The organism is Chamaesiphon sp. GL140_3_metabinner_50 (genome assembly GCF_025361915.1).
Lineage (GTDB): Bacteria > Cyanobacteriota > Cyanobacteriia > Cyanobacteriales > Chamaesiphonaceae > Chamaesiphon.
This window is the reverse complement of record NZ_JANYJC010000263.1, coordinates 1-48708: the sequence shown is the minus strand read 5'-3', so window position 1 is coordinate 48708 and position 48708 is coordinate 1. Positions and strand designations below refer to the sequence as shown.

Genomic DNA, 48708 nt, shown 5'->3' with positions numbered 1-48708 from the left:
GGCGAACCAGACAGTACGGTGTCGATCGACAAAGTATTCTTACTTGAAAATAATGGTAGCATTCAGATCGGTCAACCATTAGTTGCTGGTGTCACTGTCGAAGGTACCATCATGCGCCATTATCGTGCGCGCAAAATTATCGTCTACAAAATGCAGCCCAAAAAGAAAACCCGTAAAAAACGCGGTCACCGTCAAGAAATGACTCGGATGATGGTTGATTCGATTAGTGTCAACGGTGCCGTTATCGCCACGGCTGAAGCTGTTGCAGTTGCAGTTTAGGAACTTACACTTAGTTGGTTCTCAGTGGATCGCCCCCAGCCCCTTCCAGGAAGGGAGCGATAGTAATATAATTTTAGTAATCCGAGGTAATTATGGCTTCTAAGAAGGGTACGGGTAGTACTAGAAACGGCAGAGACTCAAATGCCCAGAGATTGGGTGTCAAAAAGTATGGTGGTGAAGTAGTCAAAGCTGGCAACATCATCGTTCGTCAACGCGGTTCGTCTTTCCACGTTGGCAATAATGTCGGTTTGGGTAAAGACTATACCATCTACGCTCTAGTTGATGGTGTTGTCACTTTCGAGCGCAGAGGCAAAAACGGTAAAAAAATTAGCGTTTACCCAGTCGCTGTCGCAGCTTAGAAATATTATTTAATTTAGAGATCGAATCGGGATATATCTTAGGATGTATCCCGATTTTGAGCTGAAGATCCCAAGTATGCTGGCATCGAGAATTTTCAAACATTCTGCTAAGAAGATGCTCCGCAAACGAGGTAGAATATAAAGCATCAGTCTGGTAAACAGTGTCAAATTTTCAGACATCTGTTAGAGACCGAATTGGCTCAAGTTAAGGCTGTACCTGACAGCAAGCTTACCCCAATGCAAACGGCGACGGTCAGAGTGCTAGTTTCTAGATACCAAACCTCTTGGCGATCGCTGTTGAACTCACCAATCATCAGCTTTAACTAAACTAGCTATGCTCGATCCTAACCTGGACGAAATCCAGTTATTACCAGAAGAATATGCCCGCTATTCGCGGCATCTCATTCTCCCAGAAGTCGGTCTAGACGGTCAAAAACGCCTCAAAGCCGCCAGTGTTCTGTGCGTCGGTACGGGGGGACTCGGTTCGCCGTTGTTACTCTATTTGGCGGCGGCTGGTGTCGGTCGGCTGGGCATTGTCGATTTTGATGTGGTAGATCATTCCAACCTCCAGCGTCAGGTCATTCACGGTACCTCTTGGGTGGGCAAACCCAAAATTGAATCGGCGAAAAACCGGATTCATGAAATCAATCCTTACTGTCAAGTAGACCTCTACGAAACAGCTTTGAGTGCTGATAATGCGCTCGATATTATGCGTCCATACGATATCGTCGTCGATGGGACAGATAACTTCCCCACGCGCTATCTGGTTAACGATGCTTGTGTTTTATTAGATAAGCCCAATGTGTATGGGTCGATTTTCCGATTTGAAGGACAGGCGACAGTCTTTAACTATCAGGGTGGGCCAAACTATCGCGATTTGTATCCAGAACCCCCGCCACCAGGAATGGTACCTTCGTGTGCTGAAGGTGGTGTTTTAGGTATCCTCTGTGGCATTATCGGGGTGATTCAGGCAACGGAAACAGTCAAGATTATTCTCGGTCAAGGAACGACACTTAGCGGTCGGTTGGTGTTATATAATGCCCTAGAAATGAAGTTCCGCGAGCTGAAATTACGCCCGAACCCCGTGCGTCCGGTGATTGAGAAATTAATCGATTACGAAATGTTCTGTGGAATTCCTCAAGCGAAAGCGGCTGAAGCCGAGCAACAAAGTATGTTAGCAGAAATGACAGTGACGGAACTCAAAGCCTTAATCGATAGCGGTGCTGATGATTTTGTCCTGATTGACGTTCGCAACCCGAACGAGTACGATATTGCCAAAATTCCTGGCTCGATTTTGATTCCGCTACCAGACATCGAGCAGGGTAAAGGCATCGAGCAGGTTAAAGCCGCTCTGAATGGTCATCGCCTCATCGCTCATTGTAAAATGGGCGGACGCTCGGCGAAAGCTCTGTCTATTCTCAAGGAAGCTGGGATTGAGGGGACTAATGTTAAAGGTGGCATTCAGGCTTGGAGTCGCGAAGTCGATGCTTCGGTACTGGAATATTAAGTTAGGTTGACATTTGTCTAAAAATGTGCAGCAAATTGCTGAAAACAGCTAAGGTGATTTTCGATCGAGAATATACCGTCTGAACTATGATTTATCTGATAAATATGATGGACTTTGACGATCGGACAGCAGTCCATCACAGTCTATCAGTCGATCGTGCTAATCAAAGTTCAGACAATATTATGGGAGAATTTCCAGAAATCACTTAATTATTTATAATGTAAATATATCTCTCGATCGATCCTAAATGCTAGCAGTCGATCGAGAGATATATTTTTTTGGAGAGGTAAGATCGCGATTGATGAATATAAGTTGCAGATGCTTGACAGCAACTGTCGATCGTATCTAGCTTGAAGATAGGGCTTAATTAAAACTAGGTGATATGGGCGATTCAAAACGGCGGAAAGAACAAGGAACACCCGAATCGAAGCGAATTGTCTCGTGGTTGCCACTGACGACGACACAATCGTCGGAATTTGTGCGAGTTAGCACTCAGGGAGCTTGGATTGGGATTGGGTTGCTAGTATTTGGGTGGTTGATGGTGCGGGGGATCGGGCCGAGCTTGGGCTGGTGGAAAATTGTGGGTTAATATGGTGTCAAGTACGGCGATTGGGGTAGCGGTCGAGACTACCTCACCTAATTAGAAATGTCATAATAAATATGGGTATGTGCCCATTCACCTCTAATTAATTAGTGCGTTCGATCGGCTATGAACTCCTCAGAACAGTCCTTAACTCGCTCCTATAGCCAGGAAGATGTCCAACAAATTTTGAACATTGCGCTGGCTCAACATCCTAGTGCCGATACTGAATTGTCTTACGCTCAGTTATTAGAAATAGCTGACGAATTACGGATTGCACCGGGTACGCTCAAGCTGGCTGAAACTACCTGGCTGACTCAGCAAGGCGATAGTGCCAAGCTGCAAAAATTCGATTCCTATCGTCGATCGAAGTTTCAAGATAAATTTGGTAAATATGCAATTACCAATACGTGTTTGGTCGCCTTGAATTTTTTGACAGGGTTTGGAATTCCGTGGTCTTTATATGTGTTAATTTTCTGGGGTATGGGTGTCGGGTTAGATGCCTGGAAATTATTTTATCAGCGTCGAGGTGAAGCTTACGATCGCGCTTTCCAAAATTGGCAACGCAAGCAAAAAATTCAGAAATCGATTACGGGATTAATTGATAAATTAGTATAGTATGCTAGCCGCTAAGATCGTAGATAGACACTGGCGACAACAGTTGTTGTGGCTAATGTTTTGGATAATTTTGGGGGCTGTGTTACGATTTGCTAATTTAGATGGTAAACCCCCGTGGGCTGATGAATTTAGAACGCTGGTATTGAGCCTGGGCAATAGTTTCCAATCGGTACCACTCGATCGAACGATCGATTCATCAGAGTTACTCGCACCATTAATTCCCAATCCCAGCGTGACATTGGGTGATATTATTCAGCGAGTATCGATCGAAGATCGCCAGCCGCCAATTTATTTTGGGCTAGCATTTTTGTGGATGAAATTATTTGCCACCGATGGTGGTTTAGTCAGTTTGTGGGGTGCGAGAGCTTTACCCGCACTCATCGGGGTTCTAACAATTCCGTGCGCGTATATAGCCAGTTATTTAACCTTTAGATCGCGTCAAGATGACAGCAAAATGGCACGATCGATCGCCAATCTGACAGCGGCGATGTTAGCTGTTTCGCCCTATGGTGTATTTATCGCTCAAGAAGCGCGTCATTATAGTTTAGCGATCTTATGGACGATCGTTGTTATTAATTGTCTGGCGATCGCCTGTAGATATTTAACTAGCGCACAAAATTTACCCATCCCCCTGATGACGATCTGGGTGAGTGCCAACATTTTGGGGATGGGAACGCATTACTTATTTGGGATCGCGCTGCTGGCGCAAGCTGTCGTATTAGTATTTGTCTGGTGGCGACAAATTTGCCAACCCCCGCCGCCAGCCACTTGCATGATGGCGAAAAAAAGGCGATTGCAGCCGAAATGGTGGCAATTAATCGTAGCAATTTTGAGTACGATCGCGGGGATGTCTGTCTGGCTGTGGCTGTTAATTACGACTGTCGATCGCACTTTACCTGGCTGGATCGATAATGCACCTCATAAATCGATCGAAATCTTAAACCCTTTTTTCCAAATCGTCGGTGCGTCGATCTCGATGATGTCATTATTATTAGTAGAAGTGACAGAATTACCCACGCTGTCGATTTTTTCAGATAATCCGATCGATCTTAATATTCCGATCGTCATTGGCTCGGCGATTTTGATGCTAATCTTTTTTGTCTGGGTGACACCAATGCTCGATCGTGGGATTGGGATGCAGCTCAGACAGCCACAGTTTCAGATCGAGACGATGGCAATCGTGACATTTACCACGAGCGCGATCGGGTTATATTTACTCTTACCCTGGCTGACTGGGGTAGATATCACGCGCGGCGCACGGTATCACTTTGTTTATTTTCCAGGCATTGTGATGCTCGTTGGGTTGGGATTAGCGAGTTGTTGGTACAGCAAACCGTCGATCGCCAAATGGATATCGGGAACGCGCGCAGTTAAAATTGTACTATTAATGGGATTGGTAAGTAGTGCGATCGTCGCGGGCAATTATGGTTATCACAAATATTATCGCACCGAACAAATCGTGCCGATGATTCAGCAATCCGCACCGATTCCCGTACTAATTGCTACAACACACAATAGTCTGATTCAGGTAGGGGAAATGATGGGATTAGCCTGGGAACTCCAGCAAGCAGATCCGATGGTTGGCATAATATCTCCCACAGAGCGGTTACGATCTTTACCAGTAGCCGCTGTGAAAGAAAAACCAGGTGTTACCACTAAATTTCTGTTAGCCAGTCAATCTCAGAAATTTTGCGAGCGAGATTGTGCTGCAACTAAACTACTTCGCCAAACTGTCGAGCGGTTTTCTGGATCGATCGATCTGTGGCTAGTTAATTTCTATGCGCCGACTAGCTTACCGCCAACGTGCGATCGAGACAAAAAAAAGTTTACTAAGGGCGTTTATGGCTATAAATATCAACTCTATCACTGCCAACCGATTCGGGACAATGCTTCTTGAGCGATCGTGTTAGCTATTTGCTACCATTACAAACATTAGTAAAATAACTAGTTTATTTACATCAAAATACGCTTGACATACCTGAAAATTTAGGGTATGCTTTTGGAGAAAGTAAATGTTTAATAGCATTACCGATTGTCTTAAACCCCCTATTTCTCGAAGTAATCTAGCTCAAAAAGTTAGTCAGCTAAAATATAGTTTCAACTGAGTATTTGGCACAAAAACCCTGGTTCCGATTGGAAACCGGGGTTTTTCGATTTATCACATTGCAATTATGTCGAACGTAGCAATTCCAGAATTAATCCAGCAGATGTTGACACCGGATTTTTATCCTCATCCGGTAACGATGCCGATTCAATTAATGCAAACTCATGCATCAATTGTTTTACTGACAGGAAAATTTGCGTACAAGCTCAAGAAACCAGTTAATTTTGGCTTCTTAGATTACTCAACTATCTCCAAACGCCAACACTTTTGTCATGAAGAAATTCGACTCAATCAACGTGGTGCCAAAGAGTTGTATTTAGAAGTAGTAGCGATCGGCAAGCAAGGCAATAAATACTATCTGGGTAATCATGGCGAGATTGTAGACTATGCTGTCAAAATGGTGCAATTTCCGCAGAAAACATTACTCAGCAATATGTTTGAAGCTGGGACGATGACGATCGCCCAAATCGAAGAAATGGGCACGGTTGTAGCGCAGTTTCATGCTAACGCCCAGACGAATGACTATATTAGTAGCTTTGGCGAAGTAGAACGGGTTCGACAATCGATTGACGATAACTATCGCCAGACCGAACCATATATCGGACTAGCTCAGACTCAACAGCAATTTACCGAAACTAAAGCATACACAGATCGATTCTTACTAGAACGCGATCGGTTATTTAACGAACGTCGAACTGGCGGATTTATTCGCGAATGTCATGGCGATTTACACTTGCGAAATATCTGTTTGTGGCAATCTAAAATTTTACTATTTGATTGCATCGAATTTAACGAACCATTTCGCTATGTCGATACCATGCATGATATCGCTTTTGCCGTGATGGATTTAGAAGCTAGAGGACGTAAAGATTTTGCCAATCGGTTTTTAAATACCTACGCCGAACAAACAGGCGATTGGGAAGGATTGCAAGTATTACCCTTTTATCTCAGCCGTCAGGCGTATGTACGAGCGAAAGTAACATCCTTTCTACTCGACGATCCGGCAATCTCCGCGACAGATCGCCAAGCCGCAGCCAAAACAGCGGGAGACTATTACCATCGAGCTTGGGCATATACGCAGCATCCAACCCCGCCAAAATTGATAATGCTATCGGGGTTATCGGGGGCTGGTAAAAGTACTTTAGGTAAACGCATCGCGATGGCATTAGGCGGCGTACATCTGCGCTCCGATGCGGTACGTAAGCATTTGGGTGGGATCTCACTTTTAAGCAAAGGCGATGCGAGTTTGTATACGCCCGAAATGACAGCAAAAACCTATCAGCGGGTGTTAGAACTGGGGGCAAAATTAGCACTACAGGGCTTTACTGTGATTTTGGATGCAAAGTACGATTGCCGCGATTTACGTGCCGCCGTGGTCAATTTAGCCGTCGATCGCGGGATTCCCTTGCAGATAATTCATTGCACAGCACCTGAAGCCGTATTGCGCGATCGGCTGGCACATCGCACCGGAGATATTGCTGATGCGACGGTAGACTTACTCGCCAGTCAGCAAGCCGCTTGGGAAGATTTTACCCCAGCAGAACGCAGCTATGTCACCACGATCGATACTACTCAGGATCTGGAGATCGCGATCCGTCAACTTCACGATCGATAACACCGGATATCTTTGCGGCGGAAAATACTTATAAAATAATAATATCCACCCGATCGGCTCCAACCGACAAGGATACTCTAGCGACATCAGTTTATAGGCAAAATTGTGACAGAATCTACAGATCGAGATATCCAAGAATTAAAAAATGCGATCGAGCAAAATAGTCAAGCGATCGCCGATCTGACATCCTCGATCTCCGGATTGCGGGAAGAAGTGCGAGTGGGATTTACCAAAATGGAAGGGCGAATTAATAATATCGAAACGAAGCTCGATGGCAAGGTTGAATTTATTAAATCGGAACTGAGAATTGTCGATGTCAAGCTGGAAGAACGAACTAGAATGGGCTTTTGGGGGATTTTAGTTCGCGGAGTTCCCATCTTGGTATTAGTTGGGTTATTTGTTGCTTTTCTACTATCTTAACGTCAGTTCGGGAATCCTTGTCCCGCTTGATGACTCCTGGCTTCGTTCCTGCACCGCCCTCAAATGAATTTGGGGCTAATAGCCCGAACTTCCAGTTCAGGGCGGTGTAGGAACGAAGCAAATCAATTTTCCTCCCGTTAAATTATGCTAGTAGCGAAGCAAACCCCGCTAAAACACTAGAAATTCCACAGCAATTAATCTTCGAGTTCCCAGAGATCTTTAGGTGTATCGGGATCGATCGGACGTTTGAGATGCACGATTAGGACTAATTGAGCTAGTAACTCAATTGTAGGTTGAGTATCGAACCACTCGATCGCTAGTTGTCCATCGCGATCGACTGCAAAATAGTTAAACTCATTCCACTCGGTGATATTCCGATCGAGAATGACGATCGTTTCAGTCGATGTACCGACTAGTTTGGGCGGTAGAGTATCTTTATTGCCCAGAATCGCCACCGGATTTTCGGTTTTACACAGCACGCCCCAACCGGGTAGGCTCACCCAACCAGCCGCCCACGTACTCCGCACGATTTGGAAAGATCCAGTACTAGCCATTTGCGGTACATCAGCTAAAGAGCTACTCGCGATCGGAAATTCTCCCGCGAGTGCGATCGTCCGTGGTAACTCTTCGTCTGCTTGCAATCGGTACACTGGCAGAGCTGGAGCGGGCTTTTGGGGCGGTGCGGTGAGGGCTGTCAGTAATTTTTCAATCTGATTGCGGGCACTTTGACTGTGAGCAAACATCAATCCGCGTGCGATTAGCCGGGTTTTTTCAGTCAGATCGCCTTGTTGCTTGATATATCGCCAATACTGATAAGCAACAGCATCGCCGGGATGGTGGGTAAAACCCGCTGGAGGCTGCTGCATGTAAGAAAATTCTTTAAATGCCTTGGCGACTTCTTTCGAGCCTTCAGAGTCAATATTGCGGTTGAACAGATAGTCGGCTGTTGACGCACGATCTTCTTGAGACAGAATGCGTAGCTCGTAGAGACTATCGCTACCCATGCGTTGGTAGTGAGTTTCTGTGGCTGGAGCTACCCCAACTTTAATCATGCTATCAAAAACTTGAGCACCAACAATAATTTGATTTTGCTGGATCGGCTCAAATCCAGTCGCTTCAAAAATCTCTTGGGGTTTGAGTCCAGCTTTTTGGAGTTGCTGGCAAGCTTTACCCCATTCTACCCAGTTGCGCTCCTTGCGCCGCAACATCAGCAGGAGTGCGTCGGTATCGATGGGTGGTTGGTTGTCAGTGAGTTCAGTCATGATTTAGGTCTTATCGTTGGCGTAGTCTACCGAAGGTAATCGATAGATCTCTTAGTATCTTCATGTTGGCACAATCTGTGGCAACGATCGCCGATCGAATTAGTCGGGCATAGACCGAATTACCTTTTTGGGCTATATTTTATGAGTCGATACCCTCCTTTAGGCATTAGGCTTGAAGAGCTAGCAGCGTAATCGATCGATACTGTCTTTATCGCGAACCATTCTGTAATTAATGCATCAACAATTTACACTCGCTCTGTTGGGGATTAGTATCGCTACGCCCTTAATTCCAATTGTCCCCGTACTTGCATCACCACAGATTGCCACAAATCCGATCGTTTCTAAAGATTTTGCGATCGATCGAGTCGTGCAGATCGAGACACGATCGGGACAAGGTTCGGGAGTAATCATTAAACGGATCGGCAATACCTATACGATTTTAACTGCCGCCCATGTGGTGAATAATCTCTACAACCTGCCTGTGGCAGTTACTACACCCGATCGTCAACAATATACGATCGCGCCGAGTGAGGTGAAAATTGCCCCAAATTCACTCGATTTAGCTACCCTGACTTTTCAGAGCGATCGTAACTATACCGTTGCCGAACTTGGTAATTCTAGTAACATCGCCAGAGGCGAACGAATTTTTGCAGCGGGTTTTCAGGTTAAGTCATTACGATTTTATCCCGGTACGGTTGTCGCGATCGGTCGTCAAGATTGCGATCGCGGCTATGGATTGGCAATTGGCAATGCCGAGATTTTGCCAGGAATGAGCGGTGGTGGTTTATTTAATGAAGCGGGTAATTTAATTGGCATTAACGGTAAAAGTGTCGGCACGATCGATCCGAATATCGATCGATCTGGCAATCGCGAACGAGTCAAACCCGTGAGTGGACTGGCAATTCCGATCGATACCTTTACCCAAATCGCCAGTCAGCTAAATGTCGAGATCGAGCGACAAAATCCAGTCCCCAAATCGTCGCAGCCCACAGCCGACGATTTTTTTATCGCCGCTCAAGAAAAATCTCAAAAGGGCGACTATCAAAATGCGATCGCCGACTATAATCGCGCTCTGGTACTCAATCCCCAATTTGATGAAATCTATTTCCGGCGCGGGATTGCCCGAAGTTTGACTAAAGATTGGCAAGGAGCTGAAGCCGACTACACGCGCGCCATCGAAGTTAAGCCCCAACATGCCGAGGCATATCTCCATCGCGGTAACAGCCGCAATTTGCTGGCTAATTGGCAAGGTGCCAAATCCGACTTCGATCTGGCAATCACCCTCGAACCCAACATTTCATCAGCTTATGTCGGGCGGGGAGTTGCCTGGTGTGAATTAAAAAATTGTCAAAGTGCATTAAAAGATTACGATCGCGCGATCGCACTCACTCCTGACGAGGCTGAGACCTATACCCGTCGCGCCTTTGCCTACCATCAACTCGGCGACAATCGCAGCGCAGTGGCAAGTTATGTCACCGCCGCCGAACTGTATCAAAAACAAGGCAAAGACAGTCAGTATTTAGAGACAGTCCAGAAAATTAAGCAGCTAGTTAAGGGGTAGGAGATGGGAGTAAGAAGTAAGGAGTAAGAAGTGTAATTACTTCTAAAGCCTATTCCCTATTCCCTATCCCCTATCCCCTAAATTACGGCACAATTGAAAATGTTCAGTTATGCTAGGGATACTAATTAAGTGTAAAAGCGATCGCCGTATATGCGGAAACTGTTAATCTTGTGCCTATTCTGTCTGGGCATCGGGTTCGCCATCTCCAACTTCCAAGGATTGGCAACCACTGGAGAATTTGACTCCCTAGTTATTGACTTTAAAGAGAATATTGCATCCACCGAAATCGATCGACAATTGCAGGTGTTGACAGGGGAATATCACCTGGCACCGCGCCTGAATAGTCAATTTTCTCAATCCGAACAGACATATACCGTCAAAGGCGATCGCGCATTACTCGACAAATTGCGGGCATCGAGCCTCAGTCAAGATGTAGAAGCGATCGAGCCTAACTATATCTATCGTGCCACAGTTGCGCCCAACGACCCGCAATATAGCAAGCAGTGGCACTTACACAACATTCACGCCGAACAAGCATGGGAAGAAAATCGCGGTAAAGGCATTACTGTCGCCATTATCGATACTGGTGTCAGCCAAGTTCCCGACTTAGCCCAAACCGAATTTGTAGCGGGTTACGATTTTGTCAACAACAAAGTTAACGCCGACGATGACAACGGACACGGCACCCACGTAGCGGGCACTGTCGCCCAATCTACCAACAATAACTACGGTGTGGCGGGAGTAGCTTACGAAGCTAAAATCATGCCCCTCAAGGTCTTATCAGGTAGCGGTGGCGGGACAGTTAGCGATATTGCTGAAGCAATTAGATTTGCCGCCGATAACAAAGCCGATGTCATTAATATGAGTCTCGGCGGTGGCGGCGAAAGCCAAGTTATGAAAGATGCGATCGAGTATGCCTACAAGAAAGGTGTCGTCATCGTCGCCGCAGCGGGTAATGAAAACCGAGATTCGGCATCGTATCCCGCGCGCTATGCTCGTGTGATTAGCGTTGCCGCCATCGACGCTCAAGGCGAGAAAGCCGAATTTTCTAACTATGGCGCAGGTGTAGATATCTCCGCTCCTGGTGGCGGTAATGGTAGTAAAATCTGGCAAGAAACGATCGATCCTAGTACCAATCTGCCAGTAATTGCTGGCTTCCAAGGTACGAGTATGGCTGCTCCGCACGTTGCAGGTGTCGTCGCGCTGATTAAGTCTACAGGCGTAACAGCTCCCGATGAAGTCTTAGCCGTATTGCAGCAATCGGTTCGCAAAATTGATACCGATCCGCAAAACTATTATGGTGCGGGACATTTAGATGCTGCTGCGGCAGTCAAACTCGCCCAAAAAGGTAAAATTACCTTTAATGATTTCTTCCGGTGGTTGCGCGATAATGGTTATCTCAACCTCAAATTCTGGATCGATGGTGGTGCGATCGCGCTATTGCCAAAAGTCGCAATGGTACTCGGATCTTATTTATTAGCCTTCTTGATTCGCAACTATCTTCCCTTTGGCTTACCACTATTTAGTGGTTTGATTGCGGGTAGCAGTGGGTTGTTTTTCCTCAAAGGTTTCTATATATTCGACTTACCTCAAGCACCATTTCGCGTTTTAGGTAGTTCGATTCCCGAACTTGGTAACGCAATTTCAGGTAATAGTATTCTCAACCCACTATTCGCTAGTGTCCTAATTCCGGTAGTATTACTAGTGGCTTGCTGGTCGCTTCCTCAAGGAAAATGGTTTGCAGTCGGTACTAGTTTGGGTGTAGCAGCTTGTCTATTTGTTAGTGCAGCAATCTCTCCAAGCGTTTGGTGGTTAGGCGACGGCGGGATGGCACGCGGTTTCTTGATAGTCAATGGATTGTTATGTTTTGGTTTAGCTAGATTCGCGGCGAGAGGAGATTCTCAAACAGTATGATTACGGTGATTGGTGGAATTGAGCATAAAGGTTTTGGTACTGGTGCTTGGGCATTGGTAGCCGAGGATGGTACTACTTACGAGTTACTAGATTGCCCTCGCGATTTACGCGAGGTAGGATTGCATGTCAAGGTGCAAGGGACATTAAACGATGATGTCATGACTCTAGCGATGATTGGTAAGGTTTTAAATGTTAATTCGTTTGAGATCTTATAAAACTAATCTTTGGTTGAATAACTAACAAGTATTCGACTTCTACAAGAAGTTGAATATTGTATACTTAGTGCTGGATCGAATAAAATTCGATCCAGCACTATTTGTTTTATATCCACCGCCATATCGGTTAGGACACAAACCCGACTTTTTGGAAAAGTCGGGTTTGTAGCTAGCACTATCTCACTGTCCTAATCGCCTTGGCGGTTGCTATATGTAGCGAAATTATTACCGATCGAGCCTACTATCCACTATTCACTATTCACCTCAATCGCCAAAACCCGATGAAATTAATCGCGATCGATTTTGAAACTGCCAATCGAGATCCTAATAGTGCTTGCGCTTTAGGTATCGTCCAAATCGAGAATGAAATCATTACCCACGAAGAAATTTTCCTAATTCGTCCCCCCTCATATCGCTTTGAATTCAGCCACATTCATGGCATTTTATGGGCTGATGTGGCTCAAGCTCCCACCTTTGGACAAGTCTGGACGAAAATTGCTACCAGAATCGAAACGGCGGATGCGCTAGTCGCTCACAATGCTAGTTTCGATCGGCGGGTACTTTATGCCTGCTGCGATTTATACCAAATTCCCCATCCCAAACAAAAGTTTATTTGCACGGTAGCCTTGGCGCGCCAACGTTGGAACCTCCATCCTACCAAGCTTCCCGATGTCTGCCGCTATCTAAACATCACTCTCAATCACCATCAAGCTCTCTCCGATGCGCGGGCTTGTGCCGAAATAGTTATTGCTGCATCGCCGCTCTAAAATACCCCTCAACTTAATTGAGCGACGATGCCATCTGCTAATAAAGTGCTATTGGTGAGCAGATCTTCAACGGTAATGCGTAACTGTCGATCGCGATCGACATTAAACATTACTTTTACTCGATCGACACCAGGATATCCGGCTGGCTCTAGTTTAGCAATACTCCGACCGCCATCGCGATCGTTTAAAGTTTTGACATCTTTCACCCCACCAGTTAAGCAGCGCGTAATTAAGCGATCTCCATCGAAATAAACTTCCGTCCCGCCAGTTGTGGCACCTAATTCGCCGATAATTAATTCGATACTAGGTTGATTTTCGCGCGATGCACCCAGAGTTAATTCGACAGGTGCCGACATTGGATAAGCTTGCCCAGACTGAATAATTGGATGCCAATTGTGAGCGTTGCGGCGTTTATCCCAATAGCGCACGCCATAACTATGATAGAGAAAATCTTGAACCTCTATGCCTTGGAGTAATTGTAAAGCACCGTGGGCGATCGCTTCAAATGGTTTCGATTGGCGCAGCTTACTCTCATCGAAATACTGACGCACCCAAGTTTGGACGGCGGGAATTTGTACCGTACCGCCAACTAATAGCACACCATCGATATCGGTAGTTTCGATGCCTTGTCGTCTGGCTTGTTGGATTACTTGCACCATCGATTCATCTAATCTGTCGAAAAATTGATGAGATCGTAAAATTTGCTCGAACCCATCGCGAGTCAGATTAAACTCATAACTATCGAAAGTGCGATCGTCAAAGTAGACTTCCGTTGCTTGAGTTTGCAAAGATAGCTGAATTTTGATCTTCTCCGCCAGCCTGGTAATTAATGGCGTTGCGGTTATCCCCTGCGCTTGCGCTAACTCCTGCGCCACCCAATTATCGATATCCGTTCCGCCCAAATTTTGCCCCGCCTTAGCAATTACTCTTGCTAACTGCGGCTGTTGGGTAGCCGCTTCGATCGATTTATCGCCCCACTTTAATAAGAAACCCAGCGGCTTTTTACCCTGCTGAACTTGCTTAGTTAATTGCACCAGCGATAAATCTAGCGTGCCCCCGCCAAAATCGAGGACTAACAGCGTTTCAGCCTCAGTCATGCCATATCCCAAGGCTGCCGCCGTTGGCTCGTCTAACAGGCGAATTCGTTCGACTGGAAGGGTTTCACACACCCCGCTCAACCAGTTGCGATACACCTCAAAACTATCGACGGGTACCGTTAATACTAGCGACTCGCCAACATCGGGGATCGACTGCTGCAACTGTTTGAGTATTCCAGTTAAAAATAGCTCGCCCACCCGCTCGAAAGTCATCGATACGCCATCTAATTCTGGCAAAAAGCCCTGAATCTCTGCACCAATGCCGCGCTTAAACCCTCGAAAATAACGATTGTCGCTCTGGAGATCTAACCCCCGATCGCGTACCATTTGACCTAGCAAGACTCGATCGGTACTTCCATCCTCGACATATACCAAGCTGGGAATCAACGCTGGATTCATGCCGCCAACGAGGGATAACCCTGGTAATGTCACCGTTTCGGCGGTTTGTGTCGCTGCATTCCAACGGCTGATGACGGTATTGCTAGTCCCAAAGTCGATCGCGATTGCCATAGAGGGTGGTGTAAGGGTGCTACTTATTTACACTACCACGACGGACATTATGGCGGGGATTGGTAATTTCGGATCTTGCATTACAACATAATTAGTAGTGTTTTAGTGAAGAGTGGATAGTGGATAGTGGATAGTCTTAGATCTGTAGGTTGGGTTGAAGAATGAAACTCAACAAGCTCACCCAAAGTTCCGTTCATCCCTTAGACGACATTTATGTCGGCTCAGATGCTCGGAACGAGAATCGTGCTGACAGGCGATAAATCAGGCAACTGCGATCGCAGTAAACCCTATTCCCTATTCCCTACCCCCTATCCCCTCACACCGCGATCGGTTCGTATTCAACTTGGGCGTATTGTCCCATCGGTTGGTATTCGGGCACTAACTTGTGCAGTGCAGCTACACACTCAGTGACATCGCATTCAGCCGCTGAGTCGAGTAAATTGGTGAGCTGGGGTGAAAGGTCTTTCCAGGCTAGTTTAGCCTCACGGGCGCAGAAAATCTTGGGGTGTCCGGTGGGAACAGCCGCATTACAGTCGATTAGTAGCTCTTCGTAGATTTTCTCGCCGGGACGCAAACCAGTCACCTCGATTTTGACATCTTTGAGTGGTTCTAAGCCGTGTAAGCGAATCATCTGGGCGGCTAAATCGTAAATTTTGACTGGTTCGCCCATATCCAGTACAAATACTTCACCACCTTTAGCCATCGCACCAGCTTGAATTACCAGCGTCGCAGCTTCGGGGATGGTCATAAAATAGCGCGTAATGTCTGTATGAGTCAACGTGATCGATTTACCCGCCGCAATCTGAGCGCGGAAGCGGGGGACGACAGAACCGCTGCTACCCAAAACGTTACCAAATCTTACCATCGTAAAGCAGGTACCGTGGTTGGGCAGATCGGCTAATCCTTGGAGTACCAATTCGGCTACACGTTTGGTAGCACCCATAATATTAGTCGGGCGCACGGCTTTATCGGTCGAGATCAGCACAAATTTGGGCACGCCGCAAGCGATCGCACATTTGGCAGCGGTCAGGGTACCATTGATATTGTTAATAATGCCCGAAACTGGATTTGCTTCGACGATCGGGACGTGCTTGTAAGCAGCGGCATGATAGATCGTGTCTACACTGTATTTTTCTAGAACTTGGGTTAAGGTGCGATCGTCAGTGACCGAACCCAGACAAGCAACTTTATGCAGATGGGGATAATTTTCGCCTAGCTCTAGATCCATCTGATAGAGCGCAAATTCATGTAGCTCGTAAATTATCAGCATTTTGGGCTGCTGCTTGGCAATTTGCCGACACAGTTCCGAACCGATCGAACCACCGCCCCCAGTAACTAATACTACCCGATCGGTCAGATCGTGCTGGAGTAATTCGGGTCGAGCGGCGATCGGTTTACGCCCTAATAAATCTTCAATATCGAGTTCGCGGACTTTATTAACAGAGACGTGACCGCTTAAAATTTCGGTAATGCTGGGGACTGTTTTGACAGATACGCCCAATACTTGCAGCTTTTGTAAAATATCGCGTTTGCGGTGTCCTTCGATCGAGGGCATTGCCAGCAAGATTTCTTCAAATCCGACATTGGCTTTTAACTTCAGCAATTCGGCTGGCGAATAGACCCTCATCCCTTGCACGTTGCGACCTTGGAGATAGGGATTATCATCGACAAACCCAATTACCCGTTTGCCATGTTCGCCAGCTAGAGCTTGCGCGAGGATACAGCCAGCACTCCCAGCCCCATAGATCGCGACCCCACTGATATCCTGACAAGGATAATTAATCTGGCGCATTCTCCCCAATGTCAATCGTACGCACAATCTAAATGCGATCGATAATATTAGTGCCAGCATTCCATTCATTAGCGGGATCGCAATCGGAATTACTGGGTTTACAAACAAGCCCGAAAGCGCGATCGTCGCGACAGTACTGGCACATACCGCCTTAGCGATCGAGAAGATAAATCCACCGTCAATGTATCGTAATACCTGCTGATAAATCCCAAAATACCAAAATAATCCAATCTCGATCCCGATCTGGGCGATCGTGAAATCACCCAAGTGTAGCATTTCCGCAGGAACGAGGTCGAACCCATACTCGAAGCCGATTGCTAACCCGATCGAGATCAGGAACAAACTGATATCGATTACCGTCAGGATCGTATACTTCTGATGATTGGAAAGCGCGTTAACAAGTTTTTCAAGAGTCGCTGCGGTAGCTTCAATACTCAACAAAGATCGGCTTTTAGTGGACATGATATTATGACACAATCGACGGTTTTTAACAAGTTCAAATCAAAGGTAGATTTAATCTAAAATTTGATTTTTGACCTTTGCTAATTCGATGGCAATTAGCATTGTCTTGTGGTGTAAGAGATTGAATTACGAGCGGATTGACGCAATCGAAACTCAGGATTTTTGGTAACTTAAAATGCCAAAAATAAGATTTTACGAGCTGTGTCGATAGATCTAAAGTATATTTTTTCGCCTCAAATGTACTCAGCCAAATCTCTGAACTTGGCAGACAGAGGCTCAAAACAACCGATCGATCGTCAGGATGTTTAAATATTCGAGCGACACATGCGTAAATTCAACCGATGGATAAAACGAGCCTGCCCGACTCTCGATTGTTGTGTAAACTTATAATAAATAATCAACTTCTCTCGATTTGGAAATTTGCACTAAAATATTAGTGTGTTAACTTTTTCGTTGAGGAGTGTACTAAGGAAACCCATGAACCAAAAAAATCAGAAATCACAGATCGAACGCGCACAGATCGGTCGAATTGCATCATTATTGCTAGGTTCGATCGTTACAGGTGTACTGGTCGCCATCTCGCCAGCAACAGCCGCACCAAATAATAGTTCGTTAAATAAAGTTGCTGCCACTGCGCCGTTAGCCAACACCATTAAACCAACTACAACCGCGCCCGCCGCAATTCCAGCCACGAACAAAGTAGCACAAGCTAGCGATGTCGCTGGCAACTGGGCAGAACCTTTCATTAAAGTTTTAGTCGAAAAAGATATCATCAAGGGCTATCCAGATGGTACCTTCAGACCCGACCAACCGATCACGCGGGCTGAATTTGCCGCCTTACTAAACAAAGCCTTCGATCTCAAACCAATTCGGGCTGGGCGCAAATTTAAAGATGTCCCTTCAAATTATTGGGCGGCTGAGGTCATCCAAAAAGCTTATCGGAGTGGATTTTTGGCTGGATATCCAGGCAGCTTCGGCCCCAAGCAAAACCTCTTACGGATTCAAGGTTTAGTTTCGTTAGTCAATGGTAGCAAACTCGAACCTAGTGGCACATTAGACCTTAACAGCGTCTTTGGTGATGCCGCTCAAGTTCCTAGCTACGGTAACAACGCACTGGTAGCCGCCACTCAAAAATGTATCGCGGTTAGTGTCGAATACGATAGCTCCAAGCTTCCTGGTGGTAACTTCGGCCCCAACACCATTGCGACTCGTGCCGATGTTGCTGCATACATTCACCAAGTATTGGTCGGTGCTGGCAGGTTGACTGCACTAGACAAATCTAGCCCTGCTAACAAATACATCGCATCTTGTCCTCAAGGTGTATATGTCACCACTATTACTGGTGTCGATAATCCCGCACCACGTACAGCCATAACTGCTGACGAGGCAATCGCCAAATTAGGCATTCCCGGTCAAGTCCCCGACATCGCTAGCCGTGGTGGCGTAAGTACTTTCCCTGTAGGCGGTTTGGGCACTCCAACAGCTTTTGGTGCTAATACTGGCTTCTTCCTCGGTGCGGGTTACCAAAACCAAACTCGCCCGAATATTTACAGCAATCCCAATCTGCCTAACGCTGCCAATGCTACAGCAGCAGATAAGGTCAAAGGCCAAGAAACCTACGCCTATTCCGTCGGTCTTGGTTTAGGCGATGCTCGCAACTTCTTGGGCTTAGAAACTGTCGCTACTACCTACAATCGCCAAGGTGGTAATTCTTTTGAAAACGGTGGGATCAGCTTTAAAGTTCATAAATTGCTAGGTGATAACTTTGCGATCGCAGGTGGCTATGAAAATGCGATTACCTTCGGTAGTAATTCCGGCGGTTTTGGCAATCGCGATGGTGGTGTCAATGGCGGTCGGACTGGCTACGGTGTCGCTAGCCTCATCCTTAACCCCGATCCAAATCAAGGCTTCTTCAGCAACACTACCCTCTCTGTAGGTGCTGGTGCTGGTCGGTTCCGGAATGTCGGCGATATTCGTCGGGGTAACGATACAATCAACGTCTTTGGCAGTATCGGTACGAAGTTATTCTCTAATGTTTCGCTAGTTGCTGACTGGAACGGTCAAGATCTGGGCGTTGGTTTACCTATTTCCATTCCTTTTGGTGGCGGTACATCCTTCCAAATCACTCCTGCACTGGTAGATCTAGTGAATCCCGAAACTGGTGGTTCGCGCTTTACTGTCAGCGGTGGTTTAGGGTTTAGTTTCTAACCTTTACTGACGTTAATTAGTTGCCCGATCGAAAGTTGACGAGCGATTCTCATTCTTTCGATCGGTATTATTCATCCCTTTCTTTACGATCGTCAACATGAAAATCTCTTCTTATTTATTAAGCGTGGGTGTTGTTGCTACCTTAGCAACGATCGCTCTCGCTCCAGCTCAAGCTCAAATCGGTAACGGTTCCGATAATGGCAACACCTTTAATTCGATTACCAACACTGGCGGTGGCGGTATCGTTGGCGGTGGCGAGCCATCTTATACCTCGACGAGTCAAAGTGCTGTCAATCAGTTTTCACAGTCGCTTACAGCCAATAGCGTTGGCGATGCAGCGACATTTGATGTCATCAATGGTGCCGCACCAGCACCACTAGTCGCCGCACTGTTACCTACTGGTGTTGCTGCCGATGGCGCGACAGGTAAAGCCGCAGTTAATCTAGCATCTACCGTTCAGGGAATGCGATCGGGTAATGGTAACATCAGTGCGACCAAGCTGAATGCTTCAGTTGGCGCGTACAATGAGTATGTCAAAGCTCTAGTCGGCGAAGTCGGCCCAGAGAAAGCCATTAACAGCGCACCAGCCGGACAAAAAGCTCTGCAAGGAGTTTTGGGTCAATTGATTCAAATTGCCAACCAATCGGCACCTGCACCTGCGTCTACTCCATCTGCGCCTACTCCACCCGTGCCTAGCACTCCATCTGCGCCTAGCACTCCATCTACGCCTAGCACTCCACCTGCACCTAGCACTCCAGATCCTACTACTCCACCGACCCCTAAATAGGATAATAACGCGATTATTTACTAATTAATTCGCAACTAACAGGAGTGAGAAAACATGTTTTCTCGCTCCTGTTCCCGTAAATATGTTCTGAAGGACTAGTGACGAGCGATTGCATCAAAATTAACAAATCGTTAACAGTAATCGTTTGCTAAATATATGCAGTCAAAATCGCGATCGTACTGCCGATTCTCTTGCAGAGAGGCTCCGCCAACGGGCGATTGGTGCTTTTTAACACCAACAAAAGAAAGTCAATTGCTACGATAAATATAGATAAGAAGATCGTCAGTAATGCGATAATAGATATCGATAACTTTTCCGGTGAGGAGTGCGCCAGGAAAACCATGAACCAGAATCATCAAGAACCCCGTCCCGGCAACATTCGGATCGATAGTCTCGCATTCTTACTCATTGGCTCGGTTTCTACCAGCATAGTTATTAATACCGGAGCGGTATTTGCCGAACCCATGCCTGTCGATGGCGGTAATTTATTATCTAAATTAACAGTGTCTGGCTCATTGGCTGAGGCTGTTAACGCCACCACCAATCCGACAACACTAGCAAATCGACCCACTAAAAAAGTCGCTCAGGCTAGCGATATAGCTGGTAATTGGGCAGAGCCATTTATTAAAGCACTAGTCGAAAAAGATATTATTAAAGGCTACCCCGACGGTACTTTTAAACCCGATCGACCTGTAACTAGAGCTGAGTTTGCCGCCTTATTAAACAGGGCTTTCGACCTTCAGCCAGTTCGCTCTCCAGCAAAATTTACAGATGTTGCGGCTAGGTATTGGGCGAGTGCGGTTATTCAAAAAGCTTATCAGAGTGGCTTTTTAGCTGGATACCCCAACGCTACCTTCGCACCCGATCGGCAAATTAATCGGATCGAGAGCATCGTCGCCCTCACTAATGGCAATAAATTCGCCCCCAGCGGTAACTTAGATCTCAATAGCGTCTATGGCGATGCCCAGCAAGTCCCCAGCTATGGGCAGAATGCGCTAATTGCTGCCACTCAGAAATGTATCGCGGTTGGTGTCGAATATGATAATTCCAAACTGCCTGGGGGCAACTTTGGCGCGCAGACAGTAGCGACTCGCGCCGATGTAGCCGCTTATATCCATCAAGTTTTAGTCAGTACGGGTAAATTAACCGCACTCGATAAGTCTAGCCCAGCTAATAAATACATCGCGGCTTGTCCTCAAGGCGCGTATGCGACTACCATTTCTGATGTTACGCCCAGAATTGCCGCTTTGAGTAACGACGAAGCAATTTCTAAACTTAGTGTAGTCGATCGACTGCCAGATCTGAGGGCGATTAATACCAACATCTATCCAGTTGGTGGTTTAACTACTCCTAGTGCCTTTGGGTTGAGCTGGGGAAATGTCTTTATTGGTGCCTCTTACCAAGCATCGACGCGGGCGGCTTTGTATATCGATCCGCCCAATACAGGTCAATCTAGAAAAGATGGTGCAGCTTACCTGGGTTTTGGTTTAGGCGATGCGCGGAACTTTATTGGGTTGGAAACAGTTGCCACATCTTACAGCACTATTTTTAGTGGTTTCCTCAAAAATAGTAGCCTCAGCTTCAAACTACACAAGCAGTTTGGTGATAACTTTGCGATCGCAGGTGGCTACGAAAATGCCGTGCTGTTGAGTCAAAATTTAGATGGCGGGCAGACGGGTTATGGTGTTGCCAGCTTTGTAGTCAATCCCGATGCCAATGTGGGCTTTTTTAGTAATACGACGATATCTGTCGGTGGTGGCGCAGGGCGATTCCGCAGCGTCGGCGATATTCGCAATGGTAAAAATGGCTATGGGGTATTTGGCAGTTTGGGTACGCGGTTATCGCCAAATTTCTCACTGGTTGCCGATTGGAACGGTCAAGATTTAAACGTGGGCTTACCAATTACGGTGTATTTAAGCGATAGTGCCACGATTCAATTGGTGCCATCGGTTGTCGATTTGGTTAATAAAGAAACTGGCGGTTCGCGGTTTACCATCAACGGGGGATTGGGTTTCCGGTTCTAAATTACTTTTTGCATTCATATTTATCGAGGTAATTAATCTAAATTATGAAACAGTTAACTTATCTATTCGCAATGGCTACGATCGCAATGCTGGCAAATAGTACCCCCGGATTAGCTCAAATCGCTGGTGGTAACGATAATGGTAGCGGCAAAGAAGCGATCTCTGCCCCGCTAGCTGGCAATCGTCAGACCGTTTACGCGCCGCAGAGTCAAACTGCTGTAAACCAGTTTTCCCAAGCCTTAACAGCCAATAGCGTCGGCGATGCAGCGACATTCGATGTCATCAATGGCAGTTCGCCAGCAACATTAGTTGCCGCATTGTTGCCCAGTGGTGTTGCGATAGATGGCGCAACTGGCAAAGCGGCGGCAAATCTAGCTACTACCATTCAAGGACTGCGGGCTGGAAATGGGAATATCGATGCTGTCAAGCTCAATGCCTCGGTGGTTGCCTACAATGAATATGTCAAAGCTCTAGTCGGCGAAGTCGGGGCTGATAAAGCGGTTAGCGGTGCGCCTACCGGACAAAAAGCCGTGCAGGGTTTGTTGACTCAATTGATTCGGGTTGCCAACCGAGCGGCGGCTAAATAGGTTTTAGGTTTTAGGTTTTGCATGTCTTAACTGCCTCGAAGCTCGATCGACATCCACCTGCGGTATACTGATGAGACTTGGTATTTTGTCGATGCTCCTTAACAATCGATCCGAATCCGCCAACAATAGTCGGAATTTAATCCCGACTTGAGCCGCTTTAACTTCATACCTGCTAATTTACCTTGGGAATCGATCTCCGCAGCTACGTATTTATCGATCGCTTGCAACTACAACATGCAGCATACTTGGGTACTGAAGCTCAGGGGTTTTTGCCATTGCCAGCGGATTCATCTTTGTGGATCGAGGTATCTCCAGGCATTGAAATCAATCAAATGATGGATATCGCCCTCAAATCTGCCCAGGTACGACCGGGGGTACAGATTATCGAGCGGTTATATGGATTAATGGAAATTCATGCCAGCTCTCAGGGCGACGTTCATGCCGCAGGGCAAGCGATTTTGGCTTATTTAGGGGTGCGTCAGTCAGATTGTCTCAAGCCGCGCGTTATTTCGAGTCGGATTATTCGGAATATTACCGCCCATCATACCCAGATGATCAATCGCAGTCGGCGGGGTAATATGATTCTGGCGGGACAAACTTTGTATGTATTAGAAGTAGAACCAGCGGCGTATGCCGCAATTGCGGCGAATGAGGCAGAGAAGTCGGCATTAATTAATATCCTCCAAATTTCGGCTGTGGGCGTGTTCGGGCGGTTGTATTTAGGTGGCGAAGAACGGGATATTAAAGCAGCCGAAGCCGGGATTTTAGCCGCATTAGAGAGCTTACCCGGTCGTCCTTTCCCCGAACGCAGGCAACAGGAGTAGGTAATGGGCGAGAGTGCGGAATCGGTGTTACGGCGCGGGGCGGTGGCATGGTTGGAGTGGCGAAAGCACCATGCTGTGCCCGATTTGAGCGGTACATGCTTAATGGATCTGAACTTGCGCGGGGCAGATTTGCATGGTGTCAATCTCCGCCGCGCCAATTTAAGCGATGCCAAGTTGGTGGCGGCAAAATTAGTCGCGGCAAATCTGAGTAGTGCTATTATCGATCGAGCCGATTTGGTAGATGCTGATTTAAGATCGATCGAAGCGATAGATCTTCAGGCAAAAGCTACGGATTTGCGGCGTGCGCAGCTTAGTGATGCCAATCTGATGGGGAGTAATTTTACCGATGCCGATTTGCGCTCTGCCGATTTGTCTGGCGTTAATGCGATCGCGATCGATTTTACCGCTGCCCAGTTACGGGGTGCCGATCTCGATCGGATAAATTTACATCGCGCTACGCTCAGTTCTGCCGATTTAGCTGGTGCCAATTTAGCTCATGCCAATCTGACTCAGGCAATTTTAACAGCAACCGAACTGGGTTTGGCGCATTTATATCGAGCGAATTTTACTGGCGCACGGCTCTATGGCGCACATTTAGTCACAGTCTATGCGGTGCTTGCCAATTTCGAGCGCACGAATTTAACCGCTGCGGATTTATCATGGGCAAATTTGGCAAAAACTAGTTTCGTCGGGGCAATTTTAAAGGGTACAAATCTACGCGGATCTAATCTAGTTGGGGCAAATTTAGCTGGTGCAGATTTTACAGGTGCAAACCTTTCAGGCGCAGATCTCAGCTACACCAATCTCCAGCAAGCAATTTTCCACGAGACAAATTTAGCCGATACGGTGTTTACAGGCGCAATCCGCTAATTAGGGAATAGGTATTGGGTTTTAGCGAAGATCCACCCACCCCGCCCTACGGGCACCCCTCTCTTGAAAAGGTGCTTTACTTGCGGCTCACCTTTAGTTATTTTCCCCGTCAAAAAGGGTGAGACAGCGACGCATCGACCGGGAGGAAACCTCCCGGTTGTGTGCGTCAAGACAAGACAGGGGAAACCAAGCGACGTTTGTGGGGGAAGCTTCCCACTCAGAGCTTCGCGCCCAAGAACGCACTTTTCGCTGTCTTGACTTCTTACTCCCCCCATCTCCCCGCTCAAAGATTTTTACAGCGATCTGGTTTCTTATGGGTTAGATCTGGGAACACTAACGAAGTAACGATCGAAACTAGCTTTGACACCAGCCGCCGATGGAACATCTGGAATACTATGCGATCGAGATCGCACACAAAGTACTGAGATTTTACCTAGTATAGCAATTGAGTACCCACATAGAAATTATTTACAGAATTTTTTGATAGGCTCGATTCTCCGATTGAGAGGCTACGCCAACGATCGTTTTCTATCGACAGGCTAGTATTTTAAGATCGCTGTAGATAATCGGTATGTAATTACTTCTATAAAAAATCTTCCATTAAGATTGATAAAAAAAGAAAATGATTGAAAGTGGCGAAAAATTAACAAGTATTAGCTTTAAAGATTTAATAATTCAGCTAAAAAATATTAAATCTCAATCTTTTAGTGGAAACTTAGTCATCAAAGTTGAAAAATATCCTAGTTGGACTTTCTCCTTTCGACTGGGACGATTTGGCTGGGTTGATGGTGGCATTGAGCCGATTGGTTGTTGGCAGAGAAATCTCAATTTAGCTAACCTTAACTTACCGCCAGAAAAATTGGCAGAAGTTAATAATCCACACAAAACCATCTTAGATTCAAATATATTAGCAGGATTGTTAGTTGAAGAGTCAATCGATCGGCAACAATGTGCCGAATTGGTAGGCAGAATGGCGATCGAAAGTTTATTCGATGTGATTCAATTCAGTCAACATAGCGGTAACCGTTTATCGTATCAATTGACGCAGACTGGGGCGGGTAATGCTCAATTAAATTTGGTATTGCCTTTACTCGAAATCGAACCAATTTTGACTAGATCGATTCAGATTTGGCAAGAATGGTCGAATGTTGGGTTGGCGGCTTATGCACCTAGTTTGTTTGCCCTGGTGTCCACATCGCTCGATCTAAATCAGTTAGCGGGTAATCCCGATTTACATCATACTGTTTTAGCGATCGATGGCAATCGTTCGTTGAGGAGTTTGGCTGCTAATAGTCGGCAATCTGTCATCAATTTTACTAGCACTTTATTACCATTACTGCGATCGGGATTTATCAATTTATCTTCTCAACAAAAGTCTAGAATTAGTCGCTCGACTAATTTAGACAATAGCAGCCCATTGAGTAGTGAATTTAGTAACCAATTAAGTACCGGAACCAGTAATCATTTAAGTACTGGTACGCTCGACCGACCGATCGATTCTCGTACCGAGACGCTTCGCGAACGATTGGCGCAACCACCGCTTGCTGGTGCAACACCAAAATCTGGCAATCGTCAGGATTCATTAATTGCTTGTATCGACGATAGTATCTTAATCTATCAATCTTTAGAAAGAATTCTGACAGATAGCGGCTATCGCTGTTATGGCGTTCAAGATCCGCTTAAAATTATGCCGAGTTTAATTAGAAATAAGCCTGACTTTATCTTTTTAGATTTATTAATGCCAATTACTAATGGCTATGAAGTCTGCGAACAAATTCGGAAAACTCCTAGTTTGAAGCATATTCCAGTAATTATTTTAACTGGTAAAGATGGCTTGATCGATCGGATGCGATCGAAAATGGTGGGGGCGACGGGGTTTTTGGGTAAGCCAGTCGAGGCGGAATCAGTGTTGAAAATGATCGATAAATATCTTGTTGTAGGTGGTAATTAATTATGAGTCAGATTTTAATTGTTGAAGATAGTAAGTTAGAAGCGGACAAACTTAAAAAGTGTTTGGAAGGGCAAGGGTTTTCGATTTTAGTCGTCACTAGTGGCGAGGAAGCCGAAATTAGACTCAAAACTTTCAAGCCAAATTTAATCGTATTAGATGTGATTTTGCCTGGAGAAAGTGGCTTTGAACTTTGTCGCAAGCTCAAAACCGAACCATCTACTCAAAATATTCCGATCGTGATTTATTCGACTAAAGATAAACAGATCGATCGGACTTGGGGCGATATGAGTGGTGCTGATGCTTATTTAAGCAAATCGGTAGATGAGCCAACTTTATTACAAACAGTCAATCGGTTGATTGGTTGAGATCGTCATGTAAATTATCAATAATGAGTTGTCAGTTATGAGTCAAATTATTAATCAGATGTCACCTTCTTCTAGTCAAAAATTAGTAACTCATCAGCCAAAACTTCAGGAAGATAATCGACGATTTCTTGGCTTTACGATCGGCGATAGTTTGAACGCGCTCATTCCGTTAATGGATTTGCAAGCGACCATAAAAATTTCGCTAGCTGAAATATTACCAGTTCCCAAAATGAATGAATCATTATTGGGCATTATTAATTATGGTGGTAAGGCTACTTGGGTATTAGATTTGGCTCATTTAATGGGTGGATCTGGTTATTTGAGTAAGTCTCAACTTACAACTGGAATGGGAATGCTCTTTCAGATTCAAAATGAAACGGTGGCATTATTAATCGATCGCGTTGGGACGATCGAAACTTATGACATCCAGCAATGTTTACCGATCGGTGAAGCGATGTTTGCCGATCGGATGCGGTTATTTTTATCGGGCTATTTTATCGATGCCGAGCAACAATCGCGGGTAGTTATCGATCTCGATCGGGTAATTAATTCCCTGAGTATGAATTAGACTCGAACATCAGCCCTAGTTCGGAAGATTTAGTAAATATATCTATTCCAAATGTTAAAAAATCTATTTAGTTCGGCAGACGAGCGACAAGATAAAGCAGCAGAATTGCTTAACTCAGTCACTACACCTCCAGAAAAAACCATGTCTACACCAGAGCGTTCCATGACTAGCACTACCGCTAAACAACAGCTATTATCAATTCTTCAAGAAGCGCAAGCTAAACTCGAAAATTCTAATAGTCCCAACAGCGAAACCCTGCGCCAAAACCTCCGTAAAGCGCGAGAATTAGCTGGGTTCTTGACGATGCCTACTGCTACTGCACCGATCGCAATTGCCCCCAGTATCGATGCCGATCGCATCTATCAAGTTGCCACCAAAATTAGACAAGCGACCTCACCGATGGCGGCATTCATTAGTGCTGTTGCTGATATCAAAACATTACTCAATGTCGATCGCGTCCTGATCTATCAATTGACTGGGGCTAGCATGGGGCGGTCGATCGCCGAAGCCGTCCAAGTCGGCTTGACACCGACGCTGAATGTGGAAATTCCCCAAATTGGCTTTGGCTTCGAGCAATTCACTGACGATCGCTCTCAACGGACGATCGCGTTGATTAATAGCGAAACCAGCCCTTACCAAAAGCAAATTTTAGAACAGTATCAAGTGCAGGCGACGATCGCCGTACCAATTTTAATCAACGGTTACTCCGCAGCCAACGACAGCTATAGTTTGGGTCGCGTGTGGGGTTTATTGGTCGTTCATCAATGCGATCGTCCCCGCACCTGGTCGGAAGCCGAAACTGCTTGCTTGTCCCAATTATCCCTAGAACTCACGCTGGCAGTTCAGCCCAATCAACCGCTACTGCAATTATCCCAACGCCGCGATTTATTAGCCGCGATCGAGGTTGAAGCCCAGGAAGTGATGCAGGCAACACTAGACAATATCCGTCACAATCTGCAAGCCGATCGAGCGATGGTCGTCGCTTACAATCCTGACTGGAGCAGTAATGTCATTGCTGAATCCGTCGGCGTTAACTGGGCGAAGGCGGGAACATCACTAGACTTGGACTACTCGATTAACGGCAATAACTATAAGCCTTATTACGTAGTCAATGATATTGCTGCTAAAAGATTCGATCGCTGCTTATTAGAATCTCTCGAACCGCTGCAAATGAAGGCGTACATCGTCGTCCCGGTCTTGAAGAACAATCAATTGGTCGGCATGTTAGGTGTGTACCAAAACTCTGGCGCGCGCAACTGGCAAGAGTCCGAACTCCAAGCTATGCTCGACTATGCCAAAAGTTTTAGCTTCCCAATTCAGCAAACCACCAGCCGCCGTCTGGCTCAGTTTCAGACCCAGAAAATGGAAGAACGGCTCCAACGGGAGCGGGGACTTTCTAAGCTGCAAGAGCGGCTCAGAAGTGCCAAAGACGAGCGGACTGTGTTTCAGGTTGCGACCCAAGATGGGCGGAAACTGCTTAATAGCGACAGACTGGCAATCTATCAATTCGATGCCGATTGGAGTGGGAGATTTATTGCCGAATCAGCGGCTCCTGGCTGGATCGATTTAATTGAAACCGTCCATATCGTTCAAGATACCTTCTTGCAACGCACTCAAGGCGGACGGTATAAAGATGGTGAATGCTTTGCCGTCGATGATATTTACACTGTCGGACACCAAACTTGTCACATTCAACTGCTCGAACAGTTTGAAGCAAGAGCCTATATGCTCGCACCGATCTTTGGTGCCGATCGTAAATTGTGGGGATTAATTGCCGCTTATCAAAACTCTGGCGTGCGGAAATGGCAAGAAGAAGAAATCGAAACGCTGCGCCAAATGGGGCTACAAGTCGGGATTGCGATGGAGCAAATCGACTATATCGAACAACTCAAAAAACGCGCCGAGCAAGAACAAACTATCAACCGGATTGCCGATAAAATTCGTCAATCGTTAGTCGTCGATGATGTCTTTACCAGTGTCGTCCAAGAAGTTCGCCAAGCTTCTAAAACCGATCGATCTGTCATTTATCAGTTTAACCCCGACTGGAGCGGTCAAGTCGTCGCCGAAGCCGTTGGTAGTGGCTGGGTATCGCTGCTAATCGAGCAACCCAAAGATGAAGTCTTAACTGGCAATCGTACCAATAACGATCGCTGCATCCTCCGCAAATGGTCGCAAAAAGATAACACCGAAGAAGATACCTACCTCAAGAATACCAAAGGTGGTAAATATGCCAAAGGTGAGAAATCAACCGCAATCGATGATATCTACACCCAAAACTTCCCCGATTGCTATATTAACTCTCTCGAAAAATATCAAGCCAAGGCTTACATTTTGGCACCGATTTTCATCGGGAATACCCTGTGGGGATTGTTGGGAGTTTATCAAAACGATGCACCGCGCGCTTGGGATGTATCCGAACGTGCCGTGATCGAGCAAGTCGCCATGCAAATCGGTACCGCATTACAACTTTCTGCCTACCTCGAACGAGTCCGCACCCAAGAGCAAGAACTTTCCGCCCTAGTCGATCGAGAACGCGCTAACCGCCAAGGACTAGAAGACGAGGCTTTAAAAGTCCTCAAAGCGATCGCGCCCTCCTTCCGAGGCGATTTAACCGTCCGTGCGCCGCTATCTGAAACCGAGATCGGGACAATTGCCGACGGTTATAACACCACCATTCAAAGCCTGCGGGAATTAGTCCGTCAAGTTCAAACCGCTGCCATTAGCGTGAGTGGTACCTCTAACGAAAACAACCTGCTGGTAAATAACCTTTCCGCTCAAGCCGAACAAGAACTCGAACAACTCGATCGCGCCTTGACTCAAGTAGACTTAATGGCAGCCTCCAGCCAAGAAGTCGCCGACTTAGCCCAAAAAGTCGAGCAAGTAGTCCAATCAGCCAACCGCACCGTTCAAGATGGCGACACGCTGATGGAAAGCACCGTCGAAGAAATTCTCGAAATTCGATCGACTGTATCTACTACCGCTAAAAAAATCAAACGTCTGGGTGAAACCTTCGGGAAAATCTCTAAAGTCGTTAACTTAATCGAAAACTTCGCCACCCAAACCAACCTGCTTGCGCTTAATGCTTCGATCGAAGCCACCCGCGCCGGACAATATGGGAAAGGATTTGCCGTCGTCGCCGACGAAGTACGCTCATTGGCTTATCAATCTGCCAATGCAACTACCGAAATCGAACGCTTGGTAGACGAAATTCGGATCGACACCAACGACGTTACCGAAGCAATGGAAATCGGCATCGCCCAAGTCGTGCAAGGTACCAACCTCGTTAACGAAACCAGACAGAGCCTCAGCGAAATCGTCGTGGCTACCGGACAAATTAGCGAACTAGTCAAAGCCATCGGTAAATCTGCGGGTACCCAAAACATTCAGTCTCGCAAACTCACCGAAGTGATGACAGATGTAGCCACCATCGCCAATCTCACCTCCGACAGCGCGATGCAAATTGCCGAATCTTGCCAACAGCTAATTACCACCTCGCAAGTGCTTGAGACTAGTGTCAGCCGCTTTAAGGTGGATTAGGAAGTGAATCAGTGAATAGTGAATTAGTGAATAGTGGTTAGCGATCGGATTGGGACGCTTGCGCGTCCACTCTAGCATCCTTTTAGCAAAGGATGTGACCTCAAGCCCCGATTTCACCATCTACTATTCATCATCTACTATTTACCATCCACTATCCACTATCCACTATTCACTATTCACTAATTATGACCGACGATCTAGATTTTCAAGAGTCACTCGATCGATACTTTGAGATCGAAGCGGCGGAATTACTGCAAACGATCGAACAAACACTACTAAGCCTAGTAGAAGAAAAAACGATCGAGCGGGTGCATACTCTGATGCGGGCGGCACATACAATTAAAGGTAGTGCGGCTAACTGTGGATTTAAAACGATCGAGACGATCGCGCATCACCTAGAAGATGTCTTCCAGGCTCTGTACCCGCCCGAATTAGAGATCGACCCCGAATTGGGGTTACTGTTAATGGAGGGCTACGATTGCCTCTACGACCCCTTGAGTGCCTTACTTGCCAAAGTGCCCTACGATGAAGCTGCCACTCTAGAGCGGACGGCGACATTATTTGCCAGATTACAAACTCATTTAGGTGACTTTTTCGGACGCGAGACACCCTTACCGACGGCGGCGGAATTGGGATTCGATGTGATCGGATCGATTTTTACCGATAGTATTCCCCACGATTTTGAAGATTTAGCTGCGGCGATCGCCAGTCAACAAGAGTATAAAGTTAGTGAAAGTCTCCGATCGCTAGCTGAATTTTTATTAGAGCTGGGCGGATCTTACAGTTTGCCCGGAATTGCGGCAATTGCCAAGACTACGCTCTACGCCTTAGAATGCCATCCTGCTAGAGTTTTGCAGCTTGCGCCGATCGCTTTAGCAAATTTCCAACAAGCCCAAATCGAGATTGCTGGGGGAGATCGATCGAAAGGCGGTGAGGTATCTGCGGAACTAGCAGCTTGGGGAGTCGGTTCGGCTCCAGCCCAATTTACATCAGCACAATCGATCGAGGTAGATACTGCGGCTGATTGGTTATCATTAGTCGAGCCGACTAGTTTTACTAATATCGGCGATGCGGAGGCTGAAGTTAGCACTAATAGTTCTGATTCGTTAGAGTGGCTATCGTTAGTAGATGACGAACCGACAGACGATCCGACATCGAGCGTCGGTAACAGTGAGGCTTCATCCGAATGGCTGTCGTTAGTAGATGATGAAACGATCGTCGAACCATTAGTCGCGAGCGTAGATGACGATGCAACTACCACCGAATGGCTGTCGTTAGTAGACGATGACACGACGAGCGAGAAATCCGCACAGACAGCCAATCTCGATCTTCGTGCAACCGAATGGCTGGCATTAGCAGACGATGAAACCATCGCCGATCCGCCAATGGCGATCGATCGCGGCGATAATGCCGAGGAATGGTTATCTTTAGTAGACGATGAAACTACCGCACCAACTATTGTAGATCTCGAACCAGAGATTGTCGAAATTGGTTCTTTCGAGCCGGAGCCGACAGAATATCTAGTCGAAGCAATTGAATCTCATTCCAGCACCGAACTGACGATCGTGACTAAATCGGGAGTCGATCGCATTTTCCAATCGATCTCGCTCGACAATTTGGCACCGACAGGCGAAGATCTAGCTGAAACCAGCCCCACCCCAGAACGCGAAGCACCAGCCGATTTATCCGTCAGCGTGCGGGTAGCTACCGTTCAACTCGAACGCCTCAGCCACACCATCGGCGAACTGCTCATCGACGACAACCAGCAAGATCTCCGCGCTCAACAACTCCAAAAACTCACTCAAGTCACCGTCGAACAATATCGTCGCTGCGAACAAAAACTGCGCCTAGTCAGCGATTGGGCTGATAAACACGCCGCGATCGACGATCGACAGAAACTAGCATCCCGTCGCGGTAAATCCATCAAAAAGCGATCTAAATCGGGTAAAAAGAATGCCAACAGTCAAATTCAATCTCAATTCGATAGCCTCGAATTAGATGTCTACAGCGACTTGAGTATCTTACTGCAAAATCTCACCGACGATCTTGCCGAATTAGGAGTTCAAGTCGGCAACCTCGCCGAAATGACTCAAAGATCGCGACTGACAATGCACAAACGCCAACAATTACTTAGCGAGGCGCAGTCAGAACTATTTGAAGCCAGAATGATTGAAATTGCGGGCGTACTCAATCGCTTCCCCCGTCTACTCCAGCAGATGGTAGCTTCCCATCGCAAACCCGCCCGCTTGGAACTAATCGGGAGTGAAGTCTCGATCGATAAAATCATTGCCGAAAAACTCTACGATCCGCTGCTCCACCTGGTTAGGAACGCTTACGATCATGGCATCGAGCCGCCCGAACAGCGCGCGCTCCACGGCAAATCCGAAACCGGACAACTTACCATCAAAGTCTACCACCAAGGCAACCGTACCAAAATTGAAGTCAGCGATGACGGTCAAGGCTTAAACTGGGATCGAATCCGCAACCGCGCGATCGATCTCCACCTGCTCGAAGCTGCTACAGCCAATACCGCCAGCGAAGCCGAACTTGCCGAAATTATGTTTGCCCCCGGATTTTCGACCGCTGAGAAAGTTAACGATCTTTCCGGTCGCGGCATCGGTTTAGATGTCGTCCGCGACCGGATTGGAGCCTTACAGGGGACGATCGACGTTCGCTCTGTGGCTGGTCAAGGTACCACTTTCACAATGCAATTCCCGCTCAATCTCACCACCACTAGGCTGATGATTTGCGAGTCAGAAGGCTTCATTCACGCGCTGCGCTCCGATGCGATCGCTCAGGTATTAATCCCCACCCCCGATCGGATTCAATCTCAAGCCTTACAATCAGATCGCGCTACTAATTTCCTCCGCCTGGGTGAAGGTTCAGAGCGCAAATTGATTCCTATTTACCCCGTTAGTAGCTTAATCGATTATCACTGTGCGATTTTAACCGATCGGCAAAATGTCACCAACCTCTTTCCCGTCAAAGCTAAAAATAGCACCAACGCCCTACTCCTACTCGAAATCGACAACGAACAAATCTGTCTCGAAGTCAACCGCATTCTCGTCGAGCAAGAACTAGTAGTCAAATCGCTCGGTACCACATTTGGATTGCCCAGCTACATTCAAGGTTACAGCGTCTTAGGCGACGGAAGCCTCACCCTCGCACTCGATCCGATCGAATTGCTAGCACGAGTACGGACAACCGCCACAGCCACCCAACCGCTGGCGGCGAAAAAAGTCGCCGCGCTACCGGGTAATATTCAAGCAGTACTACCTCCCGCCGCCGACACCCCACTTCCCGACGAAGTTGCCCAAACGATCGATCGGCTCAAAAACCGCACCATCACCCAAGAGGGCAGACAGTTACAAGTCCTTGTCGTCGATGATTCGCTCGTCCAACGTCAAAGTCTGGCGCGTTCCCTGAGTAAAGCTGGCTGTCAAGTCATCCAAGCCAGTCACGGTAGAGAAGGCATCCTCCGCCTTCAAGAACACCCCAAAGTTCGCTTGGTAGTTTGCGATATTGAAATGCCCCAAATGAATGGCTTTGAGTTCCTGAGCTACTGTCGTCAAGATCCTAAATTATCCCAAATCCCGATCGTTATGCTCACCACTCGCGGCGGTCAAAAACACCGCGATCTCGCCATGACTCTAGGAGCCAAAGACTACCTCACTAAACCCCAATCCGATCGCGAACTCTTAGACATCATTGCTAAATTAGCTCAACCCAGTGAAGTAGGTGTTTAAATTAGGGGATAGGGAATAGGGAATAGGGGATAGATATTGCGTAGGGTGGGCACTGCCCACCATCTAAGTTTCAGGCGATTTATGTCTAACAAATATTTGCGCCTAGCTACTTAATTGCATACCTAATTCTTACTCCTTACTCCTTACTCTTTACTCCTTACTCCTTACTCCTTACTCCTTACTCCTTACTTCCTAGAATGCAAACCCCATCTCTTTTACCAAAACGACTATCTAGCGTTAGTGATGATGATGACACTCTGCGAACGGTCGTGTTCTCACTGGCAAATATGGAGAACACCTCGATCTCGCAATATATCTTTGCTTTACCAGTAGCAGCAGTCGATCGAGCGATCGTTTATCCCAACGAACGAGCAATTCTCCGCGACGGGATTGGCATGATGAATCTCGGCGATCGAACCTTAACAATTGTAGACTTACGTCAAAAATTTACCACGATCGACCCCCAGCAAGATACTTCTAAATTTCTGATTCTCTTTCATACTCAGGCTGGCGAACTGTGCGGTCTTCCCGTCAAAGATGCACCAGTCTTGCTCGATATCGCTCCCGATACCATTCGATCGATTCCACTCGCTTATCGCGAAGTCAATCAGCTTAGTTTTGTCAGCCACATGGCGATCGTTCCGCAAGAAAATGGGTTAGAACCTATCCAAATTCTCATTCTAGGTCTCGATCGACCACTCGCACAGTCGAGCGGCATTACCAGTCATTTAAACTAGGTCTGCTGGGTTTTTAGCTCTAAGAAAGCCAGTAGGAATGGTTGCAATCGATCGAATCTGAAAAAAGTTGGCGGTCGATCGAGCCGAAATCGGTGAAAAACTTGCCAACCCTAGTAAAATAGGCATTGCAAACTAGTAACTTGGGCAGCAGAGGTGCGGGTGTTAAGAGCGAATCTAAAGTGGAAAATATCTCAATTGCTAATCGGATCGTGTCTGGTACTGATGCTGACGATCGGGATTTCTAGTTGCGACAACTTGCCACCTACTACTAAGGATGTCTCGATCGAGCCTCAGGTTAGTGCTACACCAATTGTTAATCGTGATGGGCCATTAGCCGAAGTCAACACCCCCGCAAGTATCTTACAACTAGCCCCCAGCCTGGATAAGTATCAGCCCCAAGTGCAGATTATCAGCCCTAAACCCGATGAAATACTGGCTGACGATCGAGTTACTGTTAAATTAAAGGTCAGCGATTTACCCCTATTCAAGCAGCCCGAACTGGGATTGGGCAATCATTTACACGTCATTCTCGACAAACAGACTTACCAAGGCGTGTACGATTTGAGTCAACCCTTGGTTTTTAAAAATTTAGCGGCTGGAACCCACACTTTGCGTGTATTTGCATCGCGCCCTTGGCATGAAAGTTTTAAAAATCAGGGTGCATTCGATCTGGTGACATTTCACGTATTAACCAAAACTGCGGAAAACCAGCCCGATCTCCAGCAACCCTTACTAACTTACAGTCGTCCGGCGGGGACTTATAGTGCCGAGCCAATTATGCTGGATTATTATTTAACCAATATTCCCGATCGAGATAGCGAGCAAAGTGAAGCAAACTGGCGCGTACGAGTCACCGTCAACGACCAACAATTTAGCCTAGATCGATGGGCACCGATCTATCTGCAAGGTTTTAAAAAAGGTAAAAACTGGGTGAGGTTGGAGCTAGTAGACGATCTCGGCAACCCGATCCCCAATGTTTATAACGATACTTTGGCGATCTTTACTTACGATCCTCAAAATCGGGATGCACTAGCTAAATTGATTGGTGGCGAACTCAGTCCAGATTTAGCCCGAACGCTAGTAGAGCCTAATTATGTAGCGATCGAACCAGCTTCAGAGATCGTCCCAACACCAGTCAGTAAGCCGCTCCCAACGCCCACAACAACCCCGATCGTTATCCTACCGTCACCCGAACTTAAACCAACCCCAAATATAGGATCTAATCCAGCACCGATAGTAGTACCACCGATTGCGATCGCACCATCTGGAGTTAAACCTCAACCTAGCCCAATTTTAACGCCCGAACCGATCGCAAAAACCTTACCTAATGCTACTCCGATCGAAGTACCAGCACCGATCCTCAAAACTGCGCCCAATCCAGTCTCAGCACCAATTCAACAGCCGAGCCGAGTAGATAATCCCCAGAAGCTACCGATCGTTTTACCAACGCCAGCAGCCACACCGATTGTTATCGTTCCAGTACCAACAATAGTCGCACAACCCGCTCCAATCAAACCGATTACCCTCGAACCGACGAAAAATTCGCCGCCAGCTAATCCAGAGCCAATTGAAATAGTTATTCCGAACCCAATCCTGTCACCAACAGTCAATCGGGAGCCATCGAAAGTCGAGATCGTGCCACCTCAGGTTAAGTTAGCAGATAAGCCGACCGCACCATCTCTACCAGTAAAATCACCGCAACCAAATCCCACTCCAGCACCACCAGTAATTCCAGCAGCACCAACAGCAACAACCGCACCAGCCACAGTCACAAGCGAAAAAACGTGGCAAACACAGACAAGCGAGTTATTTAATATTACCAAAGCTAAAATCCGCACCTTTACCAATAAGATTCCGGCTAAAGCTCAAAGATTCGGGCGTAATCTCCAAATTTGGAGTGCCAAGGCGATGGAGTTAATCGAGCAATTACGAGATTCTCCAAAGGAGAGGCTCCGCCAACGGGGCTAGGGTAATAAAGTCAACAGGAACTACTCAGATGTGGACAGAAATTGGCGCGCAGATTACCCAAGCTACAGGCGAACAATTTGAGATTGTCGATCGTCAGTCGATCGGTGGTGGCTGTATCAATCAAGTGTATCGAATTAGCGGTCGCAGTCGATCGGATCGCCAAGAGTATTTACTCAAACTCAATCAGGCATCGCTAATTGCGATGTTTGAAGCTGAAGCGGCTGGATTATCAGAATTAGCCGCGACACAAACGATTAAAGTCCCAGCCCCAATTTGCTGGGGAATCGTGGGGAAACATAGTTATATCGTGCTGGAATATCTAGATTTGACAACCGCCGCCACTCCGCAACATTGGCTGGAAATGGGCAGGAATTTGGCAGCAATGCATCGGTTTCGCCCGGTCGATCGGGTAAAATTTGGCTGGCAGATTAGTAATACGATCGGTTCTACACCCCAAATTAACACTTGGGAAAACAATTGGGCGACTTTTTTTACCAACCACCGGATCGGTTATCAATTGCAACTCGCCCAAGCCAAAGGTGGCTCTTTTCCCAATGCTGCGAAATTACTTCAGGCAATTCCCCGAATTTTGGCAGATCGTCAACCACAACCATCATTAGTACATGGCGATTTGTGGAGTGGCAATGCCAGCTTTACCACTGCGGGTATCCCCGTCATATTCGACCCAGCAATCCATTGGGGCGACCGCGAAGTAGATTTAGCATTAACAGAGTTGTTTGCTGGCTTTCCAGTCGATTTTTACCAAGGATACGCACAGGTTTACCCATTAGATCCTGGGTACTCGCAGCGCAAGGATTTATATAACCTCTATCACATTCTCAATCACTATAATTTATTCGGTGGGAGCTATCGATCGCAAGCCAACAGCACGATCGATCGATTTGTAGAGGGGATAGAAGATCGGGGATAGGGGAGTGTGATTTTACCCATAGCAGATCTCCAACGGTTTCTGCCTTTGCAATAGCTACGCTGACGCGAAGCCATTAGGGGAATATGAAGAGAGAACACTAGAACGCAGTTCCAGAGCTTTTACCCGATCCCATATTCCCTATCCCCGATCCTCTATTCCCTAGCTACAATGATTTAGAAACTGAACTGCCCACACCTTGAAACATCACCCAAGATAGGAAAAAATTTGAGACAAAAATCGCGAGTAAAGAAGTCACCACCGCAGTGGTTGTCGATTGTCCGACACCTTTGGCACCGCCTGTAGTTGTCAAGCCCCAACTACACCCAATTATGGCAATCAACGCCCCGAAGAAAACTGCTTTAATTGGCGCGGTACAGAGATCCCACCCATCTAAAAAAGTCCGTGCTGAATCTAAAAATACTCGTGCTGGCAAACCAAAGATCGTCGTCGCAATTAGCAACCCACCCAGCATTCCGCTGACGATCGACAAAATAGTCAGTAATGGCAGCATAATACAACAAGCAATGATGCGGGGAATTACCAAATAATCGACCGGATCTGTTTTGAGAATGTAAAGAGCATCGATTTGTTCGCTAACTTTCATGGTGCCGATTTCGGCGGCAAATGCCGAACCTACTCTAGCAGCTAAGACTACCGCAGTGAGTACGGGTGCGAGTTCGCGAGTGAGTGCCAGTGATAGTACCCCACCCACAACTTGCCCCGCGCCAATATTAATAAATTCCCGCGCGACTTGAATGGTAAATACCATCCCAATTGTAGTTGATGTCACCAGGGCAATTAGCAATGATTCGGGGCCAACTAGAGCCATTTGCTCGACAATATTAGGATAGTTAAATTTTCCCCTCAGAACATGCACGATCGCTTGTCCGCCTAATAAAACTGCTGCAATGAACCGTCTAAACCACAAAGGCATATCAATTCTGGTTATCGATCGTTAGTAATCTCACAGCTTGCAACCATTGACGATCGGCGACAAATGGCATTGACGATCGGACTAAAGGTTAAAATGCCGATCTGATGTCTTGAATTTTGCTTGCTTTTTCAATTTGGTGCAAGATGTGAGTACTACGATTATACGAGAAGCATGATGTATCCCAAACAATCGATCGCGATTCTCTGGTGAATACTCAGCTAATCAAGGGCAAAATCGCGATCGTCAGAGTTGTAGATCGTGGGAATACTCGCACAGAGTTTGCCACAGATTGCATCGATGCTTCGGGCAATAGGGTATTTTAAGAGAGGCTGTATTTAGTTTCCTTCGGTAGTAGTCATATTTATGGTAGCAGTAGCAATTCTAGCGGCGGGCAAAGGCACGCGAATGAGATCGGACTTACCCAAAGTATTACACTTACTGGGAGGACGATCGCTCGTCGAGCGGGTATTAATTGGTTGTCAAGCGTTACAACCCGAACGACAATTAGCGATTGTTGGCTATCAAGCCCACCGAGTTAAAGCAGCAATGGTCGATTATCCTGACTTAGAATTTGTCGAGCAGACGCAGCAATTGGGTACCGGACATGCGGTTCAGCAATTACTACCCCATTTAGCCGACTTTCAGGGAGATTTATTGGTATTGAATGGCGATGTCCCACTACTGCGTCCCGAAACCCTCATAGCACTCTTACAGACGCACCAGCAGCATCAAAATGCTGCCACGATACTTACAGCTCAAATTGCTAACCCGCAGGGCTACGGGCGGGTATTCTGCGATAGTAACAATCTGCTCCAAGAAATTATCGAAGATCGCGATTGCACTGACAATCAACGTCAAAATCTGCGGGTAAATGCAGGGATATATTGCTTTAATTGGCAAAAACTCCAAGAAGTTTTACCTAAATTGCAAAGCAATAACAGCCAGCAAGAATATTACATCACCGATGCGGTCAATTTTCTGTCACCTGTGATGGTATACGATGTCGCTGACGATCGCGAGATTCTAGGCATTAACGATCGACGACAATTGGCTACTGCTTATGAGATTTTACAAGCCCGAATTAAAGATAACTGGATGGCTGCTGGCGTGACGATGATCGACCCAGATAGCGTGACGATCGACGATACTGTGAGCATTGGTGTCGATGCAATTATCGAACCTCAGACTCATTTGCGCGGTAATACTACCATCGGTAGCGGCAGCCGGATCGGGCCGAATAGTTTAGTAGAAAACAGTCAGATCGGCACGAATGTGACGTTAATGTATTCAGTGGTTGTCGATAGTTCGATCGGGAATAATGCTAATGTCGGGCCATTCGCACATATCCGTCAACAGGGAAGTGTCGGTGAATCTTGTCGGGTGGGTAACTTTGTCGAACTGAAAAAGAGTACGATCGGCGACAATACCAATATCGCCCACTTGTCTTATATCGGCGATGCGACGGTCGGCGATCGGGTGAATATCGGTGCTGGCACGATTACTGTCAATTATGATGGTAAAAATAAGCATCAAACTATTATTGGTAATTTTACCCGGATCGGTTCCAATAACACGTTAGTCGCCCCATTAAATATCGGTGCCCAAGTTACCACCGCCGCAGGTTCGACAATCGTCAGCGATATTCCTGATGATTGTTTGGCAATCGCCCGATCGCATCAAACTATTAAACCCGGTTGGCGACCAAAATGGCATCAAGATTAGTCGATCGGTTTTGTTGGCATTGGTAGATCTCGCGCTCCAAAATGGTTAGGGTTCAAACGTCTTGAGTCTTATAGGTCGATATTGCCCGAACGCTATTAAAACAAAAATCAGCCCCGATCGCACACCATAACCACAAGGAAAGTATTAAGATCTTACCTACTTTCACGATTAATGGCGACGATTGCTGAGTGTAAATAGATACTGAATGCTGTGCATTTACTACCGAACCATCAATGCTCGGAACTAATAATTTCGAGCATTGAAACACATGCAGGTTCGACCCGCCAAACCCTTTACCAGTAGGTAATGCCGCGCGAACTATTGGAGTAATGAAAGCAGATATCGGGTGACGGGGATGTGACATAGGGTACTAAAGAAATCGGCAACAAATCGGGGTGAGAGTAAAACAATGTTTGCAGTCGGTCGAGTCAGCGATCCACTCTACACGATCCTTTCGCTTTGTAGCTATATTTAAATTTAGACTTAGATCGATGTTCCGAGCTTCCGAATATAAATCGCTCACAGTATTATTTGTAGGCTAAATACTGCTGAAAGTGCCACTCAATACAATCGATTTTAATCGAAAGCGATCCAATATTAATCCGAAGATCCCCGGATTTATTTAAATGTATTTTGGCTGAGTCTACGTGTAAATACGTATGTGTGTATATTTCGATCGGATCGGTAGATGCGATCCTCCCTTAAATTCTTCACCCCCAACCTCATGAATCGCAGCTTCTGGATTATCGCGCTCATTAATGTCATCAACTCACTGAGTTTTACGATTCTCATTCCCACAATTTATCAATACGGACGGGAGTTTAATCTGAGTGATATTGAGACTAGCTTTCTGTTTGCAATATTTTCGATCGCTCAATTTTTTGCCACACCGATCATTGGTAAACTGTCCGATCGATTTGGCAGAAGACCGTTACTGATTATTAGTTTAGTAGGTACAGTAATTGGCAACTTTCTAGCAGGAACGGCACCGAACGCCACAGTATTATTTTTCGCAAGATTTCTAGATGGCGTTACTGGTGGCAATATCTCTGTGGCTCAAGCCGTAATTTCAGATGTGACGACACCAGCAAATCGAGCTAAAGGGTTTGGCATCTTTGGCGCATCATTGGGTTTAGGATTTGTAATCGGGCCAGTTTTGAGTTTAGTAGCTCAACAAAGATCGTTAGGTACGGCATTTTTAGTATCGTCGGTATTTGCAGCGATCGCCTTAATTATCACGATATTTTTCTTGCCTGAAACATTACCAGAAAGATCGGTATCGCCAACAAATATCTTCGATCTCGGATTGCGAGATTTAATTAGTGGATTTACTTTTCCAAAGCTAGGAATTTTATTTATTATTAATTTCTGCGTTGGCACCACATTTACTTTATTTACATTTGCTTTTCAACCATATTATTTAAAGGTTTTACATCAAGATAGTAAATCTTTAACACTATTATTTTTTGCTATTGGTGTTATCGGTGTTGTCGTTCAAATTCAGGGTGTCAAGATTATGACAAAATATCTGAGCTTAGTAAAAATATTATTTATAGGTTTATTTTTTAGAAGTCTGTCTTTCATCCTAATGCCAGTTATACCCGACATTCATTTTTTCCTAATTATCGCTACGATCTTTTCATTATTCAATTCGCTAGTTCAGCCGATGATTAGTACATTAATCTCTCTCAATACCAGCCCAGAAGAACAGGGCAAAATGGCTGGATTGAACGCTTCATATTTAAGTGCTGCCAACGGTATCGGCCCAATTATTGCCGGACTGATGGTAGACCAACGACACCCAGAAACCTATGGCTACCCGCTATATATAGCAGGTGCTTTTACATTTATCGTCCTATTTTTCGCGATCCGCCAGCGGCGTAAATACACGCCGAAACTAGCAACACAATTATAGAATATATACTAATCTTGTTTCCAGGTTTGGAGTTGTAGATAGACTAGCACAGAAGTAAATGCAAATAACACCATCGCTGCTGCTGCTGCATAGCCAAAATCAAACCTTGAAAAAGCCCGATCGTAGATATAATAGACTAATAAATTAGTAGAGTTTAGCGGGCCGCCACCAGTAATAATATATACTTGCTCGAAACTTTTAAGCGTAAAAATCGTAGTGGTAATTGCCGTGAAAATTAATGTCGATCGTAATCCCGGTATGGTAATAAACCAAAACTGCTGCCAACCATTAGCTCCATCTAATTCAGCAGCCTCATAACGATTTGTAGGAATAGCTTGCAATCCAGCTAAAAACACGACCAAATTAAAACCGATTTGTTTCCAAACACTAACCAAAATAACCACAGGCATCGCCCACACCGAATCGCTCAACCAGGCAATTTTATTAACTCCAAAATTACCGAGCAAACTATCGATCGCCCCATCGGTTTGAAACAGCCATCTAAAGCCCAATCCAGCCGCCACTAATGAAACGATCGAAGGAATAAAATAAATCGTTCTAAATACACCTGTAAAGGGCAACTTCCGATTAAGCAATACTGCTAACCCCAACGGAATAATCGTACTAGGAATTACCGTCCCAACTGTAAAATAAATTGTATTAAAAATAACTTGCCAAAAATCTGGACTGACTAGCAATCGAAGATAATTTTTTAAACCGACCCAATGTACGCCCGATCGCGTGAAACTTCCCCCCGTAAAGCTCAGATAGCCCAAATAGATAATTGGGAAAACTAAAAACAAACCTAATATAATTAAGGCTGGTAATAAAAATATTCCCGCTGCTACATCCTCTCGATCGATTAGTTTGCCAAACCGTTCCAACCAATACCGATCCGATCTAGATTTAGATTTGCCAATATTTATCATTGATAGTTAAACATCCAATTTTCATACATTGAGAGCGATTCAGCAAAGCTGAGGCTGTGCCAGCGAGTTATGCTTAATAATAACCCAAGATCCTCAAATGGTCGATCGAGTCAATCTTAAAATTCGACCATTAAAGCCTAATAACTAAAGCCTAATACCTAAACCTTGTGGACGGATTCATTAACTTACAGAAACTACCCGATTGGACTTCTCACGATTGCGTTGCTAAAGTGCGTCGCATTTTGCAGACAAAAAAAGTCGGACATGGTGGCACATTAGATCCCGCCGCAGTGGGTGTATTGCCGATTGCGATCGGGAAAGCCACTCGTCTATTACAATACTTACCAACCGGGAAAGCATATCGCGCCGTCATTCGGCTGGGAGTCGAAACCACCACCGACGATCTTGCTGGCGAGATTATTTACTCCGAACCAGTTACTGACATCAGTATCGAAAAAATTGAGGCAGCCTTAGCGACATTTATCGGCGAGATCGTGCAAACACCGCCGATGTACAGCGCGATTCAAGTTAACGGCAAAAGATTGTATAAGCTAGCACGAGCCGGGGAAGTAATCGAAGTACCCACTCGCCAAGTTACCATCAATACGATCGAGATCCTCAATTGGACTCCAGGAGATTTCCCCGAAGTTGAAGTGCAAATTGCTTGTGGTGGCGGCACATATATTCGTTCGATCGCCCGCGATTTGGGCGTTAAATTGGGTACTAGAGGCGTTTTGGCATTTTTAGAACGGAATGCGAGTTGCGGTCTGCAATTGGCAGATAGCATCACTTTAGAAGAGCTAGAGCGACAGCAACAAGCAGGTATATTTGAACCGATTTCGCCCGATATAGCCCTAATGCACCTACCGACAGTTACACTGGCAGATGCCGAGCTAGTTAAATTTTGGAGTCAAGGCAAACGCTTAACCCCAGAGCAACTAGATCTTACTCTTCCAACTGCCGAACTAGGCGGTTATTTTCAGGTTATCGGCGAACATCGGTGCTTGGGAATTGGCGAATTCCGGGAGATCGACGGAGCGCAGTTATTAGTCCCGCAGACAGTATTGCTGTGAGTCTTAATTATGCCAACGACTGAAGTCGTGGCTGATGCTGCAAAGTCCGCCTACGCGGACTGAAATCTTAGTCCGCGTAGGCGGACTTTGCATCACAAGCAGCGGTTTCTAACCGCTGAGGTTATGGGTGGTAACTTGGGTTAATGCTATGATAAATTTTCGACTCAGATCTGCAAGAGTCGTTACGGTCTTCGCGCGCTATTTTTAATTTACTTTGAGGACGATCGATGGTTGCTTCAGTTGGCTCTAGTACGGATCTCGAAATTGTAGCGGCTCTATCTGCAAATGCCGATCTCATCTTCGATTTGCCCGATCCTGAAGATGAAGCAGTCGGAGACTTTGATTTTCGACAGCAGTACGATGATGCGTGGATAGTCTGCGACAGTTTCGATTTACAAACCGAGATCTGGCGCGGTAGAATTTTACGAGCGATTCGCGATCGTGAAAAAAAAGGCGGAGATGGACGCGGCGAGGGTTTTCTCAACTGGCTCAAAGATCGGGAATTGAGTAAGAGTCAAGCCTACGCCTGGATCGAACTTGCCAATAGTGCCGACACTTTATTAGAGAATGGCGAATTATCTCCATCCACACTCAAGAATTTTAGCAAACGTGCTTTCGTCGAAACTGCCAAATCATCGCCAGAAGTTCAACAGCTAGTTACCGATGCCGCCGAAAGAGGAGATCGGATCACCCGTCGCGAAGTCCGCCAACTCTCCGACGAATGGATGGCAATGAGTTCCGATCTGATTCCTGATGAAGTTAAAGAACAAGCCGCCTCTGGAGCCACACCACCGCGTTTTATCGCCCCATTAGTCAAAGAAATGGAGAAACTACCCGAAGCGCATCAACACGCCATCCGGGACGAAATAGCCGCCAACCCTGACGTAGATAATATCAAGCTCGTCACCAGCAATGCCCGGAGTTTATCTAAATATCTCGATGCTGGCGCACAGGTGCAAGTTCTTAATGATTCTAAAGTCGATTTAGCCACAGCCTTAGAAGAAGCCATGCGGGTGGGATGTCTCCCCGTTGCCGCCGATGTGCTCAAACAAGCCGCACAGTTAGAGCAGACGATGACCAAATTTTACTTAACCTGGAAACGCTTGGGCAGCCTCGTCGATCGATTGTACGTCGATACAGGTGCCAGTACGCCCAACTTGCGATCGCTCATTGCCTGCGTCGAACGTCTCTCTGGCGAAATTGTCGAAGTTCCCCTTGATGATAGTGGCGAAAATGCCATCCGCCTAAGAGTAATGACGGGGGAATAGGGATAGGAGATGGGGAGACGAGGGGACTGGGAGACTGGGGGACGGAGAGGTAAATTCAACCTTTACCCTTTCTTCCCTAAAACCTAAAGCCTAAAACCTAACACCTAAAAAGCATTATCCTAGTAGACAGATAGCGTTATGTAAATTTTTATGAAATGTATTATTAACCGTCGCGCTCAGTTTTCGGCTAGCCATCGGTATTGGTTGCCAGAACTGAGCGAAGCCGAGAACGTGGCTGCATTTGGCTTATGCGCGCAACCTCACGGACACGGACACAATTATGAGTTATTTATCTCGCTCTATGGCGATATCGACGACTATGGAATGGTGCTAAACCTCTCCGATGTCAAACACGTTATTAAAAAAGAAGTTACCGGACAACTAGATTATAGTTTCCTCAATGATGTGTGGCCGGAATTTCAGCAAACCCTCCCCACCACCGAAAATATTGCTAGGGTAATTTGGCAAAAGCTAGCTCCACATTTGCCACTCGTCCGCATTCAGTTATACGAACACCCCGAACTATTTGCAGAATATACAGGAACAGACATGGAAGCATCATTGACAATCGGCACTCATTTTAGCGCGGCTCACCGTCTGGCTCTCGATAGCCTCACGCTCGAACAAAATAGTGAAATTTATGGCAAATGTGCGCGAGTAAACGGACACGGACACAATTATCATCTCGAAGTTACCGTTACTGGCGAAATTGACGATCGCACGGGGATGATTGTCGATTTGGTTAAATTACACGAACTAGTCGATAAATATGCGGTCGAGCCTTTAGATCATACCTTCTTAAATAAAGATATCCCGCATTTTGCCAAGGTAGTCCCCACCGCCGAAAATATCGCCGTGTATATCGGGTATCAAATCGAACGACCGATTCGCGAACTCGGCGCGCAACTGCACAAGCTCAAGCTAATCGAAAGCCCTAACAATTCTTGCGAACTGCTCTGGAGCCAAGATTTTAGCAATCTGGCAACTCGTCAACTCGCGACAGTCGCCTTAGCTAGCGTCTAACGATTACTGAAGAGCGATGGCAATTTCAGAGATTCGGTCGATCGGTCGATCGAATCTCTGATGATGGTCGTTTATAATTAGAGCAAATAAAACCAAAATTGCCTGTCAAAATTTGGACGAACAGGATTGGTAAACTACCTAGCAGACAGATTTTGATGTAGTTATGTTACTCTCAGATCGGGTTTAACCTCAAATTTAAACTAAGATCGAGTAACTAAACCCGATCGAATCGGCACAAGTATTTGTTAAGAACGCTATTTTCAGCGCACGTCGAATACCATTTGCCTAGCCCTGTCAATTTTGAAATAAGGACTAATAACATATGAGCGATACACTAGAATCGACCCAACCATTAGAAACTACCACCGTTGATATTCCCGCAAATCCGCTCGGATTAAACACTGGCGGCGGCTCTATCTCTAACGTTTCGCCAAACCTCTCAGCCGCAGATTTACCAGACTGGGCCAAACAAGCGACCGATATTTTAGCCGAGCTACCTGCTTATCTTGGTCAAATTTACAAAAATAACAAGAGTGCCGTAATTACTCTAGGCTTATTTTTTGGCATCATTGTTGGCGTTAAGCTAACTTTAGCAATTCTGTCTGCTATTAACGAAATTCCTTTACTCGCACCTACTTTTGAATTAGTAGGCATTGGATACACCAGTTGGTTCGTGTATCGTTATCTGCTCCAAGCTTCGACTAGAAAGGAGCTGACCGATGAAATCGATAGTTTCAAATCAGAAGTACTGGGTCAAAAAAACGGCAATGCATAATTGCTGTGGTTGAATAAATTTTAGCCAATCGAGAACCCACCGCAGCGACGCGGTGGGTTTTTGGTGTAAAAATTCATCCTTGCCAAATGTTTACCCCTGCACCTGCCACCACAACCCTAGCAAAATCATCAACGTCAATATCAACGCCAGCCAGACAAACCCATTATCTTTAGTATTGACTTGGCTCAGATCTACAGGTGCGTATCTTTCCTCTAACGATCGGGGTTTTGGTAGCGATGGTGGTGCGATCGAGGTATTATTAATTGCAGAATTACCCTCAGCATCTTCCAAATGTGATAGATCGGGAATTTGAGTCAGCCACTCTTCCCGCCGCGCCAATTCTGGAGCCTGCATGATATACAGCAACCGTTTACTGGCTTGACGGGTATCGAGATTGGGATGGTTGGCAAGTTTTTGACATAGAGCTTTAGCTTCGGCGATTTGTCCAGCGGCTTCAAAGGCTGTCACCAGCCACACCTGCACCTCGCCCCCAATGCGGGTATTCGGCTGCACTTGAGCCACCGCCGCCACTAAATAGCTGACAGCTTGGCGGTATTCTCCCCGCTCGAAGGCAATTTGTCCAGATTGATAATCAGCGTCGGGAGTCACAGGGTGGGACGGGGAATAGGGGAATAGGGGGACGGGGAGACGGGGAGACGGGGGAACGGGGGAACGGGGGGACGGGGGGACGGGGGGATGGGGGACGGGGGGACTGGCAGAGGTTGACATTACCAATTGCTAAACCACTAAACCACTAAACTACTATCAACTAAATCCCAGATCCCGAAGAAACAATCATCGATCCCGTACCATTATCGGTGAAAATTTCTAGTAGCAGGGAGTGAGATAGTCTGCCATCGATAATGTGAGCGGCTTTGACACCTTGAGCGAGAGAGCGAATGCA

The 48708-nt window shown here is 46.3% G+C and carries 40 protein-coding genes and 1 pseudogene; 33 read left to right on the top strand and 8 right to left on the bottom strand.

What is annotated here, in order from left to right:
• The 9 genes from rplU to Q0R35_RS13165 form a co-directional block, all read left to right on the top strand.
• The coding region (gene rplU, locus Q0R35_RS13205; protein WP_295618880.1) for a 50S ribosomal protein L21 at positions 1–279 on the top strand (279 nt) is incomplete at its 5' end.
• A 92-nt stretch (positions 280–371) separates the two neighbouring features.
• Complete coding sequence (gene rpmA, locus Q0R35_RS13200; RefSeq protein ID WP_295618876.1) at positions 372–638, top strand: 50S ribosomal protein L27; 267 nt, start codon at positions 372–374, stop codon at positions 636–638.
• A 334-nt stretch (positions 639–972) separates the two neighbouring features.
• Positions 973–2145: a molybdopterin-synthase adenylyltransferase MoeB gene (gene moeB / locus Q0R35_RS13195; RefSeq protein ID WP_295618874.1), complete on the top strand. Its 1173-nt coding sequence runs from the start codon at positions 973–975 to the stop codon at positions 2143–2145.
• An 86-nt stretch (positions 2146–2231) separates the two neighbouring features.
• Positions 2232–2354 carry a hypothetical protein gene (locus tag Q0R35_RS13190; RefSeq protein ID WP_295618871.1) on the top strand — a complete coding sequence of 41 codons (123 nt, stop codon included), beginning with the start codon at positions 2232–2234 and terminating at the stop codon, positions 2352–2354.
• A gap of 173 nt (positions 2355–2527) precedes the next feature.
• On the top strand, positions 2528–2734 hold the full coding sequence (locus tag Q0R35_RS13185; protein ID WP_295618868.1) for a DUF2839 domain-containing protein: 207 nt from the start codon (positions 2528–2530) through the stop codon (positions 2732–2734).
• Between the two features lie 120 nt (positions 2735–2854).
• Positions 2855–3343, top strand: a complete 489-nt coding sequence (locus Q0R35_RS13180) for a 2TM domain-containing protein (RefSeq protein ID WP_295618865.1) — start codon at positions 2855–2857, stop codon at positions 3341–3343.
• A gap of 1 nt (position 3344) precedes the next feature.
• Positions 3345–5240, top strand: coding sequence for a hypothetical protein (locus tag Q0R35_RS13175; protein ID WP_295618862.1), 1896 nt, complete (start codon positions 3345–3347; stop codon positions 5238–5240).
• A gap of 274 nt (positions 5241–5514) precedes the next feature.
• Positions 5515–7062: an AAA family ATPase gene (locus tag Q0R35_RS13170; RefSeq protein ID WP_295618859.1), complete on the top strand. Its 1548-nt coding sequence runs from the start codon at positions 5515–5517 to the stop codon at positions 7060–7062.
• A gap of 105 nt (positions 7063–7167) precedes the next feature.
• Positions 7168–7482 carry a hypothetical protein gene (locus Q0R35_RS13165; RefSeq protein ID WP_295618856.1) on the top strand — a complete coding sequence of 105 codons (315 nt, stop codon included), beginning with the start codon at positions 7168–7170 and terminating at the stop codon, positions 7480–7482.
• Positions 7483–7676: 194 nt separating this feature from the next.
• Here Q0R35_RS13165 and raf1 read toward each other — a convergent pair whose 3' ends face one another.
• Positions 7677–8744: a RuBisCO accumulation factor 1 gene (raf1, locus tag Q0R35_RS13160; RefSeq protein ID WP_295618853.1), complete on the bottom strand. Its 1068-nt coding sequence runs from the start codon at positions 8742–8744 to the stop codon at positions 7677–7679.
• 232 nt (positions 8745–8976) lie between these two features.
• Between raf1 and Q0R35_RS13155 the strand changes: the two genes are divergently transcribed.
• The 4 genes from Q0R35_RS13155 to Q0R35_RS13140 all read left to right on the top strand — a co-directional run bounded on the left by Q0R35_RS13155 (position 8977) and on the right by Q0R35_RS13140 (position 13201).
• Positions 8977–10305, top strand: coding sequence for a tetratricopeptide repeat-containing serine protease family protein (locus Q0R35_RS13155; RefSeq protein WP_295618849.1), 1329 nt, complete (start codon positions 8977–8979; stop codon positions 10303–10305).
• A gap of 150 nt (positions 10306–10455) precedes the next feature.
• Positions 10456–12219, top strand: a complete 1764-nt coding sequence (locus tag Q0R35_RS13150) for a S8 family peptidase (protein WP_295618846.1) — start codon at positions 10456–10458, stop codon at positions 12217–12219.
• Positions 12216–12434: a hypothetical protein gene (locus Q0R35_RS13145; RefSeq protein ID WP_295618843.1), complete on the top strand. Its 219-nt coding sequence runs from the start codon at positions 12216–12218 to the stop codon at positions 12432–12434. The genes Q0R35_RS13150 and Q0R35_RS13145 overlap by 4 nt, the downstream gene beginning before the upstream one ends.
• Before the next feature lie 197 nt (positions 12435–12631).
• Positions 12632–13201, top strand: coding sequence for a 3'-5' exonuclease (locus Q0R35_RS13140; protein WP_295618840.1), 570 nt, complete (start codon positions 12632–12634; stop codon positions 13199–13201).
• A gap of 8 nt (positions 13202–13209) precedes the next feature.
• Here Q0R35_RS13140 and Q0R35_RS13135 read toward each other — a convergent pair whose 3' ends face one another.
• Together Q0R35_RS13135 and Q0R35_RS13130 are read right to left on the bottom strand one after the other, a co-directional pair.
• Positions 13210–14808 carry an Hsp70 family protein gene (locus Q0R35_RS13135; protein WP_295618837.1) on the bottom strand — a complete coding sequence of 533 codons (1599 nt, stop codon included), beginning with the start codon at positions 14806–14808 and terminating at the stop codon, positions 13210–13212.
• Between the two features lie 316 nt (positions 14809–15124).
• Positions 15125–17062 carry a nucleoside-diphosphate sugar epimerase/dehydratase gene (locus Q0R35_RS13130; RefSeq protein ID WP_295618834.1) on the bottom strand — a complete coding sequence of 646 codons (1938 nt, stop codon included), beginning with the start codon at positions 17060–17062 and terminating at the stop codon, positions 15125–15127.
• Between the two features lie 477 nt (positions 17063–17539).
• Here Q0R35_RS13130 and Q0R35_RS13125 point away from each other — a divergent pair, with 477 nt between their 5' ends.
• The 12 genes from Q0R35_RS13125 (at position 17540) to Q0R35_RS13070 (ending at position 35266) form a co-directional block, all read left to right on the top strand.
• Complete coding sequence (locus tag Q0R35_RS13125) at positions 17540–19270, top strand: S-layer homology domain-containing protein (protein WP_295618832.1); 1731 nt, start codon at positions 17540–17542, stop codon at positions 19268–19270.
• Between the two features lie 97 nt (positions 19271–19367).
• Positions 19368–20057: a hypothetical protein gene (locus Q0R35_RS13120; protein ID WP_295618829.1), complete on the top strand. Its 690-nt coding sequence runs from the start codon at positions 19368–19370 to the stop codon at positions 20055–20057.
• A gap of 341 nt (positions 20058–20398) precedes the next feature.
• Positions 20399–22081, top strand: coding sequence for an S-layer homology domain-containing protein (locus tag Q0R35_RS13115; protein WP_295618826.1), 1683 nt, complete (start codon positions 20399–20401; stop codon positions 22079–22081).
• A gap of 44 nt (positions 22082–22125) precedes the next feature.
• Entirely contained in the window at positions 22126–22668 is a 543-nt protein-coding gene (locus Q0R35_RS13110; protein ID WP_295618823.1) for a hypothetical protein, read from the top strand.
• A 182-nt stretch (positions 22669–22850) separates the two neighbouring features.
• Complete coding sequence (locus tag Q0R35_RS13105; protein ID WP_295618820.1) at positions 22851–23492, top strand: hypothetical protein; 642 nt, start codon at positions 22851–22853, stop codon at positions 23490–23492.
• Positions 23493–23495: 3 nt separating this feature from the next.
• Positions 23496–24362, top strand: coding sequence for a pentapeptide repeat-containing protein (locus tag Q0R35_RS13100; RefSeq protein WP_295618816.1), 867 nt, complete (start codon positions 23496–23498; stop codon positions 24360–24362).
• Positions 24363–24984: 622 nt separating this feature from the next.
• Positions 24985–26313, top strand: a complete 1329-nt coding sequence (locus Q0R35_RS13095; RefSeq protein WP_295618813.1) for a response regulator — start codon at positions 24985–24987, stop codon at positions 26311–26313.
• A gap of 2 nt (positions 26314–26315) precedes the next feature.
• Positions 26316–26678: a response regulator gene (locus Q0R35_RS13090; protein WP_295618810.1), complete on the top strand. Its 363-nt coding sequence runs from the start codon at positions 26316–26318 to the stop codon at positions 26676–26678.
• A 58-nt stretch (positions 26679–26736) separates the two neighbouring features.
• Positions 26737–27246, top strand: a complete 510-nt coding sequence (locus Q0R35_RS13085) for a chemotaxis protein CheW (RefSeq protein ID WP_295618807.1) — start codon at positions 26737–26739, stop codon at positions 27244–27246.
• A 51-nt stretch (positions 27247–27297) separates the two neighbouring features.
• Positions 27298–30783: a GAF domain-containing protein gene (locus Q0R35_RS13080; RefSeq protein ID WP_295618804.1), complete on the top strand. Its 3486-nt coding sequence runs from the start codon at positions 27298–27300 to the stop codon at positions 30781–30783.
• Positions 30784–30968: 185 nt separating this feature from the next.
• Entirely contained in the window at positions 30969–34529 is a 3561-nt protein-coding gene (locus tag Q0R35_RS13075; protein ID WP_295618801.1) for a response regulator, read from the top strand.
• A 197-nt stretch (positions 34530–34726) separates the two neighbouring features.
• Positions 34727–35266, top strand: coding sequence for a chemotaxis protein CheW (locus Q0R35_RS13070; protein WP_295618798.1), 540 nt, complete (start codon positions 34727–34729; stop codon positions 35264–35266).
• On the opposite strand, the gene Q0R35_RS13065 is transcribed toward Q0R35_RS13070, so the two are convergent.
• The gene (locus tag Q0R35_RS13065) at positions 35258–35392 is read right to left on the bottom strand and encodes a hypothetical protein (protein WP_295618794.1); all 135 of its coding nucleotides are present in this window, start codon (positions 35390–35392) and stop codon (positions 35258–35260) included. The two genes, Q0R35_RS13070 and Q0R35_RS13065, sit on opposite strands and share 9 nt — an antisense overlap.
• A 69-nt stretch (positions 35393–35461) precedes the next feature.
• Here Q0R35_RS13065 and Q0R35_RS13060 point away from each other — a divergent pair, with 69 nt between their 5' ends.
• The gene (locus Q0R35_RS13060) at positions 35462–37234 is read left to right on the top strand and encodes a hypothetical protein (protein ID WP_295618791.1); all 1773 of its coding nucleotides are present in this window, start codon (positions 35462–35464) and stop codon (positions 37232–37234) included.
• 28 nt (positions 37235–37262) lie between these two features.
• The gene (locus tag Q0R35_RS13055) at positions 37263–38165 is read left to right on the top strand and encodes a fructosamine kinase family protein (protein WP_295618788.1); all 903 of its coding nucleotides are present in this window, start codon (positions 37263–37265) and stop codon (positions 38163–38165) included.
• A gap of 163 nt (positions 38166–38328) precedes the next feature.
• Here the strand turns inward: Q0R35_RS13055 and Q0R35_RS13050 are convergent, their stop codons facing one another.
• On the bottom strand, positions 38329–39114 hold the full coding sequence (locus Q0R35_RS13050; protein ID WP_295618883.1) for an MlaE family lipid ABC transporter permease subunit: 786 nt from the start codon (positions 39112–39114) through the stop codon (positions 38329–38331).
• Positions 39115–39462: 348 nt separating this feature from the next.
• Between Q0R35_RS13050 and glmU the strand changes: the two genes are divergently transcribed.
• Positions 39463–40821, top strand: coding sequence for a bifunctional UDP-N-acetylglucosamine diphosphorylase/glucosamine-1-phosphate N-acetyltransferase GlmU (gene glmU, locus Q0R35_RS13045; protein ID WP_295618785.1), 1359 nt, complete (start codon positions 39463–39465; stop codon positions 40819–40821).
• 724 nt (positions 40822–41545) lie between these two features.
• Complete coding sequence (locus Q0R35_RS13040; RefSeq protein WP_366944887.1) at positions 41546–42736, top strand: MFS transporter; 1191 nt, start codon at positions 41546–41548, stop codon at positions 42734–42736.
• 8 nt (positions 42737–42744) lie between these two features.
• Here the strand turns inward: Q0R35_RS13040 and Q0R35_RS13035 are convergent, their stop codons facing one another.
• A complete protein-coding gene (locus Q0R35_RS13035) occupies positions 42745–43665 on the bottom strand; it encodes a carbohydrate ABC transporter permease (protein WP_295618779.1) in 921 nt (306 codons plus the stop codon).
• 167 nt (positions 43666–43832) lie between these two features.
• Here Q0R35_RS13035 and truB point away from each other — a divergent pair, with 167 nt between their 5' ends.
• From truB to Q0R35_RS13015, 4 genes are all read left to right on the top strand, one after another.
• On the top strand, positions 43833–44738 hold the full coding sequence (gene truB, locus Q0R35_RS13030) for a tRNA pseudouridine(55) synthase TruB (protein ID WP_295618776.1): 906 nt from the start codon (positions 43833–43835) through the stop codon (positions 44736–44738).
• A 227-nt stretch (positions 44739–44965) separates the two neighbouring features.
• The gene (locus Q0R35_RS13025; protein WP_295618773.1) at positions 44966–46006 is read left to right on the top strand and encodes a hypothetical protein; all 1041 of its coding nucleotides are present in this window, start codon (positions 44966–44968) and stop codon (positions 46004–46006) included.
• Between the two features lie 150 nt (positions 46007–46156).
• Positions 46157–47029, top strand: coding sequence for a 6-carboxytetrahydropterin synthase (locus Q0R35_RS13020; RefSeq protein ID WP_295618770.1), 873 nt, complete (start codon positions 46157–46159; stop codon positions 47027–47029).
• A gap of 322 nt (positions 47030–47351) precedes the next feature.
• The gene (locus Q0R35_RS13015; protein ID WP_295618767.1) at positions 47352–47804 is read left to right on the top strand and encodes a CAAD domain-containing protein; all 453 of its coding nucleotides are present in this window, start codon (positions 47352–47354) and stop codon (positions 47802–47804) included.
• Positions 47805–47894: 90 nt separating this feature from the next.
• On the opposite strand, the gene Q0R35_RS13010 is transcribed toward Q0R35_RS13015, so the two are convergent.
• Both Q0R35_RS13010 and Q0R35_RS13005 read right to left on the bottom strand, forming a co-directional pair.
• Entirely contained in the window at positions 47895–48413 is a 519-nt protein-coding gene (locus Q0R35_RS13010) for a tetratricopeptide repeat protein (protein WP_295618763.1), read from the bottom strand.
• A 160-nt stretch (positions 48414–48573) separates the two neighbouring features.
• Positions 48574–48708: pseudogene (locus tag Q0R35_RS13005) on the bottom strand (acetylglutamate kinase); the annotation flags it as partial.

What these genes read in the sequence shown, in the direction of transcription:
- Q0R35_RS13040 (WP_366944887.1), top strand. Translation starts at nt 41,546, where the DNA reads ATGAATCGCAGCTTCTGGATTATCGCGCTCATTAATGTCATCAACTCA.
- Q0R35_RS13175 (WP_295618862.1), top strand. Translation starts at nt 3,345, where the DNA reads ATGCTAGCCGCTAAGATCGTAGATAGACACTGGCGACAACAGTTGTTG.
- Q0R35_RS13170 (WP_295618859.1), top strand. Translation starts at nt 5,515, where the DNA reads ATGTCGAACGTAGCAATTCCAGAATTAATCCAGCAGATGTTGACACCG.
- moeB (WP_295618874.1), top strand. Translation starts at nt 973, where the DNA reads ATGCTCGATCCTAACCTGGACGAAATCCAGTTATTACCAGAAGAATAT.
- Q0R35_RS13015 (WP_295618767.1), top strand. Translation starts at nt 47,352, where the DNA reads ATGAGCGATACACTAGAATCGACCCAACCATTAGAAACTACCACCGTT.
- Q0R35_RS13145 (WP_295618843.1), top strand. Translation starts at nt 12,216, where the DNA reads ATGATTACGGTGATTGGTGGAATTGAGCATAAAGGTTTTGGTACTGGT.
- Q0R35_RS13100 (WP_295618816.1), top strand. Translation starts at nt 23,496, where the DNA reads ATGGGCGAGAGTGCGGAATCGGTGTTACGGCGCGGGGCGGTGGCATGG.
- Q0R35_RS13185 (WP_295618868.1), top strand. Translation starts at nt 2,528, where the DNA reads ATGGGCGATTCAAAACGGCGGAAAGAACAAGGAACACCCGAATCGAAG.
- Q0R35_RS13150 (WP_295618846.1), top strand. Translation starts at nt 10,456, where the DNA reads ATGCGGAAACTGTTAATCTTGTGCCTATTCTGTCTGGGCATCGGGTTC.
- Q0R35_RS13075 (WP_295618801.1), top strand. Translation starts at nt 30,969, where the DNA reads ATGACCGACGATCTAGATTTTCAAGAGTCACTCGATCGATACTTTGAG.
- raf1 (WP_295618853.1), bottom strand. Translation starts at nt 8,744, where the DNA reads ATGACTGAACTCACTGACAACCAACCACCCATCGATACCGACGCACTC.
- Q0R35_RS13055 (WP_295618788.1), top strand. Translation starts at nt 37,263, where the DNA reads ATGTGGACAGAAATTGGCGCGCAGATTACCCAAGCTACAGGCGAACAA.
- Q0R35_RS13155 (WP_295618849.1), top strand. Translation starts at nt 8,977, where the DNA reads ATGCATCAACAATTTACACTCGCTCTGTTGGGGATTAGTATCGCTACG.
- Q0R35_RS13190 (WP_295618871.1), top strand. Translation starts at nt 2,232, where the DNA reads ATGATTTATCTGATAAATATGATGGACTTTGACGATCGGACAGCAGTC.
- Q0R35_RS13090 (WP_295618810.1), top strand. Translation starts at nt 26,316, where the DNA reads ATGAGTCAGATTTTAATTGTTGAAGATAGTAAGTTAGAAGCGGACAAA.
- Q0R35_RS13130 (WP_295618834.1), bottom strand. Translation starts at nt 17,062, where the DNA reads ATGTCCACTAAAAGCCGATCTTTGTTGAGTATTGAAGCTACCGCAGCG.
- Q0R35_RS13115 (WP_295618826.1), top strand. Translation starts at nt 20,399, where the DNA reads ATGAACCAGAATCATCAAGAACCCCGTCCCGGCAACATTCGGATCGAT.
- Q0R35_RS13135 (WP_295618837.1), bottom strand. Translation starts at nt 14,808, where the DNA reads ATGGCAATCGCGATCGACTTTGGGACTAGCAATACCGTCATCAGCCGT.
- Q0R35_RS13080 (WP_295618804.1), top strand. Translation starts at nt 27,298, where the DNA reads ATGTTAAAAAATCTATTTAGTTCGGCAGACGAGCGACAAGATAAAGCA.
- Q0R35_RS13065 (WP_295618794.1), bottom strand. Translation starts at nt 35,392, where the DNA reads ATGCCTATTTTACTAGGGTTGGCAAGTTTTTCACCGATTTCGGCTCGA.
- Q0R35_RS13095 (WP_295618813.1), top strand. Translation starts at nt 24,985, where the DNA reads ATGATTGAAAGTGGCGAAAAATTAACAAGTATTAGCTTTAAAGATTTA.
- Q0R35_RS13085 (WP_295618807.1), top strand. Translation starts at nt 26,737, where the DNA reads ATGTCACCTTCTTCTAGTCAAAAATTAGTAACTCATCAGCCAAAACTT.
- rpmA (WP_295618876.1), top strand. Translation starts at nt 372, where the DNA reads ATGGCTTCTAAGAAGGGTACGGGTAGTACTAGAAACGGCAGAGACTCA.
- Q0R35_RS13120 (WP_295618829.1), top strand. Translation starts at nt 19,368, where the DNA reads ATGAAAATCTCTTCTTATTTATTAAGCGTGGGTGTTGTTGCTACCTTA.
- Q0R35_RS13020 (WP_295618770.1), top strand. Translation starts at nt 46,157, where the DNA reads ATGAAATGTATTATTAACCGTCGCGCTCAGTTTTCGGCTAGCCATCGG.
- Q0R35_RS13035 (WP_295618779.1), bottom strand. Translation starts at nt 43,665, where the DNA reads ATGATAAATATTGGCAAATCTAAATCTAGATCGGATCGGTATTGGTTG.
- Q0R35_RS13180 (WP_295618865.1), top strand. Translation starts at nt 2,855, where the DNA reads ATGAACTCCTCAGAACAGTCCTTAACTCGCTCCTATAGCCAGGAAGAT.
- Q0R35_RS13110 (WP_295618823.1), top strand. Translation starts at nt 22,126, where the DNA reads ATGAAACAGTTAACTTATCTATTCGCAATGGCTACGATCGCAATGCTG.
- Q0R35_RS13025 (WP_295618773.1), top strand. Translation starts at nt 44,966, where the DNA reads ATGGTTGCTTCAGTTGGCTCTAGTACGGATCTCGAAATTGTAGCGGCT.
- glmU (WP_295618785.1), top strand. Translation starts at nt 39,463, where the DNA reads ATGGTAGCAGTAGCAATTCTAGCGGCGGGCAAAGGCACGCGAATGAGA.
- Q0R35_RS13125 (WP_295618832.1), top strand. Translation starts at nt 17,540, where the DNA reads ATGAACCAAAAAAATCAGAAATCACAGATCGAACGCGCACAGATCGGT.
- Q0R35_RS13070 (WP_295618798.1), top strand. Translation starts at nt 34,727, where the DNA reads ATGCAAACCCCATCTCTTTTACCAAAACGACTATCTAGCGTTAGTGAT.